General features: G+C 64.8%; 50 protein-coding genes and 2 tRNA genes (2 of these 52 cut by a window edge). 14 read left to right on the forward strand and 38 right to left on the reverse strand.

The window, feature by feature from the left end:
- Positions 1 to 352 carry the end of an ABC-F family ATP-binding cassette domain-containing protein gene (locus BMG00_RS02155; protein ID WP_078573246.1) on the forward strand. The gene continues 1,502 nt to the left of window position 1, outside the view, so the window shows 352 of its 1,854 coding nt (coding positions 1,503–1,854); its start codon lies beyond the left edge, outside the window; the stop codon is at positions 350 to 352.
- Between the two features lie 15 nt (positions 353 to 367).
- On the opposite strand, the gene cysK is transcribed toward BMG00_RS02155, so the two are convergent.
- From cysK to BMG00_RS02180, 5 genes are all read right to left on the reverse strand, one after another.
- The gene (gene cysK, locus BMG00_RS02160; protein WP_078573247.1) at positions 368 to 1,333 is read right to left on the reverse strand and encodes a cysteine synthase A; all 966 of its coding nucleotides are present in this window, start codon (positions 1,331 to 1,333) and stop codon (positions 368 to 370) included.
- 35 nt (positions 1,334 to 1,368) lie between these two features.
- Positions 1,369 to 2,835: a carboxypeptidase M32 gene (locus tag BMG00_RS02165; RefSeq protein WP_078573248.1), complete on the reverse strand. Its 1,467-nt coding sequence runs from the start codon at positions 2,833 to 2,835 to the stop codon at positions 1,369 to 1,371.
- Positions 2,832 to 3,986, reverse strand: coding sequence for a heme A synthase (gene ctaA, locus BMG00_RS02170; RefSeq protein WP_078573249.1), 1,155 nt, complete (start codon positions 3,984 to 3,986; stop codon positions 2,832 to 2,834). Before ctaA ends, BMG00_RS02165 begins: the two co-directional genes overlap by 4 nt.
- 131 nt (positions 3,987 to 4,117) lie before the next feature.
- Positions 4,118 to 4,798, reverse strand: a complete 681-nt coding sequence (locus tag BMG00_RS02175; RefSeq protein ID WP_078573250.1) for an FAD-binding oxidoreductase — start codon at positions 4,796 to 4,798, stop codon at positions 4,118 to 4,120.
- Between the two features lie 121 nt (positions 4,799 to 4,919).
- Positions 4,920 to 5,906 (reverse strand): hypothetical protein, encoded by a 987-nt coding sequence (locus BMG00_RS02180; protein ID WP_078573251.1) that lies wholly within the window; start codon positions 5,904 to 5,906, stop codon positions 4,920 to 4,922.
- Positions 5,907 to 6,183: 277 nt separating this feature from the next.
- On the opposite strand from BMG00_RS02180, the gene infC reads away from it, so the two are divergent.
- The gene (gene infC, locus BMG00_RS02185) at positions 6,184 to 6,675 is read left to right on the forward strand and encodes a translation initiation factor IF-3 (protein WP_245794934.1); all 492 of its coding nucleotides are present in this window, start codon (positions 6,184 to 6,186) and stop codon (positions 6,673 to 6,675) included.
- A gap of 596 nt (positions 6,676 to 7,271) precedes the next feature.
- Here the strand turns inward: infC and BMG00_RS02190 are convergent.
- Positions 7,272 to 9,494 carry a hypothetical protein gene (locus tag BMG00_RS02190; RefSeq protein ID WP_078573252.1) on the reverse strand — a complete coding sequence of 741 codons (2,223 nt, stop codon included), beginning with the start codon at positions 9,492 to 9,494 and terminating at the stop codon, positions 7,272 to 7,274.
- 179 nt (positions 9,495 to 9,673) lie between these two features.
- Between BMG00_RS02190 and BMG00_RS02195 the strand changes: the two genes are divergently transcribed.
- From BMG00_RS02195 to BMG00_RS02205, 3 genes are all read left to right on the forward strand, one after another.
- A complete protein-coding gene (locus BMG00_RS02195) occupies positions 9,674 to 11,992 on the forward strand; it encodes a glycosyltransferase family 2 protein (RefSeq protein ID WP_078573253.1) in 2,319 nt (772 codons plus the stop codon).
- A gap of 95 nt (positions 11,993 to 12,087) precedes the next feature.
- Positions 12,088 to 13,125: a glycosyltransferase family 2 protein gene (locus tag BMG00_RS02200; protein WP_078573254.1), complete on the forward strand. Its 1,038-nt coding sequence runs from the start codon at positions 12,088 to 12,090 to the stop codon at positions 13,123 to 13,125.
- 204 nt (positions 13,126 to 13,329) lie between these two features.
- Positions 13,330 to 14,271 (forward strand): phosphoadenosine phosphosulfate reductase, encoded by a 942-nt coding sequence (locus tag BMG00_RS02205; protein ID WP_078573255.1) that lies wholly within the window; start codon positions 13,330 to 13,332, stop codon positions 14,269 to 14,271.
- Between the two features lie 30 nt (positions 14,272 to 14,301).
- On the opposite strand, the gene BMG00_RS02210 is transcribed toward BMG00_RS02205, so the two are convergent.
- Both BMG00_RS02210 and BMG00_RS02215 read right to left on the reverse strand, forming a co-directional pair.
- The gene (locus tag BMG00_RS02210; RefSeq protein WP_078573256.1) at positions 14,302 to 14,619 is read right to left on the reverse strand and encodes an urease accessory protein UreE C-terminal domain-containing protein; all 318 of its coding nucleotides are present in this window, start codon (positions 14,617 to 14,619) and stop codon (positions 14,302 to 14,304) included.
- Positions 14,620 to 14,721: 102 nt separating this feature from the next.
- Positions 14,722 to 14,937: a hypothetical protein gene (locus BMG00_RS02215; RefSeq protein ID WP_078573257.1), complete on the reverse strand. Its 216-nt coding sequence runs from the start codon at positions 14,935 to 14,937 to the stop codon at positions 14,722 to 14,724.
- 173 nt (positions 14,938 to 15,110) lie between these two features.
- On the opposite strand from BMG00_RS02215, the gene pyrC reads away from it, so the two are divergent.
- From pyrC to BMG00_RS02230, 3 genes are all read left to right on the forward strand, one after another.
- Positions 15,111 to 16,151, forward strand: coding sequence for a dihydroorotase (pyrC, locus tag BMG00_RS02220; protein ID WP_078530680.1), 1,041 nt, complete (start codon positions 15,111 to 15,113; stop codon positions 16,149 to 16,151).
- Positions 16,152 to 16,260: 109 nt separating this feature from the next.
- Positions 16,261 to 16,938, forward strand: a complete 678-nt coding sequence (locus tag BMG00_RS02225) for an orotate phosphoribosyltransferase (protein ID WP_078573258.1) — start codon at positions 16,261 to 16,263, stop codon at positions 16,936 to 16,938.
- Between the two features lie 236 nt (positions 16,939 to 17,174).
- Positions 17,175 to 18,674 (forward strand): replicative DNA helicase, encoded by a 1,500-nt coding sequence (locus BMG00_RS02230; protein WP_078530678.1) that lies wholly within the window; start codon positions 17,175 to 17,177, stop codon positions 18,672 to 18,674.
- A 977-nt stretch (positions 18,675 to 19,651) separates the two neighbouring features.
- Here BMG00_RS02230 and BMG00_RS02235 read toward each other — a convergent pair.
- From BMG00_RS02235 to BMG00_RS02290, 12 genes are all read right to left on the reverse strand, one after another.
- Positions 19,652 to 19,855, reverse strand: a complete 204-nt coding sequence (locus BMG00_RS02235; RefSeq protein WP_078573259.1) for a formate dehydrogenase subunit delta — start codon at positions 19,853 to 19,855, stop codon at positions 19,652 to 19,654.
- Complete coding sequence (fdhD, locus tag BMG00_RS02240; protein WP_078573260.1) at positions 19,845 to 20,663, reverse strand: formate dehydrogenase accessory sulfurtransferase FdhD; 819 nt, start codon at positions 20,661 to 20,663, stop codon at positions 19,845 to 19,847. Before fdhD ends, BMG00_RS02235 begins: the two co-directional genes overlap by 11 nt.
- Positions 20,660 to 23,554: a formate dehydrogenase subunit alpha gene (gene fdhF, locus BMG00_RS02245; protein ID WP_078573261.1), complete on the reverse strand. Its 2,895-nt coding sequence runs from the start codon at positions 23,552 to 23,554 to the stop codon at positions 20,660 to 20,662. The genes fdhD and fdhF overlap by 4 nt, the downstream gene beginning before the upstream one ends.
- The gene (locus tag BMG00_RS02250; protein ID WP_078573262.1) at positions 23,551 to 25,059 is read right to left on the reverse strand and encodes a formate dehydrogenase beta subunit; all 1,509 of its coding nucleotides are present in this window, start codon (positions 25,057 to 25,059) and stop codon (positions 23,551 to 23,553) included. Before BMG00_RS02250 ends, fdhF begins: the two co-directional genes overlap by 4 nt.
- Positions 25,056 to 25,532, reverse strand: a complete 477-nt coding sequence (locus tag BMG00_RS02255) for a formate dehydrogenase subunit gamma (protein ID WP_078573263.1) — start codon at positions 25,530 to 25,532, stop codon at positions 25,056 to 25,058. The genes BMG00_RS02250 and BMG00_RS02255 overlap by 4 nt, the downstream gene beginning before the upstream one ends.
- 89 nt (positions 25,533 to 25,621) lie before the next feature.
- The gene (locus BMG00_RS02260) at positions 25,622 to 26,506 is read right to left on the reverse strand and encodes a LysR family transcriptional regulator (RefSeq protein WP_078573264.1); all 885 of its coding nucleotides are present in this window, start codon (positions 26,504 to 26,506) and stop codon (positions 25,622 to 25,624) included.
- A 65-nt stretch (positions 26,507 to 26,571) separates the two neighbouring features.
- On the reverse strand, positions 26,572 to 28,293 hold the full coding sequence (locus tag BMG00_RS02265) for an OFA family MFS transporter (RefSeq protein ID WP_078530671.1): 1,722 nt from the start codon (positions 28,291 to 28,293) through the stop codon (positions 26,572 to 26,574).
- Between the two features lie 247 nt (positions 28,294 to 28,540).
- The gene (locus tag BMG00_RS02270; RefSeq protein ID WP_078573265.1) at positions 28,541 to 30,481 is read right to left on the reverse strand and encodes a sensor histidine kinase; all 1,941 of its coding nucleotides are present in this window, start codon (positions 30,479 to 30,481) and stop codon (positions 28,541 to 28,543) included.
- A gap of 3 nt (positions 30,482 to 30,484) precedes the next feature.
- Positions 30,485 to 31,837, reverse strand: coding sequence for a sigma-54-dependent transcriptional regulator (locus tag BMG00_RS02275; protein ID WP_078530669.1), 1,353 nt, complete (start codon positions 31,835 to 31,837; stop codon positions 30,485 to 30,487).
- Positions 31,838 to 32,775: 938 nt separating this feature from the next.
- Complete coding sequence (locus BMG00_RS02280; protein WP_078530668.1) at positions 32,776 to 34,167, reverse strand: peptidoglycan -binding protein; 1,392 nt, start codon at positions 34,165 to 34,167, stop codon at positions 32,776 to 32,778.
- A gap of 3 nt (positions 34,168 to 34,170) precedes the next feature.
- Complete coding sequence (locus BMG00_RS02285; RefSeq protein WP_078573266.1) at positions 34,171 to 35,370, reverse strand: biopolymer transporter ExbB; 1,200 nt, start codon at positions 35,368 to 35,370, stop codon at positions 34,171 to 34,173.
- A 56-nt stretch (positions 35,371 to 35,426) separates the two neighbouring features.
- On the reverse strand, positions 35,427 to 35,975 hold the full coding sequence (locus BMG00_RS02290; protein WP_211274110.1) for a gamma-glutamylcyclotransferase: 549 nt from the start codon (positions 35,973 to 35,975) through the stop codon (positions 35,427 to 35,429).
- 51 nt (positions 35,976 to 36,026) lie between these two features.
- On the opposite strand from BMG00_RS02290, the gene BMG00_RS02295 reads away from it, so the two are divergent.
- On the forward strand, positions 36,027 to 37,082 hold the full coding sequence (locus BMG00_RS02295) for a DUF2125 domain-containing protein (RefSeq protein ID WP_158521668.1): 1,056 nt from the start codon (positions 36,027 to 36,029) through the stop codon (positions 37,080 to 37,082).
- Here BMG00_RS02295 and BMG00_RS02300 read toward each other — a convergent pair.
- From BMG00_RS02300 to BMG00_RS02320, 5 genes are all read right to left on the reverse strand, one after another.
- Entirely contained in the window at positions 37,070 to 37,678 is a 609-nt protein-coding gene (locus BMG00_RS02300; RefSeq protein ID WP_078573268.1) for an extensin-like domain-containing protein, read from the reverse strand. The two genes, BMG00_RS02295 and BMG00_RS02300, sit on opposite strands and share 13 nt — an antisense overlap.
- Complete coding sequence (locus BMG00_RS02305; protein ID WP_078573269.1) at positions 37,675 to 38,601, reverse strand: prephenate/arogenate dehydrogenase family protein; 927 nt, start codon at positions 38,599 to 38,601, stop codon at positions 37,675 to 37,677. The genes BMG00_RS02300 and BMG00_RS02305 overlap by 4 nt, the downstream gene beginning before the upstream one ends.
- A complete protein-coding gene (gene hisC, locus BMG00_RS02310) occupies positions 38,598 to 39,695 on the reverse strand; it encodes a histidinol-phosphate transaminase (RefSeq protein WP_078530663.1) in 1,098 nt (365 codons plus the stop codon). The genes BMG00_RS02305 and hisC overlap by 4 nt, the downstream gene beginning before the upstream one ends.
- A gap of 383 nt (positions 39,696 to 40,078) precedes the next feature.
- Complete coding sequence (rpsD, locus tag BMG00_RS02315) at positions 40,079 to 40,699, reverse strand: 30S ribosomal protein S4 (RefSeq protein WP_078530662.1); 621 nt, start codon at positions 40,697 to 40,699, stop codon at positions 40,079 to 40,081.
- 165 nt (positions 40,700 to 40,864) lie between these two features.
- Positions 40,865 to 41,452, reverse strand: coding sequence for a tetratricopeptide repeat protein (locus BMG00_RS02320; RefSeq protein ID WP_078573270.1), 588 nt, complete (start codon positions 41,450 to 41,452; stop codon positions 40,865 to 40,867).
- A gap of 101 nt (positions 41,453 to 41,553) precedes the next feature.
- Here BMG00_RS02320 and BMG00_RS02325 point away from each other — a divergent pair, with 101 nt between their 5' ends.
- The 4 genes from BMG00_RS02325 (at position 41,554) to BMG00_RS02340 (ending at position 46,257) form a co-directional block, all read left to right on the forward strand.
- Positions 41,554 to 42,480, forward strand: a complete 927-nt coding sequence (locus BMG00_RS02325) for a PHP domain-containing protein (RefSeq protein WP_093469868.1) — start codon at positions 41,554 to 41,556, stop codon at positions 42,478 to 42,480.
- A gap of 216 nt (positions 42,481 to 42,696) precedes the next feature.
- Positions 42,697 to 43,884 (forward strand): sugar ABC transporter substrate-binding protein, encoded by a 1,188-nt coding sequence (locus BMG00_RS02330; protein WP_078573271.1) that lies wholly within the window; start codon positions 42,697 to 42,699, stop codon positions 43,882 to 43,884.
- A gap of 3 nt (positions 43,885 to 43,887) precedes the next feature.
- Positions 43,888 to 45,978, forward strand: coding sequence for an ATP-binding cassette domain-containing protein (locus BMG00_RS17450; protein WP_146642542.1), 2,091 nt, complete (start codon positions 43,888 to 43,890; stop codon positions 45,976 to 45,978).
- A gap of 189 nt (positions 45,979 to 46,167) precedes the next feature.
- Positions 46,168 to 46,257: transfer RNA gene (locus BMG00_RS02340), tRNA-Ser, on the forward strand.
- Between the two features lie 210 nt (positions 46,258 to 46,467).
- Here the strand turns inward: BMG00_RS02340 and BMG00_RS02345 are convergent.
- A tRNA-Ser gene (locus tag BMG00_RS02345) sits at positions 46,468 to 46,557 on the reverse strand.
- A gap of 188 nt (positions 46,558 to 46,745) precedes the next feature.
- Between BMG00_RS02345 and BMG00_RS02350 the strand changes: the two genes are divergently transcribed.
- The gene (locus BMG00_RS02350; protein ID WP_211274111.1) at positions 46,746 to 47,846 is read left to right on the forward strand and encodes an AI-2E family transporter; all 1,101 of its coding nucleotides are present in this window, start codon (positions 46,746 to 46,748) and stop codon (positions 47,844 to 47,846) included.
- Between the two features lie 172 nt (positions 47,847 to 48,018).
- On the opposite strand, the gene BMG00_RS02355 is transcribed toward BMG00_RS02350, so the two are convergent.
- From BMG00_RS02355 to metK, 12 genes are all read right to left on the reverse strand, one after another.
- Entirely contained in the window at positions 48,019 to 48,690 is a 672-nt protein-coding gene (locus tag BMG00_RS02355) for a phosphoribosylanthranilate isomerase (protein WP_078573273.1), read from the reverse strand.
- Position 48,691: 1 nt separating this feature from the next.
- Positions 48,692 to 49,048, reverse strand: a complete 357-nt coding sequence (locus tag BMG00_RS02360) for a LapA family protein (protein WP_245794935.1) — start codon at positions 49,046 to 49,048, stop codon at positions 48,692 to 48,694.
- 6 nt (positions 49,049 to 49,054) lie between these two features.
- Entirely contained in the window at positions 49,055 to 49,342 is a 288-nt protein-coding gene (gene ihfB / locus BMG00_RS02365) for an integration host factor subunit beta (RefSeq protein ID WP_038072940.1), read from the reverse strand.
- A 277-nt stretch (positions 49,343 to 49,619) separates the two neighbouring features.
- Positions 49,620 to 51,299, reverse strand: a complete 1,680-nt coding sequence (gene rpsA, locus BMG00_RS02370) for a 30S ribosomal protein S1 (protein WP_078573274.1) — start codon at positions 51,297 to 51,299, stop codon at positions 49,620 to 49,622.
- A gap of 215 nt (positions 51,300 to 51,514) precedes the next feature.
- Positions 51,515 to 52,066, reverse strand: coding sequence for a glutathione peroxidase (locus tag BMG00_RS02375; RefSeq protein WP_078528201.1), 552 nt, complete (start codon positions 52,064 to 52,066; stop codon positions 51,515 to 51,517).
- Between the two features lie 94 nt (positions 52,067 to 52,160).
- Positions 52,161 to 52,727, reverse strand: coding sequence for a hypothetical protein (locus tag BMG00_RS02380; protein ID WP_078573275.1), 567 nt, complete (start codon positions 52,725 to 52,727; stop codon positions 52,161 to 52,163).
- A gap of 36 nt (positions 52,728 to 52,763) precedes the next feature.
- On the reverse strand, positions 52,764 to 53,360 hold the full coding sequence (locus BMG00_RS02385) for a (d)CMP kinase (protein WP_078573276.1): 597 nt from the start codon (positions 53,358 to 53,360) through the stop codon (positions 52,764 to 52,766).
- A 127-nt stretch (positions 53,361 to 53,487) separates the two neighbouring features.
- Entirely contained in the window at positions 53,488 to 54,834 is a 1,347-nt protein-coding gene (gene aroA / locus BMG00_RS02390) for a 3-phosphoshikimate 1-carboxyvinyltransferase (RefSeq protein WP_078573277.1), read from the reverse strand.
- 59 nt (positions 54,835 to 54,893) lie between these two features.
- The gene (trmB, locus tag BMG00_RS02395; RefSeq protein ID WP_078573278.1) at positions 54,894 to 55,649 is read right to left on the reverse strand and encodes a tRNA (guanine(46)-N(7))-methyltransferase TrmB; all 756 of its coding nucleotides are present in this window, start codon (positions 55,647 to 55,649) and stop codon (positions 54,894 to 54,896) included.
- A gap of 33 nt (positions 55,650 to 55,682) precedes the next feature.
- Complete coding sequence (locus tag BMG00_RS02400; RefSeq protein WP_078528218.1) at positions 55,683 to 56,129, reverse strand: DMT family transporter; 447 nt, start codon at positions 56,127 to 56,129, stop codon at positions 55,683 to 55,685.
- Between the two features lie 148 nt (positions 56,130 to 56,277).
- Complete coding sequence (gene queF, locus BMG00_RS02405; RefSeq protein WP_078528221.1) at positions 56,278 to 56,739, reverse strand: preQ(1) synthase; 462 nt, start codon at positions 56,737 to 56,739, stop codon at positions 56,278 to 56,280.
- On the reverse strand, positions 56,736 to 57,169 hold the 3' end of the coding sequence (gene metK, locus BMG00_RS02410; protein WP_078528224.1) for a methionine adenosyltransferase. 736 nt of this gene lie beyond the right edge of the window; only the last 434 of its 1,170 coding nucleotides appear in the window; its start codon lies beyond the right edge, outside the window; its stop codon occupies positions 56,736 to 56,738. The genes queF and metK overlap by 4 nt, the downstream gene beginning before the upstream one ends.

The following is a 57,169-nucleotide window of genomic DNA, read 5'->3' on the forward strand; positions in this document are numbered from 1 at the left end:
GGTTGCGCCCTATCAGGGGGATCTGGAGAGCTATCGGGCGGAACTGCTGGCCCCCGCCCCGGAGGAGCGCGCGGCAAAGGCCGCCGCGCCCAAGCCCGCCAAACCCTCACGCGATGCGATGAGCGCGCTCAAGCGCGAGGTGCGCGATTGCGAGGCGCGAGTGGAGAAGCTGACCGAAATGCTGGAAAAGCTCGACGCGAAGCTGGCGGACCCTGCGCTTTACGAAGCGGGCAAGGCGTCTGACCTCGCGGTCTGGCAGGCCAAGCATGCCGAGGCCACGCAGGCGATGGAGCGCGCGGAAGCGCTGTGGATGGCCGCTCTGGAAAAGCTGGAAGCGGCCGAACAGGGCTGAGCTCGGCCCGTTCGTTTACGCTTCGTCGAACATGCCCTCGAACAGCGGCGAAGACAGATACCGCTCCCCGGAATCGGGCAGCACGACGACAATGGTTTTCCCTGCGTTTTCAGGCTCACGCGCCAGCCGCAGCGCCGCAGCCGTGGCCGCGCCGCAGGAGATGCCCGCAAGGATGCCCTCCTCGCGCGCGAGCCGCCGCGCGGTCTCGATGGCCTCGTCATTGCTGACGGTCTCGATCCGGTCGACCAGATCCATGTCGAGCACGTCAGGCACAAAGCCCGCCCCGATGCCCTGGATCTTGTGCGGGCCGGGTTTCAGCTCCTCGCCCGCGCGGGCCTGGCTGAGAACGGGGCTCGCCTCGGGCTCGACCGCGACGGAGATCAGCGGCAGGCCCTTCTCGTGCTTAAGATAACGCGAGACGCCAGTGATCGTGCCCCCGGTGCCGACGCCCGCCACGAAGATATCGACCACCCCATCGGCATCCTCGAAAATCTCGGGGCCGGTGGTCTTTTCGTGGATAGCCGGGTTCGCGGGGTTCTTGAACTGTTGCAGCAGAACGTAGCGGTCGGGATCGGAGGCGGTGATTTCCTCGGCCTTGGCGATCGCGCCCGCCATGCCCTTCGTGCCCTCGGTCAGCACCAGCTTCGCGCCGTAAGCGAGCAGCAGTTTGCGCCGCTCGACGCTCATCGTGTCGGGCATGGTCAGCGTGATCGGAATGCCGCGCGACGCCGCGACGAAGGCCAGCGCAATGCCGGTATTGCCCGAGGTGGGCTCGACGATCTCGCGGCCGGGGCCGAGAATGCCGCGCTCTTCCGCATCCCAGATCATGTTCGCACCGACCCGGCATTTCACCGACCAGGCCGGATTGCGGCCCTCGATCTTGGCAAGGATCGTCGCCCCCGCCCCTTCCGCGATCCGGTTGAGACGCACCAACGGCGTGTTCCCGATGCTGAGCGAATTGTCGTCAAAGATACGGGCCATGGGGTGTCCTTTCCGGGGGAGCGCGGGGGGCGCGCTCAGAGGTTGTAGATGCCTTCGAACTTCTCGGTCAGATAGGCCAGAAGCGGGCCCTCGTTGGGGTCAAACCCGCAGGCATGGCGGATCGTCTCGCGCGGGGGGCGCAGGCCGCCGAAGACCCGCAGGTTCTGGTCGAGCCAGGCTTTCGCGGGGCTCGCATCGCCCTCGGCCAGACGCGCGTCGATCTCGGGCACGGCCGCGCGCATCGCCTGATTGAGGCAGCCCGCATAGACATTGCCCAGAGCATAGGTCGGGAAATAGCCGAAGAGGCCCACCGACCAGTGAACGTCCTGCAGGAACCCCTGCGAGGGCTTGGTGACAGTCACGCCGAAATCGTCCTTGAAACGGGTATTCCACGCCTCTTCGAGATCGGCCACCTCCAGCTTGCCCGCGATCAGGTCGCGCTCCAGATCGAAGCGCAGCATGATGTGGAGGTTGTAGTTCAGCTCGTCCGATTCCGTGCGGATGAAGCCCATCTCGACACGGTTGACCAGCGCATGGAACGCCTGCGCATCCATCCCGAGATCTCCGAAGGCGTCGGTCATGCGGTGGTGCAGCCAGCCGGTGAAGGGGGCCGAGCGGCCGAGCTGGTTCTCGCAGATCCGGCTCTGGCTTTCATGCACGCCCATCGAGACGCCATGACCCAGAGGCGTGAAGCGATAGGCCGGGTCGATCGCCTGTTCGTAGGTGGCGTGGCCGACCTCGTGGATGGTCGAGTAGATATTGCCGAAGGGCTCGGATTCCGAGATCCGGGTGGTGATCCGCGCATCGTCGCCGCCGCCCGAAGAGAAAGGGTGCACCGACATATCCAGCCGCCCGCGCGTCCAGTCATAGCCGAAGGCCGAGGCGCAGATCCGCGCCAGACGCAGCTGGGCATTCTCGGGGAAGACCTTGTCGATCGGTTGCGGTTTGACCTCGGAGCCGAGCACTCGGTCGCGCAGCTCGACCAGCGGGCCGCGCATCTTGTCGAAGATCGCGGCGATCTCTTTAGCGGTCGCACCCGGTTCGTAATCGTCGAGCAGCGCATCGTAGAGATCGCCCTCGGAGAGGCATTCGGCCTCCTCGCGCTTGAGCCGCACCACTTCCTCGAGCGTCGGCAGGAAGGCGGAGGCGTCCTCATTCGCGCGGGCCTCGGCCCAGATCCCCTGGCTGAGCGAGGTGATCCGCGCCAGTTCCGTGGCCAGTCGCGCGGGAATGCGGGTCGCGCGGTTATAGCTGCGCCCGATCAGGTCGAGCGTCCGGGCGCTGACCTCGTCGCTGGCTTCGGCACGCGCCAGCCAGTCCTCGATCTTCGGATCGGTGCGGCGGGCGTGCAGAACGCTCTCGATCGCGGCCATCTCCTCGGCGCGCTGATCGGCAGCCCCGCGCGGCATCATCACCTCCTGATCCCAGCTCAGAAGCCCCGCGATATTGCCCAGCGCCTCGGTTTCGCGCTGATGCGCAATCAGTTCCTGATAGGCGCTCATGCGCGGCCCTCCCGGATGGAACGAATGACAGGATAGCGCGCCATGTGACGCGCGCGGATCACGAGGACCCAGGTGATGACGGCGCCGAACTGGTGGATCAGACCAAGCCACCAGTAGTGGACCAGCTCGAGCGCGGTGGTGATGCCCAGAACCATCTGGAAGAAGATCATCGCGGCGGCCAGCGCATAGGCCTCGCGCGTGCTCTGATGCGCCGAACCGCGCGCACGCCATGCGGCATAGATTCCGGCCAGGAAGACGAGATAGCCGAGCATGCGATGATTGAACTGCACCAGCGCCGGATTTTCGAAGAAGTTGCGCCACAGCGGTGTGTAGTCGAAGCTCTCCGAGGGCAGAAACTGCCCGTTCATCGAGGGCCATGTCGGGAAGGCGAGGCCCGCATCGATCCCCGCCGTCAGCGCGCCAAGGATGATCTGCACGAAGACGAGCCCGATCAGCACCGCCCCGATCCGGCCCAGTTTCGGCTCGGCCAGACGGCGGGCCTGCAACAGTGCCGATTGCGGACGCGAAAGCTGCGCGGCGAACCAGGCGATCAACCCCAGAATGACGAAAGCGAGCCCGAGATGGGTCGCAAGACGGTAGGAAGCGACCGAGGTCATCCGCCCCACGAGACCGGAGGAGACCATCCACCAGCCGATCGCGCCTTGCAGCCCTCCAAGGATCCCGAGCGAGAACAGCCGCCCCGTCCAACCCGGCGGAATTTTCTTCGTCAGCCAGAATCCGATGAAGCCGGCAAACCAGACGATCCCCACAAAGCGGCCAAGCTGACGATGGCCCCATTCCCACCAGAAGATGCCCTTGAATTCGGACACGGTCATGTTGGGGTTCATGTATTTGAACTGGGGGCTCGCCTTGTAATTGGTGAATTCGGCCTGCCAGTCGGCATCGTTCATCGGCGGGATCGCCCCCGAGATCGGCTTCCATTCGGTGATCGAGAGACCGCTATCGGTGAGCCGCGTGGCGCCCCCCACCGCGATCATCGCCACGACCAGCGTGAAAAGCACGAAGAGCCACAGCCGGATCGCCTTGCGCGCACCGCGCGGCTTGGCGTCGATCATGCCCCCTGCGGGTTCGGCCCGCGTTGTGGCGCCTTCCGTTCCGACCTCTTCGAAGATGCTGCGTTTCTGGCTCATGCGTGCGGGCCCCCGGCTTTTTTGTCTGCGCCTGTTCTTGGCAGTTTAGCGCAAGGCAAACTAGGCCGCCCCCTCTCCGGGGGCAAGGGGGCGGCTTGGTGCGGGGGAGTGCTGCTTCGACGGGCGCAGGGTCAGCCGAAATCTTCGCGGATGATACGGTCCTTTTCGACGCCGAGATCGCTTAGCGTCGTCTCGATTTCTTCGACCATCGCATCGGGGCCGCAGATATAGAATTTGCCGCTTTCCCTCTCGACGAACGGTGCGAGGAAGGCGCGGTCGATTTTCGCGGTGCGGACCCCTTCGCCCGGATCGTCCTGATCCGTCACGGTCCAGACGGTCTCGAGCCCCTCCATCGCCTCGAATTCCTCGCGCAGGATGATGTCGGCCTCGGTCTTGTTCGAGAAGATCAGCCGGCACCCGACCAGGGTTCCCTCGCGGGCCAGACGCGCGCGCAGGATGGCGATGAAGGGCGTCACCCCTGCCCCGCCGGCGATGAAACAGCCCGGTCCCTTATCCTCGATCGCGCCCCAGGGATCGGAGATCTCGACCGCCTCGCCGGGCGAAAGCGTCGCGATCTGCGCGGTGACGCCCTCATGGTCGGGATAGGATTTGATGACGAATTCGAGCGTCCGGGTCTCGGCGGGAGCGGTAAGGGTGAAGGGGCGCGACTCGTCCGTCCAGCCCTTGCGGGTGAGGGTCAGATCGACCGCCTGCCCGGGTACGAAATCGAAACCTTCGGGGCGCGGAAAACTGAGGTGATAGATGTCACGGGTGACAGGTTCGATGGATGAAAGCGTCAGTCGAGTGCTCATGTCGGCTCCTTTCTCTTGCCGGACAAACGCGGCAAGCTAGGAACACGTTCCGGTGAGCGCAAAGAAAGAGGCCGCGCGGTCTGCACCGCGCGGCCTCGTTTGACGAAATATGCGTCGCGGATCAGAGACCGAGCGCCGAGCGCACCTGTTCGACCACGCCCTTCACCAGCTCGGGATTGGCCCGCGCGCTCTCGACCGCAGTCTTGAGCGTGGCTTTCGTGGCCTCGGGCAGTGCCGAAGTGTCGATCACCTTCTCGACCGTATCAGCATCGAAGCCCTCGACCGTCAGCGCCTTGGCCGCATCCATCAGCCCCGGCACGGCGCCCTGCCCGGTCACGTCGGCCTGGGTCTGGGCATCGACGGCGGTGGTGTCCGCGGTCTGGCTTGCGGTTTCGGCGGCATTGGTCGCGGCGGCTGCGGCGTCGGAGGCGGCTTCCGCGGCCTTGCTGGCAGCATCGGCGGCCGATTGCGCGGCCGAGGCCGCCCCTTCGGTCGTCGTGTCGGTCGCATTCACCTGCGCCTGAGCAGCCGCATCCGAGGCGGCATTGGCAGCCTCGGTCGCCGCTTCGGCTGCCTGTGTCGCTGCATCGGCGGCTTCGCTGGCGGCGTCGGTCACCGATTGCGTGGCCGAATCCATCGTGGCCTTCGCCGCATCGGTTGCAGCCTGCGCGGCGTCAGCGGCGGCCGAACCCGCCTTGGCGGCGGCTTCCTTCGCGGCCTCGACCGAGGCTTGCGCGGCATCGCCCGTGCTTTGGGCCGCTTCGTTGGCGGCGTCGACGGCCTGCGCCACGCCCTCTTGCGCCGCGTTCATGTTCTCCTGAGCGGCCTGCTTGGCGGCATCGGCGGCATCCGAGGCCGCCTTCTTGGTGCCATCGACCATTTCGGCGGCTTTTTCCTTCACCGCATCGGCCGCCTGCGAGGCGGCCTCCGTAGCCTGGTTCGCGGCATCCTTGACCGACTCACCAGCCTTTTGCAGCGCATCGCCCGCCTTTTCGGCGGCGCTTTGGGGCGCGGGCGGGGCGGGTTGAGGCTCTTGCGAGGTGGTCAGGTAAATCACACCGGCAGCGATCGCCACCACCACCACGGCCAGTCCGGCATACTTGTTCATAGCGAATACCCTCTCACGGAAACCAAAACACTGAGATTTCGATATGGACCATGCGACGCGGGATTGAAACCTCTCGCCACGGTTTCGTGCGCACCCGTCGGTGGCACAAACAAGAGTGAATATAGCCGCAAAGGCCCCGGCTTGCTGCGCTTTGAGGTTGAAAGCGCCACGGCTCGCGACTATCTTGCGCGCCTGAATTACTCATGGCTACAGAAGGATTTCCACCATAGCCCGCAGACCTCATAACGCCCCGCCGACCCGTGACACCGGACCTCGCGTGAACGGACGGATCCGCGCCCCTGAAATTCGCCTGATCGGGGCGGATGGCGAGAATGTCGGGGTTGTCTCTCCGCGCGATGCGATGGCCATGGCCGAGGAGGCCGGTCTCGATCTCGTGGAAATCTCGCCCAACGCAAATCCGCCGGTCTGCAAGATCATGGATTTCGGCAAGTTCAAATACGAACAGCAGAAGCGTGAGGCCGAGGCCCGCAAGAAGCAGAAGATCATCGAGATCAAGGAAGTGAAATTCCGTCCCGGCACGGATATTCACGACTACGAGGTCAAGATGAAGAACGTCATGAAATTCCTGACCAATGGCGACAAGGTGAAAGTCACCCTGCGCTTCCGTGGTCGCGAGATGGCGCACCAGAATCTCGGGCTCGAGCTGCTCAACCGCGTGAAGGAAGACGTGGGCGAGGCTGGCAAGGTCGAGAGCATGCCCAAACTCGAAGGTCGCCAGATGGTGATGATGATCGCCCCGACCAAGTAAGGCGATCTCCCCCAGACGGTTTCGAAACCCTCCCCTCGCGGGAGGGTTTTGTTTTTGCGCGGTGATCCCACGGATCCGCTCCCCGATTGAGTCCCGCGCTTGGGAGCCGAGCCCGGGTCACATCCACGCTTCCCCCAAAGAGAGCGTATTCGACGCGAAGGGTTGGCCGGAACGGCCGCGAACGGACCTGCGGAATAATGCGAAGAGCTCGGGCAGACGAAATGTCCACCCGAGGCCGGATTACGACCTTCACCACCAAATCCCGAACCCGGAAAATTAAAGCGCCGCGGGAGGGAGACCCGCGGCGCATTTTGGGGATAAGACGAGGGAGAACGTCTGATCCTCTGGTCGGGTTCCGGCGGCGGTGCCGCGTCAGGGAGATCAAGAACCCGATGCACATGTGATATGGGAGTATCCGCGTGCTGAACTTGACTTAGGTCAAAACGGGCACTGGTTAAACTGCGACATGTTGTACACTGGGTCACGTTTTAGCCAGAAATCGGTGATGACCCCGTGAAAACAAGGGGTTTTTCAGCAAGCCGCCCGCGGCTTTTCAGGCTATCGCCGCCCATCTGCGACAACCCGCCGCAGGGGTGTCACAGCTCGTGCAGGCCAAGCCGGATCGCCCGGTTGTCATTGCGCTTGAGAACCGACTCGCCCATGCGCCGGGCAAGCGTCTTGTGGCCCTTCGCGACCGCCCTCTGGAACAGCTCGCGCTGGTAGCGCGGGAAGTCGCGCCGGGCGCGCAGACGGCGGTGGAAATACGCTTCGGTGAGGCTGCCATCGAGGGCAGCCAGAAGGATCGGGCTCAGAAGCCCCATCTGGTGCAGCGACGACCCCAGCCGATGCCCCATCAGCGGTGTGCGCAGCTTCATCACGTTCGATCCGGTGAACCGGTCGACATGGCCCGCATCGAGCGGCTCGTAAGGATCGTAGAGAATCGTCACCTTGCGCGCCGCGTGGCTCGCCTGTGCCGCATCGCCGTATTTGCCCGAGAAATCCCGGTCCCAAGCCACCTTGTAGCGCGTCTCCCAGGGCACGATGGTCTTGTCGAGCGTCGACTGAGGCGAGATCGCCACCACATCCGCCCCCGGACAGGCCGCCGAGAAGGCGCAGGCCGCATAGCCGCCCATCGAGGCGCCGTAGAATACCACCCGCTTGAACTGTGCGAAGAAACCCTCGGCCGCGAGCCGGTCGAACTCGTCACTGACCCATGGGTCGCGATACCATGTCCAGCCGCCCGCCATCGCGCCCAGCATCGACCAGCCCTGTTTTTCTATGAACTCGAAGCCCCAGGGCCTGCGCGTATCGCGCTTGTTCATCGCGATATCGAGATTGTCGAAAGTCACGACCAGCGTGTCCTGCGCGCGCGGGATGTAGAGGAAGCTGTGCGCGCCGTTATCGGTGTAAAACCCGTCCTCGCCCGCAAGCTGCGTCGCGATCTCGGCCCAGCCGGGATCGCTCACCTGCTCGGCGGGCGGGTTCGGGGCAAAGGCGATGCGCATCTGTTTTCCGCCGCCGCCATCGCTGGATTCCTCGATGATCTCGCTCGTGCCGAGATCGCGCAGGAAGGGAAAGCTGCCCGAGCCCTTGCGCACATCCATCAGCATCTTGCTATCCGCATGAAGCGCCACCTCAAGAACGGACTTCAAATGCTTGACTTTGTTGACGTCTCCAAAGCCAGAAAGGTTCAGGAGCAGATCGACGGGGCGCAGACCGGCGGCCTTTGCGACATAACGAATGCGCCCCGGATCGACCCCGTTCTCGGCCAGATAGGCGCGATAGCCTGAAACCCAATCGCTCTCGCTCTCGGGCCATTTTCCGTTCGGTTGCAGGTCGATCAGGGTGATATCGCAATCCCAGCGATCATGGGCCGCGAGCACAAGCCCCGGCGAGGTGCCGCCCAGATCGGCAATGGAGGAGAGCTCGGAGATCCCCGCCTTCCCGACCAGCCCCAGATCCGCGCCCTTCTGTTCGAAGACCAGTTTCGCGCGCCCCTTGATCGGCGCGAACTCGGGCCGGATATCGTGCTTCTTCAAGAGCTTGTCGAAGAAACTTCCCGCACGCGGAATGCCGTTGAAACGCAGCCCGAGCTCGCGCTTGTTCGACGCCCACAGATGCAGCGCCGTTGTCGCCTCGGTCAGCTTCTCTTCGACCTTCGCCGCCTCGCGGATCATCATCGTACGCTCGCGGAAGGTGACCGGATAGAACGCCTCGAGCGGCTGCACCGTGTCATGCAGCCCGTGCTTTTCGACAAAATGCGAAATCATCATCGGCCCCCAGACGCCCCAGGGCTGCTGGGTGACATGGACCGGATCGCCCGCCCGCGCCGCGGCGGCATAGTCTTCTCGCATCGCCGGTTTCAGGAACGGCGGGATCGCATAACGATCCTCCATGAAGTCGATGATATCCTTGAGGATTTCACTGTCGGCAGGCAGCCCCAGAACGGCATTGTTCACGCGCTTGGAATTGGGCAGCTCGTAGCCCATCACATAGTCGCTGTCATACTCCATGGGCCGCCAGCAATAGACATCCGTGTCGATCCAGATCAGCCCCGGGTTCTGCGCGATCATGTGGATGCGGAAATAATCCGCAAAGAGCGCGAAACTGTCCTTCTTCTCGTATTTGATGAAATCGTCGGTATCGAGCACCTCGCGCCCGTCGCGCCGGATCACCCCCTCGGGCACGTTGGGGATGTCCTCATAGGAAAAGAGGGTGATCTTCTGGCCCGCATCGACGAAGCTTTTCAGGCAAAGCTGCTCCATCCAGCTCAGAGCACCGCCGATCCAAAGCGTGCCAACCTCGCGTTCCCGTGCCATGCCCTGCCCTTCGCCTCTCGCCGCGCGGCTTTGCCCGCGTGCGGCTTTTCCTTGGTTTTGCCGCATCCTGCCCGAGTGGATGCCCTTTTCCAATGGAAATCAGAGCCGTGAGCGCGCGCGGGCTTTCACGCGCTTGGGCCGACGTGCTACCACGGCGCGACAGGCAGGCGAGGACCGAGATGGGTGAGCAACGGGTGATCCGGCGGGAATTGCGGGCGCAGGCGGGCGAGCCTGCGCTGCTCGACGCCATCGTGATCCCCGAAGACACGCCCGAGGGTCCGCGCCAGCGCCTGCGCGCCTTCTTCGCCAACCCCTCCGAGGCACATCAGCTCTGCCCCGACCCGGTGGAGGGGGCCGCCCGGCTGATCGAGGCGCGCGACGTCGCGGGCGCCGCGATGGGGCTTTATGAGCTCGACACCTCCAACCCCACCCGCATCGCGACCTGCACCTCCGACGGCGCGCCCGCGCTACGCGAGATCACGGCCGATGCGCCCGACTGGGAACTTTTCGCAGGCCGCAACTGCCTCTTCGGTCAACGGCTCGAAGAGACGCCCGAGACCGTACTCGACTGGCTGAGCTGGCATCACGACCACCACGGCGCGACCGGCGCGGTGATCCTCAACCGCGCCCCCGAGGACAGCCCCTCGGGCAGCCGCGCGGCTTTCATCGCCGCGCTCGAGGAGGGCCTCGCGCTGCGCGAACTGGAATTGGCGGTGGTGGTGCTGGAAAGCCCGGTGCCGCTCGGCAAGCCCGGTCTCGGCCCCGAGTCACACGTCTTTCTCGCCCCCGATGCGCCCGGCAAGGACCGGATGGAGCCCCCCGCCCCCGATCCCTGGCGCGCGCCGCTGGGTGCGGGGCTTATCTTCGAGATCGTAAAATGGCGCTTCTTCGCACGCGCTGCCGCCGTGCTGTTGCTCGACGTGACCGATCTGCTGATGGAGCGCGAACCCGACGCCCCCAGCGCCTTCTCGGCCGTGCAGGAGGCAAAGAACGGGGTGATCCTGCTGGTGGGACGGCGCAGCTATCCCTGGCGGGTGCGCAACGGCCAGCCCGAGCGCTTCCCAGATCATATCTGTCGCCAGTTTGACGCAAGGCGCGGCATCGCCCGTTGGGGTTGCGCCCCGCAAAAGGCGGGGTTGGACAATACCTGGCGGATGATGCGGGTGAGCTATGCCAAGCCCGATCCCGGCCAGGTCTTCGGCTTCTGGCGCGCGATGGCGCTGCGTGTGCCGGGCTATTCGGCGGCCGAGCTTGCGCCCAAGACCTCGCTGATCGAGGACGAGCGCCTGCTGCATCTCGCCCGCGATGTCTGGGGCTTCAAACCGATCCGCCCGCCGGTCTCGAAGGTCAGACAGGCGCCCAAACAGGCGATCCAGGCGGGCCGCACCTGCATCGTCACAACGATGAAGAACGAAGGCCCCTTCATCCTCGAATGGATCGCCTATCACCGCGCGATCGGGGTCGAGGATTTCCTTGTCTACACCAATGACTGCACCGACGGAACCGACACGATGCTGGAGCTCTTGCAGCGCAAGGGGATCTTGCAGCACCGCGACAACCCGTTTCGCACCATGGTCGACATGAAACCCCAGCATGGCGCGCTGGCCGCAGCCGAGAACGAGCCGGTGATCCAGAATGCGGGCTGGTCGATCTGCATGGATGTCGACGAGTTCATCAATATCAAGATCGGCGACGGCACGCTCGGCGCGCTCTATGCGGCAATGGGGGAGGCAAACATGATCTCTCTCACCTGGCGGCTCTTCGGCAATGGAGACGTTCATCGTTACGATGACAGCTTCATCACCGGGCAATTCACCCGCTGCGCTCCCGAGATCGTGCGCAAACCGCATCAGGCCTGGGGCTTCAAGACGCTGTTTCGCAATATCGACCTCTACAAGAAACTGGGCGTGCATCGCCCCAAGGGTCTGGTGCCCGATCTCTGGGATCAGGTGCGCTGGCTCAATGGCTCGGGGCGCCCGATGCCGCGCGAGATGTTCCGCAACGGCTGGCGCTCGACGCTCGAGACCTATGGCTACGACTGGGTGCAGCTCAACCATTACGCGGTGCGCTCGGCCGAGAGTTTCCTTGTGAAACGCGATCGCGGCCGGGTGAACCATGTCGATCGCGATCAGGGGCTCAATTACTGGTTCCGGATGAACCACAATGCCGAGGAAGACCTCTCGATCCAGCGCATGCTGCCCGCCGCCCGGGCCGAGTTCGACCGGCTCATGGCCGATCCCGAGATCGCGGCGGCGCATCATCATTCCGTGGCCTGTCACCGCGCCAAGATCGAAGAGCTGATGGCGCGCCCCGACCAGCGCGCCTTCTACGAGACACTCACATCGCCGCGCTTCGAGACGCTCTCGCGGATGTTGCATCACTTCGGATCGGCGGTGTTCAACGCCGGCCCCGACGTGATCCCCGAAGATCTCCACGAACGCGATCTGCCGTCCGATTTCTTCTTCACCGTGCGCCATGTGGGCGAGGCCGAGCACTGAAATCCGCGCCCGTGAGCGGCCACAATCCCCGCGCGCGCCCGCATCGCCCCGCATTCGCGCTTGCCTGATCACACCCCCCTTGGCAAAGTCGGCCCATGCGCGCGTTGGCGATCACATCCGTGAAGAACGAAGGGGCTTTCCTGCTCGAATGGCTGGCCCATCACCGCGCCGTCGGGTTTACGGATTTTCTCGTCTTTTCAAATGACTGTTCGGATGGCACCGATGCGATGCTTGACCGGCTGGAGGCCTTGGGCTGGCTGAGCCACGTGCCCAATCCGGGCCCTTGGGAGGAAGGTCCGCAATGGGCCGCGCTCAAACAGGCGGACCGTCATCCACTGAAAACAGCGGCCGACTGGATCGCGGTGCTCGATGTCGACGAGTTCGTCACGATCAAGACGGGGGACGGCACGCTTTCGGCACTCTTCGGCGCGGCCCCCGAGGCGACGGCCTTCGCGCTGACCTGGCGGCTCTTCGGCAATTGCGGCGTGGTGGGGGTCGAGGACCGCCCCGTCACCGCGCAATTCACCCGCTGCGCCCCGCCCGGCATGCTCTGGCCCTGGCGCGCCTCGATGTTCAAGACGCTTTTCGCCAATGACGGAGCCTATGCCAAGCTCGGCGTCCACCGCCCGCGCGCCCCGCAGGACGACAAGCTCGCGGGCACGCTCTGGGTCGACGGTTCGGGACGCAAGCTGCCTGCGCTCTACCAACGCCAGAAGCTGTTCACGCCGCCGGGCAGCGCGCCCTACGATCTGGTGCAGTTGAACCATTATCCCCTCGGCTCGATGCAGAGCTATGTGGTGAAATGCGACCGCGGCCGGTCGAACCGGCAGGCCGAACCCTTCGACATGTCCTATTGGGTGGAGCGCAATTTCTGCACCGATGAGGAGGATTCGATCCGGCGCTACGACACGCCGGCGGAGGGGATCCGGGCCGAACTGATGGCGGATGCAGAGCTTGCCCGGCTGCACGCGGCGGCCGTGGCATGGCGGCGCGCGCGCTTCGATGAGCTGCTGCGCGAAGAGCCCTATCGCGCGCTCTTTGGCCGTCTGCTTTTGTGCCCGCCAAGCCGTCCTCTGCCGCGCGACGCGGCCGCGCAGATCGTCGCGATGGGGCTACGCGCGAGACAAGGCTGAAACCCGCTCATATTGTCACCCATCACGAAACAATAGCAAGCTCAACAGCTTGTCGTTTCCACGACATCGCGAGGGCGAAAGAATTCCGCACTCCTCCCTCATTTGTGCCGCTTTCATCAGTTGATACGAAGACCATATTCTTTGAGTATCATTTCAACCCCAGCGCGACGGGGAATCCGGGACGAACCGACAATCGAGACAGGAATGGCGAAGCAGGACAACAGCGAGTGGCAGGCCCGACTGGAAGTGGTCGTGGAGGAAAGCGGCTATTATGAGCCGCTCGGTCCTTCGCATGACGCGGTCTTTCATGATGACGGCCCGGTGCTTCTGGTCAGCTTCGAACGCCACGCGGTGATCACCGCCGAGGATGAGACGGCGCTGCCGCGCGGATTGCGGCTTGCCCGGGAGAACGGCTGGTCTTCACTGACGCTGATCTGCTCGGACGAGACCTGGTTTCGCGACCCCCAAGTCTTCGCCTATTTCGACCGGCTCCTGGATGAGGCCTTCTTCGAGGATTTCGACCGCGTCGTATTCTACGGCGCAGGCGCTTGCGGCTATGCGGCGGCGACCTTCTCGGTTGCCGCGCCGGGGGCCACGGTCCTCGCCCTTGCCCCGCAAGCCACGCTCGACCCGCGCCTTGCCGGCTGGGACGACCGTTTCGCCGAGATGCGTCGCACCTCCTTCACCGATCGCTACGGATTCGCACCCGAAATGCTCGACGGTGTGGGGCAGGCCTTCGTCGTCTATGACCCGCGCGAGCGGCTCGACGCGATGCATGCGGCGCTCTTTGCGCGCCCTTCAGTGACCCTCCTGCCCTGCCCGCATCTCGGCCAGACGCCCGAGGGGATGCTGCGCGACATGAACATTCTCGACGCGATTCTCACCGAGGCCTGCACCGGCCGGCTCGACGCGGCGCGCTACTGGTCACTCTACCGCGCCCGACGCAATCTGCCACGGTACATGCGTAACCTCCTTGCGAGCCTGCAAGATACGAACCGCCCCTATCTTGAGGCGCTGGTCTGCCGCAACGTGGCCGAACGGCTCAACGGGCCGCGCTTCCGCGCGCGTTACCTGAGGCTCGAGGCCGATCTGGCCGAGCGGGGCATCACACTCCCGGCCCCCCGCCGGGAGATGGGCGCCGCCTGAGCGCACCCCTCCAGCTGAATTCTCAAAGGATCAAGCGTTGGAGGACGGCCCCGAGGGCAAATCGGCCTCGCCATCCTCGTCTTCCTCAGTCGCATGCGAGCCATGGGTGACGACGCGGCGCGCGGGCGTGCAGGATGCAGGCAGATCGGACGGCACGAAGCCTTCATCGACAGGGGTCAGCGCAAGGTCGAGATCGGACAAGGCCGCGCTCAACGCCGGATCGGCCATCACGAGAAGACGGTCTGGCTCGATCTGGCAGGGCGCATGGAAGCGGCCGATGCAAAGCGCCGCGCGCACGAGATCGCCCCGCAATTCGATGAGAGTGGATTTCTGACTGGTGCTCGACATCTCGCCCCCCGTGCGACCTGAGATGGGGCGAGTATCGCAAAGCTCGCAGGGCAAGGGCAAGCCCGACCGGGCCCGCCCTCACGTCATGCGACGATAAACGTGTCAGAAATAGAAACGGTCGCGGAAGACATGCGACACGATCCGGTCGCGCGAGATGCCCATGGCAGCGAGTTCGGCATCGGATTTCGCTTCGAGCCGCTGAATCTGATCCTGACGCGACTGACGCTCCATATAGGTCACGAGACCCCCGGCGATCGCATGGAAAGCGCGGGTCAGAACGGATTGGCCGGATTGACCGACGGTGGTGGTGAAAGCCATTTTGGAAACCTCCTGAGGGTTTTGAGTTCAGGTCGTTTCCTCCCATGCCCTCAAGTTAGGTCAGCCTTGCTGTCCCTACCAGCGCCATCTGCGCATCCCCGCCATGCATTTGCCGCAGCGCGGCATGCGCGCGGCCTCTGGATTCGCGCCTTGCCTCACGCTAAGGAAATCGCATGAACACCATCACCCTGCCCCGCCCCGATGATTGGCACCTGCACCTGCGCGACGGCGCGATGCTGGAAGGTGTCGCCCCCGAAACCGCCCGCGATTTCGCCCGCGCGATCATCATGCCGAACCTCGTGCCGCCCGTCCTGCGCGGCGCGGATGCCGCCGCCTATCGCGAGCGGATCATGGCCGCGCTGCCCGAAGGGGCGGAGTTCGAACCGCTGATGACGCTCTATCTCACCGAGAAAACCGAGGCAGAGGACGTGGCCCAGGCCGCCGCTTCCGGTCTGGTGAAGGCGGTGAAGCTTTATCCCGCCGGCGCCACCACGAATTCGGATTCGGGCGTGCGCGACTTCGACAAGGTGCGCGGCGTGCTCGAAAAAATGGCCGAGATCGGATTGCCGCTTTGCGTTCATGGTGAGGTGACGAGCCCCGAGATCGACATTTTCGACCGCGAAGCGGTGTTCATCGAGACTGTGCTCGACCCGATCCGCCGCAAGACCCCGGGGCTGCGCGTGGTGATGGAGCATATCACTACCAGCGACGGCGTTGAGTACGTCTCCTCGCAGGGCGATGACATGGGCGGCACGATCACCACGCACCACCTGATCATCAACCGCAACCATATCCTCGTGGGCGGGATCAAGCCGCATTACTATTGCCTTCCGGTCGCCAAGCGCGAGATCCATCGTCAGGCGCTGGTCAAGGCCGCGACCTCGGGTGACGCGCATTTCTTCCTCGGCACCGACTCGGCCCCCCATGCCGACCCGGCCAAGGAAAGCGCCTGCGGCTGCGCGGGCTGCTTCACCGCGACCAACACGATGCCGCTCCTGGCCCATGTCTTCGAAGCCGAGGGCGCGCTCGACCAGCTCGAGGCCTTCGCCTCGCGCAACGGTCCGCGCTTCTACCGCCTGCCGGTCAACGAAACCACGCTGACGCTCGAGAAGACCGACCAACCCAACACCTGGCCCGCCAAGATCGAAACCGGCGCGGGCCCCGTCACCCTCTTCGACCCGGGCTTCCCGGTCCATTGGCATGTAAAACGCTGATCTTCCTCTTGGTTCAAATATCCCCGCCGGAGGCTCCCGGCCCAACCGATGGACGCTCCGCGGGGGATATTTGGACCAAATCGAAGCCAGACACGAAAAGGACGAACCGATGATCCCCAGTTCCTTCCCCAGCAAAGAAGAAATCGCCCGCCTGACCGCGCGGATGCTTCTGGAAATCGAGGCTGTGCATTTCAATGCGGACGAGCCCTTCACGCTCGCCTCCGGCTTGCCCTCGCCGACCTATATCGATTGCCGCAAGCTGATTTCCTACCCGCGCATCCGCTCGACGCTGATGGATTTCCTTGCGGTGACGGTGATGCGCGAGGCCGGCTTCGAGGCCTTCGACAATATCGCGGGCGGCGAGACGGCGGGCATTCCCTTTGCCGCGATGGTGGCCGAACGTCTGGCGCTGCCGATGACCTATGTGCGCAAGAAGCCCAAAGGTTACGGGCGCAACGCGCGGATCGAGGGCGCGATGAGCGAGGGTCAGCGCGTGCTGCTGGTCGAGGACCTGACCACCGATGGCGGCTCGAAACTGAGCTTCGTCGACGCGATCCGTGACACCGGCGCCACCTGCGGGCATACGGCGGTAATCTTCTATTACGGCATCTTCCCCGAGACCGTGCCAGCCTTGCGCGAACATGGCGTGGAACTGCATCACCTGTGCACCTGGTGGGACGTTCTGGCCGAGGCGCGCGAACAGGGCAGCTTCTCGAAAGAGACGCTCGACGAGGTCGAAGCCTTCCTGAGCGATCCGCGCCCTTGGCAGGAGGCCCGCAAGGGCTGAAACAGCGCGCAGATTTCTGTGGATAGTGCTGTGGATGTTCTGTGGAGCATTTCCGGCACGAATCTCGGGCATCGAGAATTTTACCGAGATGTGGTAGGCTCGACCCGGACGACACACCAGAAATGCCGTAACTTGCAGTGAAACACCGGGGTTTTCCCCGGACTTATCCAGATTCCCAATCCGCGTCCGAGGGCTTAGAAGAAGCTCGAACGGGGCGGGGACTTCGAGGCAGGGACATGAACGATCAGGCACAACGGCCCGAAGAGGGGCAGCCCGGGAATTTGCCCGCAGAAGGCACCGCGCTGCCTCACAATATCGAGGCCGAGCAACAGCTTCTTGGCGCGATCCTGACCAACAACGACATCTATGACCGGATCGCCGCCGTCATCAAACCGGAGCATTTCTACGAGCCGGTCCACCAGCGCATCTACGAGGTCGCTTCCGCGAAGATCCAGAAGAACGCACTGGCCTCGCCGGTCACGCTGAAAGCCTATCTCGAGGATGATGCGGGCCTTCAGGAACTGGGCGGGCCGGCCTATCTCGCGCGTCTGGCGGGGGCCGCAATTTCCGCTTATGCGGCGCGCGACTATGCGCTGATGATCTACGAGATGGCGGTGCGACGCGGGCTGATCGAACTGGGTCAGGACATTTCCTCGCGCGCGGGCAAGCCCCAGATCGACGACGACCCGAAAGAGCAGATCGCGGCGGCCGAACAACGCCTTTACAACCTCGCCGAAGAGGGTCAGGCGCAGAAAGGCTGGACCTCGTTCCTCTCGGCGGTGACCGAGGCCGTGCAATCGGCCAATGCCGCCTATCAGCGCGACGGGGGGCTCGCGGGGGTCTCGACGGGGCTGCGCGATCTCGACAAGAAACTCGGCGGCTTCCACCCGTCCGACTTGCTGATCCTCGCAGGCCGTCCCTCGATGGGGAAGACCTCGCTTGCGACCAACATCGCCTTCAACATCGCCAAGGCCTACAAGCGCGGCCGGCGTCATGACGGCAGCGAGGGCGCGATCGAAGGCGGCGTGGTCGGGTTCTTCTCGCTGGAAATGAGCGCCGAACAGCTGGCGGCCCGGATCCTGTCGGAAGCCTCCGAAGTGCCCTCCGAGCGCATCCGCCGCGGCGACATGACCGAAAGCGAATTCCGCCGCTTCGTCGAGGCGGCAAAGGCGTTGGAAACCTGCCCGCTCTATATCGACGACACCCCTGCTCTGCCGATCGGCCAAGTCGCGGCGCGCTGCCGCCGCCTGAAGCGGACCCATGGGCTCGACGTGGTGATCGTGGACTACCTTCAGCTGCTGCGCGGCTCCGGGCGCGGCGATAACCGCGTGCAGGAAATCGGCGAGATCTCGATGGGTCTGAAAGCCATCGCGAAGGAACTCAACATCCCCGTGGTCGCGCTGTCGCAGCTGTCGCGGACGGTGGAAAGCCGCGAGGACAAGCGCCCGCAGCTCTCCGACCTTCGCGAATCCGGCTCGATCGAACAGGATGCCGACGTCGTTATGTTCGTCTATCGCGACGAATATTATCACGAGCGTCTCAAGCCGCCGGAAGACGACCCGAAATTCGCGGAATGGATGCAGAAGGCCGAGCGCGTGCACGGCAAGGCCGAAGTAATCCTTGGCAAGCAGCGTCACGGGCCGATCGGCACGGTGGAACTGGCCTTCGAAAGCCAGTTCACCCGCTTCTCCGATCTCGCGAAGCCCTGGCAGGGCGACGGCGCCGAGGGGTTCTGAGGCAGGTCGAGGGCGCTGCCCCCCGCGAAAAGCAAAGCGCCGAGATCGGTGAAGATCTCGGCGCCGACACGCCTGTGGTAGCCGTAGGCGCTCGTGTGAAGCCGTTTCCGGGTGAGCCCCTGAACCATATCCCGGCGCGTGTGCTCGCCGATCATTTGCGCAGGGAGCTGCGCACAGCACCTGAAACCCTTCACGGCGGGTATTCTGGCCCGATTTTCGTGGTCCGTGAAACGATGGGTCACCACCCAGCTGCGCTCCTTGTCGAACCGCTCCGCCCTCGCGAACTGATCGTCGATCGACGTTTGCTTCTGGAGACCCGAGCTGTAGCGAGCCTAGATCGCGACGCGTTTCGTCATTGTGCTTTCTCCTTCTGAGGCGGGGTGGGGCAGTTGGCGGGGATCGTATTCGCGAGATCCCGGACAACTGCGCGCGCCGGCGGCCGGGCGATCGCGTTGCAGGCTGGCGGCACGATCGTCGCTTCATCGGGTCTATCATTGGCGGCGGGAATGGGGGCGGATGTCATGGCAAGCTCCCTGGAATCGAAGTTCTACCAAGGAACCTGGATTCATCGGTCAGGCCGAGGAAACGCGATCACCCAAAAACTGCCATCCGCGGTTCAAAGCGGTCGGAAAGGCGTTCACGAAAGGGCCTATCTTAGCGCTCGCCTGAGCAATGCACGCGCGTTCGGATTGGGCAGATTCCGCGCATTCGGTGCGAGCGCAAGCGGATGACTGCCTTACGGCGGAAGCTGACTTTTGACCACCGATACGGGCTGGCAATTGACGGGACCATACCAACGGCAGGTTCGGGGGCCATTCAAGCGGCTATTCAACGGTCACTGCAGCATATGTATCGAGCAAGCGAACCAGGAACGCGGCGACCTTAAAGGGAGGCTCCATCAAGGGCTCCAGACAAGCATGCCAGCATTCGCAGGCTCGACGCAGACCGGCTCTCGACAAAGATGCCGGTCGGGGCAATCAGACCAGCGGGACCGCTTTCATGACAATGTCGTCCAGCCCGGTGCCGCCTGCGGCTGCATAGTCCCGCAACTGGGCACGCATGCGCGGCTCCCAGAAATCGGAGATATGCGCGGCGACTTTGGCGGGGGCATCCTCGCCCGGCTGGGTCTTGAAGAAGGTGGCGATCTGGTTCGCCATTCGGATCATCTTGTCAGGCGACATCTGCGGCCTCGTCATGGATACGATTTGGATGGGAATAAAGCTCGAACCCCCCGCCGCGAGCGAAGGCGGCAAGGGTGATCCCTGCCTGCTCGGCCAGGCGCACGGCGGCGCCGGTGGGGGCAGAGACAGCGATCAGGATCGGAATGCCCGCGAAGGCGCATTTCTGGACCAGCTCGACAGACAGCCGGGAGGTCATCACGGCTGCGCCGCGGCCCGGATCAATGCCGGTTTGCACGAGCGTCCCGATGAGCTTGTCCAGCGCATTGTGGCGGCCGACGTCCTCACGGGTCGGCATCACCGCAGAACCGGGCAAGAGGAACCCGGCGGCGTGGGTGGCGCGCGTCAGATCGTGCAGACGCTGGTGGTCGCGCAGCGCCTCCGTGGCATGGGCCACGTCCTGCACGCACAGGCGCAGATCCGACGTGACGCGAGGCACCGACCGAAGCGCCTGATCGAGGCTGTCGATACCGCACAGGCCGCAGCCGACCGGTCCGGCCATGGTCCGACGCCGCTTTTCCAGCGCTTTGGCGCAATCGTCGTTCAGCCAAAATCTCGCCTCGATGCCATTGGCATGTTCGACGATCTCGAATTCCTCGACCTGCGCCAGATCGGTGACGATGCCCTCGGTGAGAGCAAAGCCATGCGCGAAGTCCGCGAGATCGGCGGGCGTCGCCATCATCACTGCCTGCGTCGTGCCGTTGAAAACCAGCGCGACCGGCACCTCCTCGGGCAGCGCACGGTGGATGACGTGCGACCCCTCGGAATGATGCGCCCGGCCCGGCGTGCTGACATGCGCCCGCATGGTCATTCCGCCGCGGGCAGGATGCGACGCGAGCGTTCGGCCTGAGCCGCGTAATCCTCCTGCCAGTCCGTCGGCCCGTTCGAGGGCGAGACCTGCACCGCCGTCACCTTGTATTCCGGGCAGTTGGTGGCCCAGTCGGAATAGTCGGTGGTGATGACGTTGGCCTGCGTATCGGGATGGTGGAAGGTGGTGTAGACCACGCCGGGACTGACGCGATCCGTCACCTTTGCCTTCAACGTGGTTTCGCCCGACCGCGAGGCCAGCCTAACCCAGTCGCCATCGTTCAGACCTCGGTTCTCGGCGTCGTGCGGGTGGATCTCCAGCACGTCGCCGTCATGCCACACCACGTTGTCGGTGCGCCGGGTCTGAGCGCCCACATTGTATTGCGACAGGATGCGCCCGGTGGTCAGCAACAGCGGGAAGCGCGGGCCGGTCTTCTCATCAGTCGCCACATATTCGGTGACGATGAAGCGCCCCTTGCCGCGCACGAAGCCGTCGACATGCATCAGCGGCGTGCCTTCGGGGTGGTCTTCGTTGCAGGGCCATTGGATGGAGCCCTTTTCTTCCAGAAGGGCATAGTCCACGCCCGCGAAAGACGGCGTCGTCGCAGCGATCTCGTCCATGATCTGGCTCGGATGGGTATAGGTCCACCCTGCCCCCATGGCGTTCGCCAGGAGTTGCGTCACTTCCCAGTCGGCATAGCCGTTCTTGGGGGCCATGACCCGACGCACGCGGTTGATGCGGCGTTCGGCATTGGTGAACGTCCCGTCCTTTTCGAGGAAAGTCGATCCGGGAAGGAAGACATGCGCGTAATTCGCCGTCTCGTTCAGGAAGAGATCATGCACGATGACGCATTCCATCGCAGCAAGCCCGGCCGCCACATGTTTGGTGTCAGGGTCGGATTGCAGGATGTCCTCGCCCTGGCAATAGAGCCCCTTGAAGCTGCCTTCGACGGCCGCGTCCAGCATGTTGGGGATGCGCAGGCCGGGTTCCGGGTCGATCTGAACGCCCCAGGTGGTTTCAAAGATCTCGCGCACCTCGGGCAGCTTCACATGGCGATAGCCCGGCAGCTCATGCGGGAACGACCCCATGTCGCACGATCCCTGCACGTTGTTCTGGCCGCGCAGCGGGTTCACGCCCACGCCGGGACGGCCGATATTGCCGGTCAGCATGGCGAGGTTGGCGATCCCCATGACAGTGGTCGAGCCCTGCGAATGCTCGGTCACGCCCAGCCCGTAATAGATCGCGCCGTTACCGCCGCGGGCAAAGGTGCGGGCCGCCGCGCGCAGTTCCTCGGCAGGAACGCCGGTCAGAAACTGGGTCGCCTCGGGGCTGTGCCGGGCGTCCGAGACGAACTCGGCATAGACTTGGAATGCGTCCCAGTCGCAGCGTTCGCGGATAAACGCCTCGTCCATCAAGCCTTCGGTGACGATCACATGCGCCAGCGCGGTGACGACGGCGACGTTCGTGCCCGGTGTCAGGGCCAGGTGATGCGCGGCTTCGATATGCGCGGATTTCACCAGGTCGATGCGGCGCGGGTCGATCACGATCAGCTTGGCCCCGGCGCGCAGGCGCTTTTTCAGGCGGCTGGCAAAGACCGGGTGGCCGTCGGTCGGGTTCGCACCGATGACGATGACCACGTCAGTCTGCTCAACGCTGTCGAAATCCTGTGTCCCTGCGCTGGTGCCAAAGGTCTGGCCCAGACCGTAGCCGGTGGGCGAATGGCAGACGCGCGCGCAGGTGTCGGTGTTGTTGTTGCCAAAGACCGCACGGGTCAGCTTCTGGACGAGGAAGGTTTCCTCGTTCGTGCAACGGCTGGAGGTGATGACGCCGATGGACTTCTTGCCATACTTGTCCTGAAGGCCTCGCAGGCGGTTCGCGGCAAATGTCAGCGCCTCGTCCCAACTGACTTCGCGCCACGGCTCTTCGATCGTGTCGCGGATCATCGGGTTCAGGATGCGGTCGCGGTGATTGGCATAACCATAGGCGAACCGGCCCTTGACGCAGGAATGCCCACGGTTCGCCTTGCCGTGCTTGTAGGGGACCATGCGGACCAGCTCGTCGCCCTGCAGCTCGGCCTTGAACGAACAGCCCACGCCGCAATAGGCGCAGGTGGTCACGACGGACCGATCCGGCGTGCCCATCTCGATCACGGATTTCTCCTGCAAGGTTGCGGTCGGGCAAGCTTGCACGCAAGCACCGCAGGACACACAGTCCGAAGACAGGAAGTCGTCGCCGGCCCCGCCCGCGGATACGCGGCTGTCAAATCCGCGCCCGGCGATGGTCAGCGCAAAGGTGCCCTGCACCTCTTCGCACGCACGGACGCAGCGATTGCAGACGATGCATTTCGATGGATCGTAGCTAAAATAGGGGTTCGAGTCGTCCTTGGGCAGCCATTCGGGATTGGTCTCGCCACTGGTGTTTCGTGCCTCGAAATGGTTGGCCAGCCCGCGGTTTTCCGGCGCCTTGTAGCGCACGTCGCGCAGGCCGACAGCGCCAGCCATGTCCTGCAATTCGCAATCGCCGTTGGCCGCGCAGGTCAGGCAGTCCAGTGGGTGGTCGGAGATATAAAGCTCCATCACGCCCTTGCGGATCTTGCGCACCTTAGCGGAGTTTGTGTCCACGACCATGCCCTGCGCAACCGGCGTCGTGCACGAGGCCGGCGTGCCGCGCCGCCCCTCGATTTCCACGGCGCACAGGCGGCAGGACCCGAAAGCCTCGAGATTGTCAGACGCGCACAGCTTGGGTATCTGAATGCCGATTTCGGCAGCCGCACGCAGAACGGACGTGCCCTCGGGCACGGTGACCTCGAACCCATCGATCGTCAGGGTGACCGGATTGCCTGTCCTGGCAGGTGTGCCCATGTCGCGATCGTCTGGAATGATGAAATCCTTCATTCTGCGGCCTCCTTCAGGCGAGCGAAATCATCGGGGAAATGGGTGAGCGCGGACATGACCGGGAACGGGGTAAAGCCCCCCAATGCGCAAAGCGAGCCGTCCTTCATCGTTTCGCACAGGTCGGTCAGAAGCGGCAGCGCGTCGGCGTCGCCCTGCGCGATGCGGTCGATGGTTTCGACCCCGCGCACCGCGCCGATCCGGCAGGGGGTGCATTTGCCACAGCTTTCGACCGCGCAGAATTCCATGGCGAAGCGCGCCATGCCCAGCATGTCGGTCGTGTCATCAAAAACGGTCAAGCCCGCATGGCCGATCAGCCCGCCCGCGGTGTCGAATTCCTCGTAGCCTAGCGGTGTGTCGAACTTGCTGACCGGCATATAGGCACCGAGCGGTCCGCCGACCTGCACCGCCTTGACCGGACGGCCCGAGGCGGTGCCGCCTCCAAGATCGTTGACCACCTCACCGAGACTGATGCCGAAAGCGGTCTCGAACAGGCCGCCCTGCGCCACGTTGCCCGCGATCTGTAACGTCACTGTCCCGCGAGACCGCCCCAGACCGAAATCTGCGTAAAACTGCGCGCCCTTCTCGAAGATCACCGGCACGGTCGCCAGCGAGATCACGTTGTTCACCACGGTCGGGCGGCCAAGGAAGCCCTCGAGCGCCGGCAGCGGCGGCTTGGAGCGCACGACGCCGCGCTTGCCTTCGAGGGAGTTGAGCAGCGAGGTTTCCTCGCCGCAGACGTAAGCCCCCGCGCCCTTGCGGATCTCCATGTTGAAGGCGCGGCCGGAGCCAAGCACATCACCGCCCAACAGACCCTCGGCGCGGGCGATCTCGACCGCGCGGGACAGCACCGCGATCGCGTCGGGATATTCCGAGCGCAGGTAGACATAGCCCTTCGTGGCACCGACACCGATCCCGGCAATGGCCATGCCTTCGATCAGGGTGAAGGGGTCGCCTTCCATCAGCATCCGGTCGGCGAAGGTGGCGCTGTCGCCCTCGTCGGCATTGCAGACGATGTATTTCTGCGGCGCGTCAGCGTCATGCACGGTCTGCCACTTGATGCCGGTGGGGAAGCCCGCTCCGCCGCGGCCACGCAGACCGGAAGCCTTGACCTCGTCGACGATCTCCTGCCCGGTCATGGCAAGTGCGCGGCGCAGCCCGGTCAGCCCGCCATGCGCCTGGTAATCGGACAGCGACAGCGGGTCGATCACGCCGACGCGGGCAAAGGTCAGGCGGGTCTGGCGCTTCATCCAGTCCAGATCCTCGACCGGGCCGAGCGCCTTGGCGCTGCTGCCATCGAGGATGCCCGGCACATCTGACGGCTCTGCCGGGCCGAAGCCGAGGCGGACGCCGTCCAGCTCGACCTCGACCAGCGGTTCCAGCCAGATCATCCCGCGCGAGCCGGTGCGGACGATCTCTGCCTCGGGGGCGGCGGCGCGCAGGGCGTCAACCACATCCTCGGCCCCCAGCGCCTTGGCCGCGCTGTCCATGGGAACGTAAACCTTCATGCGCCCACCTCCGCCAGCAGCTTTTCCAGCTTCGCCGCATCGACGCGGCCCACGACACGGTCATCGACCATCGCGGCGGGCCCGCAGGCACACATGCCAAGACAATAGACCGGCTCGATCGTCACGGCGCCATCAGAGGTGGTTCCGTGCCACTCCAGCCCCAGCTTGGCCAGCAGCGCGTCGGCCACCGCCGCGCCACCGACCGACTGGCAGGCTTCGGCGCGACAGATTTTCAACACATGACGCCCGGCGGGCTTTTCGCGGAAGTCATGGTAAAAGGTGATCACGCCGTGCAATTCGGCGCGGGTAATGTTCAGGGCATCGCAGATCGGCGCATGAGCCTGCGCGGGGACATGTCCGAACGCCTCCTGCAAGGCGTGCAGCATCGGCAGAAGCGGCCCTTCGAGGGCGCTGTGGGCGTCAACGATCCGAGCGATCTCTTCGCCGTCAATAACTGTGGCAGGGTGGGCCATGGCTGTCGTCCTCCAATTTGGCATACCTTGGCACACGGTGGGGGGCAGCGATCAATAACGGCGTTCCGTGAGGCGATAGAGGTTTTGGATCAACCGGCGGGCAGGCGCCGCGCCTCTTCCAGAAGCGCAGACAGGACGGGCGTGCGCGGGTCGCGTTGCGGCAGGATAAGCGCAACCTTCTGTCGCCGCGACGCGCCTTCGAGCGGCACGAGTGCCACGTCTTTGCCGCCCGCGACAAAGCTGGCCACATCCTTGGGCAGGACGGTCATGCAATGGCCCGACGCCACGCTCGCCACCAGCGCGATGATGGAATTCGACTCGATGCAGGTCGCCGGGGTCACGCCGCTTTCGGCAAAGAGCTGGTTGATGATCCGCCGGTTCTGCATGTCAGGTGTCAGCAGCGCCAGCGTCTGCCCGTCCAGGTCGGACCAGGCCATCTTGGTCTTGCTCGCAAACGGAGAATTGCGGGCACAGACGAGAATATAGCTTTCGTCATAGAGTTCGGCGGCATCGAGCCGGCCGAGAGACTCATTCTCCAGATAGGAGATCCCGGCATCTGCCTCGAAATCGTCGAGCATCTGCAGAATCTCGCGCGAGTTGCGCGACAGGATGGTGAAGCGCACGCCCGGATGACGCTTCGCAAACGCGGTGCACAGTCGCCCGGCCCAGGTCTGCGCTGTGGGGATCACCGCCAGCCGCACTTCGCCGGTCAGCCCCTGCCGCCGGATCCGCACCTCGTCGTGCAATCGGCGCGCATCATCGACGATACGCTTGGCCCAGGACAAAGCGGTCTCGCCCTCGGGCGTCAGACCGCCAAACCGCGAGCCACGATGTACCAGCTGCACGCCCAGCTGCGCCTCCAGCTGCTTGATCCCGGCCGACAGCGTCGGCTGCGCGATGTTCAACCGTTCGGCCGCACGTCCGAAATGTCCTTCCTTGGCCAGCGCGATGAACATTTCCAGCTTGTCCAGCATCGGCGGTCTTTCCTGCGGCGCTTGCTTGGAAGGCCGGGGCGCAACATACGCCCCGGCCCGATCTGTCATTCAACCGGAACGGCTTGCAGTTCGGGTTCGTCATGGTGGTGGTGTTCCTTGACCGGCTTCATCAGCAGGTTGGCAAAGAACGCCACGACCAGCAGCGCCGCCATGCAATACATGGTGGTGTTGTAGAGCGACGGGGTCGGGTCGATCGTGCCGTCAGGCGCAATTTCCATCAGCTTGGCGATGGTCACGGTCTTGGCCGCGACCAGCTGATCCAACTGCGTCAACGGGGCGCCGAATTTCTCGGCAAAGGCCGCCGGGTCGACCTTGGCGGCCAGATTCTGGATCGCGTTCGTCACCGACATCTGCCGCAGCGAGGTAATGGCCAGAGGCCCCAGCACGCCTGCGGTGGACCACGCCGTCAGCAACCGCCCGTGGATGCCGCCCACATGCATCGTTCCGAACATGTCGGCGAGGTAGGCCGGGATCGTCGCGAACCCGCCGCCGTACATCGAGAAGATGATCATCGTCGCGGCGTAGAAGCCGATCAGGTAGATCATTGCCGGGGTGGTGGCCACGGCGGAGGCGAAATAGGGGATCGACAGGTACAGGATAGTGCCCAAAACGAAGAAGCACATGTATGTCGCCTTGCGACCGATGTAGTCCGAAGTCGACGCCCAGAAGAAGCGCCCCACCATGTTGAAGACCGAGATCATCAGCACGTAGGTCGAGGCGAACGCCGCCGTGACTACCAGAGGCATCACCGAGCCGAAGATTTCCGACATCATCGTCTTGGCTACTCCGATCACGCCGATACCGGCGGTCACGTTGAAGCACAGCATCACCCACATCTGCCAGAATTGCGGCGTCTTCAGAGCCTGGTCGATATGGACGTTGTTTTGCGACACCATGCCCGAGGCGACGGGCTTGGGCTCCCATCCGGCGGGCTTCCAGCCCTCGGCCGGAACGCGATACTGGAACGAGGCCAGGATCATGACGATGAAATAGACGATGCCCAGCGTCATGAAGGTCTGTGCCGCGCCCGTATTGCCGGTGCCCACGACATAGACGCCCGCATCGCCGCCGAAGCTCGCGGCCTGCGCGGCGCTGGCCACGACGACCTCGACCTTGCCCGCGGCGGTCTCGGCGAAGACGCGGCCGTTCTCGACCACGGTCGCGACGGCGTCTTGCGCGCCGAGGAAGTCGGGGGCCTTCTGGAACACGCCCAGCAGCCAGCCCTTCACCGGGGCCGCGATCATTGCGCCGCCGCCGAAGCCCATGATCGCCATGCCCGTCGCCATGCCACGCCGGTCCGGGAACCAGCGGATCAGCGTCGAGACCGGCGAGACATAGCCCAGCCCCAGCCCGCAGCCGCCCAGCACGCCGTAGCCCAGGTAGATCAGCCACAGCTGATGCGCGGCGATGCCGAACGAGCCGATGATGAAGCCGCCGCCCCACAGGAACGCGGCCACCACGCCGACCATGCGCGGCCCGACCTCTTCCAGCCACTTGCCCGCGAAGGCCGCGGCGAGGCCCAGAAAAACGATCGCCACCGAGAAGATCCAGACGACCGAGCTCAGCGACCAGTCATCGGCGGCGGGCGCGACCACGCCAAGCGCGCGCGTCAGCGGCGGGTTGAACACCGACCAGGCGTAGACCGAGCCGATGCACAGGTGAATGGCGATGGATGCCGGCGGAACCCGCCAGCGGTTGAAACCGGGTTCGGCGACGATGCGGCTCTTGTGCAAAAAGCCCAGCGCCCCGCCAGAAGCGTTGCTCATGTAATTTCCTCCCATGGTCTTGACAGAACGCCCCGGTCTCCTCCCCGGGCCGCTCCGGCGGCATGCGATGGCATGCCCCGGCAGAAGCAGGCAATTCAGCCCTTGCGTTGTCAAGAAGATTATTTATATATATCAAGATCTTGCGAGATCATTATGTCCCGCAAGCCCGCTCCACCCCCGAATAAACTGGACATTTTGTCTCGACCCGCTCGGCGCGGGAGGACGAAATCTGGTCATTGCGTCCGGTTCAGTCGGTACGCGCGACGGGCAGGACGATTTCGAACCGGCTGCCACGCCCGGGCGTCGAGCTCGCGGAAATCCGCCCGCCGGCGCGACTCACGAGCTGCTGGCTGATCGACAGGCCCAGCCCCGTGCCCTGCGCCTGCTTGGTGGTGAAGAACGGGTCGAAGATGCGCGGCAGCACCGACGGGTCGATGCCGGTGCCGGTATCCTCGACGCTCAGGATGACCTCGCCGGACGCCTCGGTCGTGGCCACGCGAAGTGTCCCGCCGCCGGGCATGGCGTGGACTGCGTTCAGGATCAGGTTGACGACGACTTGCTGCAATTCTGTCCGCGACATGTGCACTTGCGACGTGCACTTGGTCTCAACAATGCTGGTGATGCCCGCCGCTTGAATCTGGTGCCGGGTCAAGACAAGGCAATCTCGGGCCACTTGCGACAGGTCCACCAACCTGTCGGCGCCGGAATATTCCTCTGGCCGCGCGAAATGCAGCAGCTTCGAGACGATGACGCCGATGCGATAGACCTGATCGTCGATCAGGCGGAACTCCTCTTCGGCCCGGCGCCCGTCTTCTCCAAGGTTGCTGCGCGCAAGGTCCAGATTGCCCTGGATCACCGCGACCGGGTTGTTGATTTCATGCGCGACAGAAGCGGTGATCTCGCCCACAGCGGCCAGTTTCTCGGATATGATCAGGCGTTCGGTGGTCTGTTCCAGTCGCTGGTTGGCCTCGCGCAATTCGCGGGTGCGCTCGTCCACGCGATGCTCCAGCGTCTCGCCCCATTGTCGCAGCTCGCGGTCGCGTTGTTCGAGCCGGTCGAGCAGGCTGTCGAAATGTCGCGCGACCTGTGCGATCTCGCCATCCATATCGACCGGTGCGTTGCGCGCGCCCAGATCGCCGCTTTCGACCCGGTCGATGGTGCGGGTCATCCCTTCGAGAGGGCGAAAGATATGCCCCGCCCACCGCAGGAAAACAGGAACCGACGCCAGCGCGATGAACAGGAATGCCAAGCTCAGCGTGATGACCGAATTGCGCTTGGCCGCGCTGAAGGGCGTTTCGAGAAAGCCGACATAAAGCATCCCGACCGGCGTTCCGAAACTGTCGCGAATAGGTTCGTAGGCCGAGATATACCAGTCATTGACGACAAAGGCGCGATCCAGCCAGATACGGCCTTCGCCCAGAACCTGCGCGCGGACCTCGGCAGAGACCCGGGTTCCCAGCGCGCGGACATTCTCGAACAGGCGGACATTGGTGGAAATGCGCACGTCATCCAGAAACAGCGTCGCGGTGCCCTGGCTGCCCTCGGGCAGGCTTTCGGCGCGGTAGACAAGCGCGTTGATCGTATCGATGAAGCCGAGGTTTCGGTTCAGCAGGACGCCTCCCGCCAACGCTGCCCGCGTTCCGTCCGGAAGGGTCAGCGGCGCGGCTGAATGAATGACCATGCCGCGCGCCTCGACGGTGCGCTCCGTGGGCACCGCGCCGCGGGTGGGGACCAGGGGAATTTCGGCTCGCGTAGCCAGGCCGGGGGATAGCCCTGCCAGCATGTCCGCATCGAACACGTCGATCGTGCTTTGCCACTTCCCGTCAAGCGCATCTCGGATGACAGGCCAGGTCGTGTCGCGCGTGACATGCAGGAAATCGAGCCCGAGCCGAGCGCGCTCCTGCTCCAGGAAGGCGTCGATTGTACCGCCGTCGAGCGCGGTTTGCATCGCCACAGAGCGCGCGACGGCATCGACTCGCTCACCAGAGGTTTCGATCAGCCGTCCGAGGTATTGATCCGCGATGGTCAGGTCGCCGGTGACCTTGTTGAGCAGGATTGCGTCCACCTTGCCCGACCAGCGCCAGACGGTGCCGCCCAGCAGAACCGGCAAGAGCACCAGCATCGGCAGCAGCGCGATCACCAGGAGGCGCACCCGGACGGACCGCAAGGCCTTGGGCAGGCGCGACATCACCTACAGCCCCCAAGTCGCACATTTTCGGTCAATCGTCTTGCGCGAGACACCCAATCGCCGCGCGGCCTCGGCCCGGTTGCCGCCAAGCGCCTCGAGAGCACGAAGAATTTCGCGCTTTTCCATCTCCTCCAGTGGCGCAATTTCACCTGGCGCAACGGCGTGCCCGAGCGTTTCCAGCGGGAACCGCCCAAAGATCAGCGCCCGTTCGACGAAATTGTGCAGCTCGCGAATATTTCCGGGCCAGTCATGGCGCAGCATGGCAGACCGCACGGCAGAGGTCATCTCGACCATCGGAAGGTTGAGCGCTGCCGCGATCTCGGCCTGGAACAGCTCGGCGAGGTCCAGAACATCGGTGCCGCGATCCTTGAGGGGAGGCATGGCCACGTCGATGACGTTGATGCGAAACAGCAGGTCCTCGCGGAAATGACCCGCCTGCACGGCCTTTTGCAGCGATTTGCTGGACGCGATGACAAAGCGCAGGTCCAATTGCACGTCGCGCCCGGTGCCGATGGGTCGGATCACGCCGTCTTCGAGCACGCGCAGAAGCGCTGTCTGCGCGTTTGCGCTCAACTCGCTGACATCGTCAAGGAAAACGGTCCCGCCGGAAGCCTGCGCGAGCAAACCCTCGCGCCCGCCCTGTGCGCCAGGAAAGGCCCCGGCTCCATGACCGAACAATTCGTACTCGATCATGTCGGCCGGAATCGCGCCGCACTGGATCGCGACGAACGGGGATGCGCCGCGCCCGGACTGACCATGCAGATGGCGCGCGGCGACCTCCTTGCCCGACCCGGATGGCCCCGTGATCAGCACCGGCGTGGACAGTGGTGCCACGCGCTCCAGCAGCGCACGGACCTCGGCAATGACAGGCGAGGCCCCGATCAGCTCCTTGCGGCGATTGCCGCTGGCGACGGTATCCAGCTCCCGCCGCAAAAGCGCGTTTTCGCGTTTCAACTGCGCCAGTTGCAGACATTTGCGCAACGCGTTCAGGATCTGGTTCGACCGGAAGGGTTTGACCAGGAAGTCCGAGGCTCCCGCACGCATCGCGTCGATCGCCGTCTGCAGGTCCGCGTAGGCCGTGATCAGGATCGTGTCGGTAAAGCCGCCCTTGGAGCGCTGTTCCTGAAGCCAGTCGAGGCCTTTCTGCCCTGGCATGATATTGTCGAGCACCATTACGTCGTATTGGCGCGCCGCCAGCATCGCTTCGGCGGCGCGGGTATCTTCTGCACTGTCGACATGTCTTGAGAGAGGATGCAGCGTGTTCACAAGGAAATGCCGCATCCCCGGCTCGTCATCAACGATAAGGATACGAGCCGCCCTGAGCGGATCGGTCCCGTCTCCGGGCGCTTGCAGCATGAACACCTCCCAGTTGCTGCGGTCAGAAGACTATGCAAAGTCCTGCAAACTCTCCCGCACAGTGTATCCCTTGCGCCAAGCGGCCAGAAATTCAAGGCTGGCATTACTTTTTTCAAGGGCGCCTTGAATGGAGAGCTTTACTTTCCGCAGCGAAAGTCGGCTTCGGCACACCGCGCTTCGGAAATCCAGGACAACGAGAAAGACCGCTTCGATCCGCTTGCGTCTGGTCCTCTGATCAAGGGAGCCTATCAAGCGCCAGGTGCCGCGCTCGCTGAAGTCCGTTTCGAACCGACGAAGCTTGTGAGGAAGGGGATTTGTGCGCGCCGGTTCCGGTTCAGTTTGGAGCGTTTCGCGGGAAGGTTTCTGTGGCGCGCCCAAGCGGGTTGCCCCCCTCTCTCGTCGACGCCCCTCGGCGTGGTATCTTGCTCACGCGGCTCACTGGATGTTGGTCTCGCGCTATGCGCCGATACCGGCACCGGGAGCACGACCGCGCGAATAAAGCGCTCTTCACGAGCCTCGAGACTGTCTTGGCCCAGCTGACGGGCGCTCCCAAGCCAGTCGAATTTCTCTGCCTGCTCAGCGAAACCGCCACACTCGCGAACGCCAAGCGGATCGCTAACTCTCGACTGCCCGGACGTGATGCGCGACGAGATCGCGCAGCGGATCGACGGGAGCCGCACCGACCGTGACGACGAAGGCGTTGCAAGCGCTTTGCTCAGGAAACCGGCCAACATCAACGAAGGCTGACGGCCCTAAATCACAGGAAAGACACAGAAAAAGGGCGCGGTGCATTCCGCGCCCTTTTCCGTTCTCATTGGCATGGTCGGCGAGGCCGAGAGGAGCCTGCGGGATCAAGCCATTTGCCCCCCGATTGCGGCAGCGGAGCCTTTCAGCTGAACACGATCGGTCGCGCAGCGCCCCCTGCCCCGACCTCCGCCTTAGCGCTCGGTCAGCTTCAGTTCGATCCGGCGGTTCTTGGCGCGTGCCTCGGGCGTGTCGGCGGTATCGACGGGATCGTATTGGCCGAAGCCTGCCGCCGCGAGCCGTTCGGGCGGGAAGCCCAAAGCCTCGACCATGTATTTCACCACGGAGAGCGCGCGGGCCTGGCTGAGTTCCCAGTTATCCTTGAACTCTCCCTGACCCGAGAGCGGCGTCGCGTCGGTATGACCGTCGACGCGGATGATCCAGGGGATGTCCTTCGGGATCTCGCCGCTGAGCTGATCGAGCAACCCCGTCACCTGCTTGATCTGCGCGCGGCCCGCATCCGAGAGCGTGGCGGAGGCGGGCGCGAAGAGCACCTCGGAGGAGAAGACGAAGCGGTCGCCCTCGACCTTCACGCCTTCCTTGCCGCGCAGAAGCTGCGACAGGCGGCCGAAGAACTCCGAACGGTAATTCTGCAGATCCTTCGCCTCGGCCTCGGCCTTCTTGCGCGCAGCCTCCTCGAGATCGGCGCGTTTCTTTTCCTCGGCGGCGGCCCGCGCGAGGGCGGCGTTGAGCTGCTGGCCGAGATTGTCGATCTGGACCTTGGCCTCGGAATCCTTCTGCTGCGCCTCGTCGAGCACGTTTTGCAGCTGCGCGAGCTGGCTGCGCAGCGCCGCGACCTGCTGGTTCAAAAGCGCCACCTTCTTCGCCGCATCGTCCGAGATCTGCGTCTGTTTCTCGAGCGCCTGCTGAGCGGTGAGCTTCAGCGCAGCCTGTTTTTCGGCCTCGGAGAGCTGCTGGTCGAGCTGGGCTTGCAGATCCTTCTTCGCGACCTGGGCAGCGGCCAGAAGGGTCAGCGTGTCCTCGGCCTGCTTGCGCGCCTCTTCGAGCTGAAGCGTCATCGCCGCGACCTCTTCGCCCGATTTCGTCAGCTTGTCGCGCAGATCGGCGATGGTTTCCTTGCTCAGCCGGATCTCGTCGGCCTTGGCGCTGGCATCGGCCTGCGCGGCATTGCGTTCCCCGATCAGCTGGGCGACGCGGGCCTCGAACTCGGTGATCTTCTGGTTGGCGGTATCGAGCGCTGCCTGCCGCGTCTCGAGTTGCGAGGTGAGCGTGGCAATCAGGGTCTGCTGCTGATCGGCCTTGTCCCGCGCATTCTCAAGCTGCCCCGTCAGCGTCTGGCTCCGGGTCTGTTCGAGCGACAGCGCCCGGGCGAGGTTCGCGACCTGCTCGTTGAGCGCGGTCAACTCGCCTTCCTTCGTGGTCAGCGTGTCGCGCAGCACCGATTGCACGATCATGAAGATCGACAGCACGAACATCAGCACCAGCAGGAGCGCCGTCATCGCATCGACGAAGCCGGGCCAGATATTCGTGGAAAAACGGCCGGAGTTGCGGCGGGCAAGCGCCATGGATCACTCCTCGATACGTGGCTTGTAGCCGAGAATGGCGCGGGTGAGAGCCGCGAAATCGTGGCGCAGATCGGCCATGCTTTCCTGCCGGCCCGCCGAGATTTCCTCGAGCATCCGCATCATCTGCTGATCGATCGAGCGCAACCGCATCCGCGTCTCCATCAGCGCCTCGGCCTCGGGCGCGCCTTCTTCGGTGCGCGCGGCCAGCCGGTCGAGCGAGGCGATCAGCCGCTCCTGCCCGTCGGCCATTATCTGCAACGCATTCTGCTGACGCGCGCGGGCATCCATCTCGGCGCCGAGCCGCTCGGACAGGTCGTGGATCGCGTTCGACAGATGGGCAATGCGCGCCTCGGTCTGCACGCGCCCCGCATCCGAGCGCACGAAGAGCGTCTGGATCTGCTCCATCTGCTCGGCCATGTGATCGAGCACGCCCGCGACCATCGAACCCTCGCCATCGCCCCCTTCGAGCGCGGTAAAGGACAGCCGGGTGATCGAGGAAATCCATTCCTCCAGCTCGCGGTAGAACCGGTTCTGGCCGTGGCTGACGAACAGCTCCAGCAGCCCCACCACCAGCGAGCCCGCAAGCCCCAGAAGCGAAGAGGAGAACGCCGTGCCCATGCCGCCGAGCTGCGCCTCGAGCCCGGTCATCAGATTGTCGAAGACGCCCATCGCGCTGTCGCCCTCTTTCGGGGCGAGGGCGCGGATCGTCTCGACCACCGCGGGCACCGTGGTCGCAAGCCCGTAGAAGGTGCCCAGCAGGCCGAGGAAGATCAGAAGGCCCGCGATATAGCGGGTGATGTCGCGCGCCTCGTCGATCCGGGTCGCAACGGATTCGAGGATCGAGCGGCCAGAGGAGGAGGACACCGCGCGCCGCGCTTCGCGCGAGCCAAGAAGGGCCGCGAGCGGCGCCAGCACGGAAGGTGCGCGCACCTGCGGGCGGCCGGGGCGGTCGGCGGCGAAGCTCTCGATCCAGTTCACCGCCTGCACCAGTTGCACCACCTGCCAGAAACAGGCGAGGATGCCAAAGACGAAGACGGCGGCGATCACCCCGTTGAGCCAGGGATTTGCTAGGAAAATCGGGAAGATGCGCGAATAGGCGAAATAGCCTCCGGCCCCCACGAGCCCGAGCACCAGCAACATCAGCAGCACCTGCCGTACGGGTTGCGAAAATTGCGGCTCTAGCCGGATCGGCTCTTGCATCATTGCCCCTCTTGCCTGTTTGGCCAGAGCCTAGCGGGGGCTTCGCATTTCGCCAAGGCCTATCGCGACAGTTCACGAACCCGTGCCGCCAGCGCATCAAGATGCGGATCGGGAATCCCCAATTCGTGCAGATGTGCCGCCGTATTGAACAGATAGTCGCGATTCGGCCCGCGCCCGCCATGTGCCTGCGAGATGATCGCGGCCTGCTCGTCATGGGTCAGCCCGCCGCAATACTGGTCATGGTGGCGGTCGATCACGTAGGTCACCGCCTCGACCCGCCGTCCGTCCGCCAGATCGAGCGCCACGCGGGTCTCCAGATAGGCCGAGGTTACCAGCTCGCGCTTGCGCAGATAGGCCATCACCTCGGCCTCCTGCCCCGCGCGGACCGAAAAGGCGAGCCCCGCGCAATCGCCCTGCCCCGCATCGAGCGCCAGCACCAGACCCGGCGCCTCGGGCGTTCCGCGATGCACGAGCGAACGCAGGCAGAAGCTGCGCTCCCAGCCCGGCGCGCGGGCGAGAACCCGTTCAGCCGGGTCAAACCCCGGATCCCAGATCAGCGAGCCATAGCCGAAGATCCAGATCGTTTCGTCGTGTGACTGGTCCTGCATGCGATCAGCCCTTACATGGAGGGCGAAGGATTTGCAAAGAGGCCGCGGGCAATGCGCAAACTGATCTGGCTGGTGGTGATCGCGACGCTCGCCTATGCGGGCTACTGGTTCTTTGGCGCGCGCAAGATCGAGGAAGGCGCGCAGGCGATGATCGTGCAGGCGCGTTCCGAGGGCTGGGGCGATGCGCAGTCGGTGTCCCTGGCGGGTTTTCCCTCGCGCTTCGATCTGACCTTCGACAAGCCCGAGCTGCGTGACCGGAACGGCGCGTGGAGCTGGAAAGCCCCCTTCGCGCAGCTGTTCGCGCTGGGATATGCGCCCAATGAGCTGATCGCCTATCTGCCCTCGGGCCAGACGATCACCCTCGGGGATCGGAGCTACACGCTCGACCTTGCCGATATGCGCGCCTCAACGACGGTGGGCTACTCGACCGCGCTGCCGCTCGAAGAGGCGATCGCGGTGCTGAGCAATCCGGTTCTGAAACCCGATACGGGCACCGCCCCGACGCTTGCCGCCGACCAGATCCGGCTGGCGATATCGCGTGAGGACAAGGCGCAGGGCGCGCTCAAGGGGGCCGCCGAGGCAAGCGGCCTGGTGATGCCCGCTGCCGCCTACCGGCTTGGCGCGGAGGCGGTGAACCTGACGCTGCCGCCCGATCTTGCGAAGGAACTGGCCCCCAAGGCAGGCCTGCCGGCAACCGTCGCCCGGCTGCATCTCGACGCGATCGCGGGACTGCGCGCGCCGATCACCCAGGCCGCCGCCCAGGAAGGTCTACCGGGTCTGATGACGTTCTCGGTGAGCGATCTGTCCCTGAGCTGGGGCGGCAACGATCTCTCGGCCAAGGGCGATCTGACCATCGACCCGAGCGGCTATCCCGAAGGCACGATCATGATCCGCTCGGCCTCATGGAAAAACTGGATCGACATCGCGCGCGGGCTTGGCATGATCGGCAAGGACGAGGTGAAGGTGCTGCGCACGGTCGGCACGATGATGGCGGCCAACGACCCGGGCAATGCGCTCGAAGTGCCGATGGTTTTTCATAACGGCCTGATGAGCCTCGGGCCCATCCCGCTCGGCGCGGCCCCGCAATTCCTCGCTCAGCGGCAGTAGGGGCCGGAGCGATAGCTGGCCACATCGACATGGATGTGGTCCTGATGGAAACGATCCGATTTCGGCCCGAGCACAGTTCCGAACGGCCCGCAGGCCGATTTGTGCATCCGCTTGATCACCGGCCCCTTGCGCCAGTCGTTGAGCACGCTGAGCGTCGAGCCGTCGCGCAGGATCACGCCCGAGACGTCGATCGCGTTGCCCTTCGCATGTTCCGACAGTTTCGCGCCGCGCTGCGAATTGCGGCTCCGGCAGGCATAGGAGGCTGCGATGCGGATCGACTCGATTCCGCCCCCACGCTTTCCGACCGCAGGCTTGATGCCGCGATCGACCCAGCGCTTGAAGGCCTTGGCCGTGGTGCAATTGACCCGCGCGGGGCTCGTGAGGCGAATGCCGGACACGGCGGTGATCTGAACCGGATTGGCGATCCCGCAGGCACCGGCCCCATCAATCGGCGCGATCTCCTGCCCTTCGAGTCCTGCGATTCCGCAAAGCTCGCCCGAGGAGGAATAGCGCGCTGTAAGCCGCTCTTCGCCGCCCCGCCCGCAGGAGCCGAGCGCCATCAGCGCCGCGAGGCCGATGATGGGCGCGCCCCTCATTCGTCCTTTTTCGGCACGGCGCGACCGAAATCCGGCGCGTCCGTATCCTGCCCCGCCTCGATGATGCCGCGGCGGATCGCGCGGGTGCGGGTGAAATAGTCGTGCAGCATATCGCCATCGCCCATGCGGATCGCGCGTTGCAACATGAAGAGTTCCTCGGTGAAGCGGCCCAGGATGTCGAGCGTGGCTTCCTTGTTGGTTAGGAACACATCGCGCCACATCGTCGGATCAGAGGCCGCGATCCGGGTGAAGTCTCGAAAACCCGTGGCCGAATATTTGATGACTTCCTCGTGTGTTACACGACGAAGGTGATCTGCCACGCCGACCATCGTGTAGGCGATCAGGTGGGGCGTGTGCGACACGACCGAGAGCACGAGATCATGATGATCGGGCGCCATCTCATCGACATTCGCCCCCATCGCCGTGACGAGGGATTTCACCCGATCGAGCGCCTTCCGGTCGGTGCCTTCCAGCGGCGTGAAAAGCCACCAGCGGTTCATGAAGAGCGTGGCGAAACCCGCGCGCGGACCCGATTGCTCGGTCCCGGCCAGCGGGTGACCGGGGATGAAATGTACGCCTTCGGGGATGTGCGGACCGACCGCGTCGATCACCGCGCGCTTGACCGAGCCGACATCGGTCACGGTCGCACCGGGCGCCAGATGCGGGGCGATCTCTGCGGCGATCTTGCCCATCACACCGACCGGCACGCAAAGCACCACCAGATCGGCGCCCTCCACCGCTTCGGCGGCGCTCTCGTAGACCGCATCGACAAGACCGATTTCGAGCGCGGTCTCGCGCGTCTCGGCCGAGCGCGCATGGCCCACGATCTCGCCCGCGAGGCCCTTCTCGCGCATCGCGCGCGCCATCGATGAGGCGATCAGCCCCAGCCCGATCAGCGCGACCTTCTGGTAGATCACGCTCATGCGCCCGTCGCGCCCCCGGCCTTGAACACCCCGATCAGATGCGCGACCCGACGGCACGACGGTTCGTCGCCCACGGTGACTCGCAGGCAGTTGGGCAGCTTGTAGCCGGCCACGCGCCGCACGATGATCCCTTCGGATTTCAGATATTCGTCACAGGCCGACGCTTCCTCTTCGGAGGCGAACCGCGCGAGGATGAAATTCGCCGTGGATGTATCTGACGGAACGCCTTTTTCGGCCAGCGCCTCGGCCAGCCAGGCACGCAGGCGCGTGTTGTCGTCGCGGCATTTGTTGACCCAGTCCTGATCGCGCACCGCCGCCTCGGCGGTCTCGAGTTGCGCGGTCGACAGGTTGAACGGCCCGCGAATGCGGTTGAGCACGTCGATCACCTCGCGATCGCCATAGCCCCAGCCCACGCGCAAGCCACCCAGACCGTAAATCTTCGAGAAGGTCCGCGTCATGAAGACGTTGGGCAGCCGTGTCGCAAGCTCCGCGCCCCCATCATAGCCCTCGACATATTCGGCATAGGCGCTGTCGATCACCAGAAGCGCGCCTTTCGGCAGGCCGGTCGCAAGCCGTTCCAGCTCGGCTAGCCCGATCATCGTGCCGGTCGGGTTGTTCGGGTTGGCGAGGAAGACGAGCTTGGTCTTCTTCGTGCAGGCCGCGAGGATCGCGTCGACATCGGTGGTGCGCTCACGCTCGGGCACCTCGATGGGGGTGCCGCCGGCCGCCTTGGTCGAAATGCGGTACATCAGGAAGCCGTGCTCGGTGAACACGACTTCGTCGCGCGGGCCGACATAGGCCTGGCAAAGGAAGTGGATGATCTCGTCGGAGCCCACGCCGCAGATGATGCGATCGGGATCGAGCCCGTGCACATCGCCGATCGCCTGGCGCAGTTTCGCGTGATCGGTCGAGGGATAGCGGTGCATCGAATGCGCACATTTCGCGAATGCATCCTTGGCCTTGTCGGAAGGGCCGAAGGGGTTCTCGTTCGAGCTGAGCTTCACCGCATCGGTGCGCCCCGCCACATGGGCCGCACCGCCCTGATAGAGCTCGATGTCCATAATACCGGGCTGGGGGCGAATATGCGTCGTCATGGGGCACTCCTGAATCTTGCCCGAGTTCTATCCTCACCGTCCGCTCAGGGCTAGTCAGAAGATCACCCGTTCGCGAGGCGCGGCAAGGGTGCAACGGGTGGACGAGGAAAGCGGGTCACAGAACGACCGCCCGGCCCTGCGCAGGGCTGGACCCGATCGCCGGGTGGGCGCCCGACTTTGGAGATCATCGCTTGATCCCTGACAGATCCGGACAGGCTTGATCCGCGCACTGGGAACGAAAGCGCCCGTCCGAGAGGGCGGTCGGGCACTGGCCGGGCCGCGTTGCGGCGGACCCGCGCACAGGTGATCGGCCAGTCTCGCCAAAGGAAAAAGGCCGCACCCTGCGGCGCGGCCTTTCCTGAACTTCGGCGAAGACTGAGAGATCAGTTCTTCGCGTAGAATTCGACGACGAGGTTCGGTTCCATCATCACCGCGTAGGGCACGTCCGACAGGGCCGGGGTGCGCACGAATTTCGCGGTCATCTTGTTGTGGTCGACTTCGAGGTAGTCGGGGACGTCACGCTCGGCCGACTGCACGGCTTCGAGAACGAGAGCCATCTGCTTCGACTTCTCGCGGACTTCGACCACGTCGCCTTCTTTCAGGCGGTACGAGGGGATGTTCACTTTCTTGCCGTTCACCAGCACGTGGCCGTGGTTCACGAACTGACGCGCCGCGAAGATCGTCGGCACGAATTTGGCGCGGTAGACCAGCGCGTCGAGACGGCGCTCGAGCAGACCGATCAGGTTTTCACCGGTGTCGCCTTTCACACGCTCGGCTTCGGCGTAGATGCGGCGGAACTGCTTCTCGGTGAGGTCGCCATAGTAGCCCTTGAGCTTCTGCTTGGCGCGCAGCTGGGTGCCGAAATCCGACATCTTGCCCTTGCGGCGCTGGCCGTGCTGGCCGGGGCCGTATTCGCGGCGGTTGACCGGCGACTTGGCGCGGCCCCAGATGTTTTCGCCCATGCGGCGGTCGATCTTGTACTTGGCAGAGGTGCGTTTCGTCATCTCTGATCTCCTTCTTTAAAGTTCGAAGGGCGTTGTCCTCCTCCGTCCACCCTATCCGGGCTTCGGGCGACAGGTTTCCCCTTGCGAGGTCCACCAACACCAATGAATAACCCCGGCAACTCTCGTTACCGGGATGGCGGGCTTATACAGGCTGCGATGGGGGTGTCAACCGTCCTGCGCGCCGTTTTCACCAAGGCCCGACGGGTTCGTCGGCGCATCCGTCCTGGCGACTCGCCTCAACGCCTCGAACGCCGTAGCACGATTGGCCGGATCATGCAGCAGCGCGTTGCGCAGGTGGTCGGCCTCTTCCAGATGCCCCAGCTCGCACGCCGCGCGGTAGCGGGTCGCGAGCGCCTCCGGCTCTGCGCCCAGACGATGCGCCGCATTGGACGCCTCTTCCCAATGACCCAGCCGCAACGCAAGCCGCATCAGCTGGCGCGCCGCATCCGCGTTCTGCGGATCAAGCGCGAGCGCCTTCGCAAACGCCGCCCGCGCCTCCTCGGGCTGCCGGATGGCGAGCCGCACGCGGCCCAGATCGAACCAGGCGACGGCATAACCGGGGTCGCGGGCGATCGCGCGGGTCAGCCAATCGGCCACCTCCCCGGGCTGGCCGGCCGCCTCCAGGACCTTCGCGAGATCGTAGAAGATCGGTGCGGGTGCATCCTCGCGCGCGGCTTCGTGGCGCAGGACCGCCTCGGCCCCCGCCCAATCCTGCGCGGCAATCAGATGCCCGAGTTTCGCCAATCCGCTCATGACCGAAGCTTTCCCGAGAATCGTTGCGGATGCGAGAGGATTGTCACAAGCCTGTCGTGCGGCGCTGTCACTAGACGCGCGAGTTGAGACCGGAGACCCCGATGCAGAAGATGTTCGACACCGCCCTGCCCTTCTGGCGCGGCAACCTGCACACCCATTCGACGCTTTCGGATGGCTGCCTCGAACCGGCCGAAGTCTGCCGCCGCTACAAGGCGGAAGGCTATGACTTCCTCGCGCTCACCGATCACTTCATCGGCCTCTTCAACTACCCGATCGCGGATACAGTGGATTTTCGCGATGACAGCTTCACGACGATCCTCGGGGCCGAGCTGCATTCCGGCCCGATGGAAAACGGCGAGCTGTGGCATATCCTCGCCGTGGGCCTGCCTGCCGATTTCGCCCCGGGCGACGCGCCGCATTTCCGCCCCGTCGAGGGGATGGAAAGCGGCCCCGAGATCGCCGCGCGCGCGGTCGAGGCAGGCGCTTTCGTCGCCATCGCCCATCCGCAATGGTCGGGGATGACGATGAATGACGCGCGCTCGATCGAGGCGGCGCACGCGGTCGAGACCTATAACCACGGCTGCGCGATGGGCTGCGACCGGGCGGATGGGTTCCATACGCTCGACCTGCTGCTGTCCGAGGGCAAGCGGCTCAACCTGATCGCCACGGATGACGCGCATTTCACCGAGCCGGACCATTTCGGCGGCTGGGTGATGGTAGGGGCCGAAGCGAACACCCCCGAGGCGCTGTTGGACGCGCTCAAATCGGGCCATTACTATTCGAGCCAGGGGCCGGAGTTGCGCCAGATCAGCTGGGACGGCAAGACGATCACGGTGGAAAGCTCGGCGGTGGCTTCGGTCATCGTGCAAGGTCACGGCATCGCGGCGGTCGCCAAGCACGGAACCTCGCTCACCAAAACCGAAGTGCCGCTGTCGCGCTTCAACGGCTCGCCCTGGATCCGGGTCTCGGTGATCGACGCGGCGGGCAAGCGCGCCTGGTCGAACCCGATCTGGCGCGAGACCGCCTGAGCCCTCACGCCACCTTCACCCCTTCGTCAGTCCCGCGCGATCAGAGTTGATCCCGCGCCCCCTGTTCGCCGCCGTCAACCGCTCCATGATAACGCTAACAGGACGCGTACCGGGCGGCGCATCCTGCCCCGGACTGCGCCGCGAGAGGCCGCGCCGGGAGGCGGACCGGGAGATCCCGCCGCAAATGGAGGAGACGCCCGACCCCAGGAGGAAACCATGACACAGACCAATCGTCGCGCGCGCCTCGCAAAGACCGTGGGCCTTGCGGGCAAGAGCCTTCTCGCGCTCGGGCTGATCGCGGGGGCCGCGCAGGCCGGCTCCGTGAAAGCATCCGATTTCGGCGCGGATTTCGCCGCGATGGCGCAGCTCAAGGACGTGGCGGCCAAGGGCAAAGGCAAGGTCGGCGTGCTGCTGCCCGACACCGCGAGCTCGGCGCGCTACACCTCTTTCGACGCGCCCTATCTGAAAAAAGCCTTCGCGGCAGCGGGGCTTGCGGCGGATGACCTGATCATCACCAACGCGCAAGGCTCGGAGGCCGACCAGCTCACCCAGGCCCAGACCGACATTTCGCAGGGCGCGACCGTGCTCCTGCTCGACCCGATCTCCTCGGGCGGCGGTGCTGCGGTCGAGAAATACGCCGCCGAGCATGGCGTGAAGGTCATCGACTATGACCGCCTGACCGTGGGCGGCTCGCGCGACTATTATGTCAGCTTCGACAATGTCGCGGTCGGCAAGCTGATCGGCAAGGGCATGGAAGAGTGCATCGCCGACTGGCAGATCGACAGCCCCGACATCCTGGTCATGGCGGGTTCGCCCGACGACAACAACGCCACGCTCTTCAAGCAGGGCTACATGGATGTGCTCTCGCCAATGTTCAAAGACGGCACCTACAAGAACGCGGGCGAGCCCGCAGGCACCTGGGATCCGTCGGTGGCGCGCACCACCTTCGAGCAGCAATTCACCGCGCATGAGAATATCAACGCGGTCGTGACGCCCAACGACGACAACGCAAACGCCGTCATCTCCTATCTCAAGACCCTGCATGTACCCGCCAAGGCCTTCCCGACCACCGGTCAGGACGCGACGCTGACGGGGCTGCAAAACATCCTCACCGGCTATCAATGCGGCACGGTCTACAAGCCGATCTACCTCGAGGCTCAGGCTGCGGCTGCGCTCGCGCTGTATCTGCGCGCGGGCGACACACCCCCGGACGCTCTCGTGAACGGCCAGACGATGGACAGCGCGCAGAAGGCCGAGGTGCCCTCGATCCTGATGGTGCCGATCTGGGTCACGCCGAAGAACATGGCCGCGACCGTGGTGAAGGACGGGTTCGTCGACAGCGCGAAGCTCTGCACCGGCGATGCGGCGGGCGCGTGCAAAGCCGCCGGTATCGGGCAGTCGTAAGACATGCGCGACACGGGTAACGGGACCGGGTCCCGCGATGCGATCCTGCGCATCCGGGGCCTGGAAAAGCGTTTCGGCGCAGTGCAGGCGCTGAGCGGGGTGGACTTCGAAGTCCGCCCCGGCGAGGTGACCGCACTGGTCGGTGACAATGGCGCGGGCAAATCCGTGCTGACGAAAACCATCGCCGGCATCCACGAAGCCGATGGCGGCGAGATCGAATGGGATGGCGAGGTGGTGCGCATCCGCTCGCCGCGCGACAGTGCCGAGCTGGGCATCGAGGTCGTCTATCAGGACCTGGCGCTGTGCGACAATCTCGACGTGGTGCAGAACATGTTCCTCGGGCGCGAGATCCTGACCAACGGGATGCTCGACGAGGACGCGATGGAGCGTGCCGCCGCCGAGACCCTGCAAGGGCTGCGCGTGACCACTTTGCGCTCGATCCGCGCGCCGGTCTCGGCGCTTTCGGGCGGTCAGCGCCAGTCGATCGCGGTCGCCAAGGCCGTGATGTGGAATTCCAAGCTGGTGATCCTCGACGAACCCACCGCCGCCTTGGGCGTGGCGCAGACCGGACAGGTTCTGCAACTCGTGCGACGTCTGGCCGATCAGGGCCTCGCGGTGGTGATGATCTCGCACAACCTCAACGATGTCTTCGCGGTCTCGGACCGAATTGCGGTACTGCGTCTGGGCGAGATGGTCAGCCAGGGTCCGATCGAGGAATACGACACCCAGCGCGTGGTCGAGCTGATGACCACCGGCAAATCCGATCACGTGGTCGAGCCCGGTGCGATGCGCGCCGCCGCCTCCATCGCGGCCGAGAACGCCAAGGAGGTCGCCGCCCAACGCGAGGCCTCCGGCGAGAGCGGCCCGGCGGCGGTGGTCGCGAACGGCAATGACGAGAGTTTCGCCGCCTACATGTCGCGCACATGGTCGAAGATCAAGGCGGGCGAGAGCGGCGTGCTGCCGGTCGTGCTCGGCTTCGTGCTGATCTCGCTGATCTTCCAGCTGCAGAACCCGAAATTCCTCTCGCCGGGCAATATCGTGAACCTGCTGGTGCAGGGTTCGGTCTTCATGATGATCGGGATGGGGCAGGTCTTCGTGCTGCTTCTGGGCGAGATCGACCTTTCGCTTGGCTTCGTGGCCGGGATCGGCGCGACGGTGGCGACGCTGCTGGTGGCGCCGGGCACCGACTGGCCCTGGTGGGCGGCGGTCGCGGCGGGGCTTGGCGTGACGGCGGTGCTGGGCATCTTCCAGGGCACACTGATCACCCGGCTGAAACTGCCCTCTTTCGTGGTGACGCTGGCGGGGCTTCTGGGCTTCAACGGGCTGATGATCCAGCTTCTTGGCGCAGGCGGCACGATCCCGATCGCCAATGAGACGATCAACAACTTTGCCAATGGCACGCTGAGCGTTCCGATGGGTTGGGCGATGACCGGGATCGTGGTCGCGATCTACGCAGCGCTGACCTTCCGCAAGGATGCCAAGCGCCGCGCGCATGGGCTCGTGGCCCCGCCGATGGGTCTGACGCTGATGAAGATCGGCGCAGCGGTGCTGGCGGGCGTGGTTCTGGTGGTGATCTCGAACATGAATCGCGGCGTGGCGCGTTTCCCGCTCTCGGGCATGCCCTGGGTCATCCCGATCGTCTTCGCGGTGCTGCTGGCCTGGTCCTTCCTGCTCGGCAAGCTGAAGTTCGGCCGCTACGTGCTCGCCATCGGCGGCAATGCCGAAGCCGCACGCCGCGCGGGCATCAACCTGCGCCTGATCCGGACGGCAGCCTTCACGCTGGCGGCCACGACGGCGGGGCTTGGGGGGATCCTCTACGCCTCGCGGCTGCGCTCGATCTCGACGAGCTTCGACGGCGGCACGATCGTGCTCTACGTCGTCGCCACGGCGGTGATCGGAGGCACGTCGCTCTTCGGTGGGCGCGGTCACCCGCTGCATGCGATCCTCGGCGGCGTGGTCATCGCGGCCATCGTCAACGGCATGGCGCTTCTGGGCCTGCCCGCGGCGGTGCAGCTGATGGCGACGGCGGCGGTGCTTCTGGCCTCGATCACGGTGGATGTGGTCGTGCGCCGGCGGGGCGAGACCAGCCGCTGAAGCCCTTCCTCACCGAGCAATCCCCGAACGCGCGCGAGCCCCCTCGCGCGCGTTTTTCCATGCCCGCCGCGCCCTCCCCGAACCGCCACGAACACCGCACGCCCCCGTTGTGAGCGAAATCGCAAAGCGCCGGAAAATCCCCCGAAAAACCGCTTGTCTCCCCCCTGCACCATCCCTATACGGGTCGACGGAGACGTGGCCGAGTGGTCGAAGGCGCTCCCCTGCTAAGGGAGTAGGCGGGAAACCGTCTCGAGGGTTCGAATCCCTTCGTCTCCGCCATCACCAGATTTTTGGATCGACACCGAGAAAGCGCACGGGATGGCTTGGCCGTCCGGGCGCGCCTCGGCAATGGGCCTGAGCGGCACCGCAGCCCGCCTCTCCGATCTTCATTCCGTTTTGCCAAGATCGACGTGCCGCTCACGCGCAAGCAGATCGCCCGCCAGGCAGACCGGCGCGTCAAAGCAAATGAATTCGAATTTCAGGGTATTATGGCGGAGAGGAAGGGATTCGAACCCTCGAGACGGTTCCCCGCCTACACACTTTCCAGGCGTGCGCCTTCGACCACTCGGCCACCTCTCCGCCGGCGGGTTTAGCCGTAAATCCGGGCAGGATGCAAGAGCCGATCCCGATAAATGGTCACGAAGCACATAACCCCCTGTTTCGCGCCCCGCCACCGCTTGCGCCCCCGGCAGCGCCCCCCTAGCATGGGACCTGAAAACGCCGGCACGCAAGCCCGGCGCTGGGGAATGGCTCGGGACGAGATGCAAATGAAGGACCAACCCGATGAGGGCATGCCCGCCCTGATCGACACGCGTCGCCACGCGCCGCGCCAGCTGACCAATGTGCTGCTGGGAATCATCGCCTTCGCGCTTGTGCTGTTCCTGATGGTTCAGGCGAAATTCATCCTGATTTCGCTCGCCATCGCGATCATCCTCTTCTCGCTGACCTCCGAGGCGATCAACGCGGTCGGGCGGCTGCGGATCGGCCCGCTGCGGATCCCGCCACGGGTGGCCTCGCTGGTGGCGCTGGCGCTGATCGCAGGGGGGCTGCTGACGCTGACCGCGGTGCTGATCAGCCAGGTCAACACCGTGGTCACGATGATCCTCAACTATGCCGGCCCCGCGCAGAAGGCGATCGCGCAGCTCTTCGGCTGGATGGGCCCCGAGGTCGAACAATCCGTGCTCGCCTCGATGCAGAAGATCCAGGTCGCGGGCTATCTCACGACGCTGGCGGGACAGGCATCGAACCTGCTCTCGGCGGCGATCCTGATCATCCTCTTCGTGGGCTTTCTCTTCGCCGAGCGAATCTGGTTCGACGCGAAACTGCTCAGCCTGATGGGCGATCCCGACCGCGCCGAGAAGATCTCGCGCATGGTGGGCTCGATCATGCGCCGGGTGAACCATTACCTGCTTGTGAAAGCCATCGTGAGCGCCGTGACCGCCGTCGCCGTCTACGGCGTCTTCACCTATGGCGGGTTCGACCTCGCCGTCCCCGTCGCGATCATCACCTTCGCGCTCAACTTCATCCCCTCGATCGGCTCGATCATCGCCACGATCATCGCCGCGCTCGCGGTCTATGTGCTCACCCAGAACCCCTATTCGGCGGGCTCGGTGCTGGTGGCGATCGGGTTGCTGCAATTCATCATCGGCAATGTCATCGACCCGATGCTGATGGGCCATGCGCTGCGGCTCTCGAGCTTCGGCATCATCATCTCGCTAGCCTTCTGGGGCGCGGTCTGGGGGCTGCCGGGGATGTTTCTCGCGGTGCCGATCATGGTGGCGCTGATGATCATCTGCGCCCAGAGCCCGAGACTACGTCCGCTCGCGATACTTCTGTCGCGCGAAGGCCTGCCAGACACCGAGCACTGACGCCCGATGCGAAGGGGGCGCCGCCCGCCTCGCCCGCGGCGATTACCCCGGAATATTTCAGACAGCTGGAAGGGGCGGCCCGCGCCGCCTCTTCTTTGCGATCTTCTTCTTGACAAAAATATCTCGGGGTGAGGGCCGAAGGCCCGAGGGGCAGCACCCCTGCGCCCCGCTCTCAGCCCTTCGTGGCCGCGAGGAAAGCGCGGATCCGGTCGGGATCCTTCACGCCCGGCGCGCTTTCGACGCCCGAAGAGACATCGACCTGCCGGGCCCCGGTCAGGCGGATCGCCTCGCCCACATTCGCGGGCGTGAGCCCGCCCGCGAGCATCCAGGGTTTCTCCCAGCTCCGGCCCGCGATCAGCCGCCAGTCGAAGGCAAGCCCGTTGCCGCCCGGAAGCACCGCGCCCTTGGGCGCTTTCGCATCGAGCAGGATCTGATCGGCAACGGCCTCGTACTCTGCGATCTTCGGCAGATCGGCGGCCTCGGCGACCCCCACCGCCTTCATCACCGGCAGCCCGAAGCGGCGACGGATCTCGGCCACGCGCTCGGGGCTCTCGGAGCCATGGAGCTGCAGCATGTCGAGCGGCACCGCGTCACAGATCGCGGCGAGTTCCGCATCGCTCGCATTGACCGTGAGCGCCACCTTGGCGACGCCGGGAGGAACCTCGATCGCGAGATCGCGCGCGGCGGCGATCTCGAGATGGCGCGGCGATTTCGGAAAGAAGACGAAGCCGAGATAACGCGCCCCGGCCTCGACCGCGGCGGCGACATCCGTGGCGGTGCGCAGCCCGCAGATCTTCACGCGCACCGGCCCCGGCACGCCCCTGTCGATGGCGACGGTGGTCATCTCAGCGCGCGGGGTGCTCGATCAGGGCGAGGACATCGTCCTCCGGGCCCTTGGTCTCGTGGCGCAGGGTCTTGACCTCGGCCTCGAGCATCGAGGCCTTGCGGGTCGCGCGCACCGCCGTGCGGCGCAGCTTGGCCTCGCGCAGCCATTCCCAGACGAAGCCGATCAGCAGCCCGAGGATCACGCCACCAAGGATCACGAGGAAGAGCGGCACCTGCACCGCCCAGCTCATCCCGAGAAACTGCCCCGCCTCGGCCGGCAGGACACGCAAGGTGACGATATCGCGATTGGCCAGCGCCAACCCGATCAGGATCAGGGCCAGAAGCCCAAGAAACAGCAGCCGCAGGGCGCGTATCATTTGCTCTTATTCCTCATTCCCGTTCAGCCGGTCACGCAACAGCTTGCCGGTCTTGAAGAAGGGGACGTGTTTTTCCTCAACCTCGACCGCATCGCCGGTGCGCGGGTTGCGGCCCGTGCGCGCGTCGCGCTTCTTCACCGAGAAGGCTCCGAAGCCACGCAGCTCGACGCGGTCACCGCTGGCGAGCGCCTCGGTGATCTCGTCGAAGATCGTATTCACGATCTTCTCGACGTCCCGCTGAAACAGATGCGGGTTTTCCTCGGAAATCTTGGCGATCAACTCAGAGCGGATCATCTGTCTTCCCCCCACGGGCCATTTTCCGGGTTCTTCCCGGATTTTCACGCGTATCTTTCTACGACTATAGGAGCATTCCCGCGATGGCGGAACAGGAAAGACCCGGAAATTCCATGTGAAAACGTGCCCCTAGCGCCCTCTCGGCTAAATTTTGCGCCTTCGCATTTGCAGAAAATGCGGCCCGGCACCGATCCGGGCGCGCGCGATGCGAATCGGGCAAAGCAAAAGGCCCCGCCGGTCTGGCGAGGCCTTCGCATGAGCCTTGCGGCCCGATCTCTTAGTTGTCGCCCTTGAGCGCAGCGCCCAGGATGTCGCCGAGCGAGGCACCCGAGTCGGACGAGCCGTACTGTTCCACGGCTTCCTTCTCTTCGGCGATCTCGCGCGCCTTGATCGACACGCCGAGCTTGCGGGTCTTGCTGTCGACATTGGTCACGCGGACATCGACGTGGTCACCGACCTGGAAGCGCTCGGGGCGCTGGTCGGCACGATCACGGGCCAGATCCGAGCGGCGGATGAACGACTTCATGCCGTTGTATTCCACTTCGATCCCGCCATCCTCGATCGCGGTGACGGTCACGGTGATGACCGAGCCACGCTTCACGCCGTCAACGGCATCCGAGAAGGTGTCGGCGTCGAGCGCCTTGATCGAGAGCGAGATACGCTCCTTGTCGGTATCGACCTCGGTGACGGCCGCCTTGACCATATCGCCCTTGCGGTACGACTGGATGGCATCCTCACCGCGCTGATCCCAGCTGAGATCCGACAGGTGCACCATGCCGTCGATGTCGTTGTCGAGGCCGATGAACAGACCGAATTCGGTGATGTTCTTGACTTCGCCTTCGATGACGGTGCCGACCGGGTGGGTTTCCGCGAAGACTTCCCACGGGTTGCGCATGGTCTGCTTGAGACCCAGCGACACGCGGCGCTTGGCCGGATCGATCTCGAGGACCATGACGTCCACTTCCTGCGAGGTCGAGACGATCTTGCCGGGGTGCACGTTCTTCTTGGTCCAGGACATTTCCGAGACGTGGACGAGACCTTCGACACCCGGCTCCAGCTCGACGAACGCGCCGTAGTCGGTGATGTTGGTCACGCGGCCGGTGTGGACCGAACCCAGCGGGAACTTCGATTCCACCGAATCCCACGGATCCGACTGGAGCTGCTTCATGCCCAGCGAGATGCGGTGGGTGTCCTTGTTGATCTTCACGACCTGGACCTTCACGGTCTCGCCGATCGAGAGGATCTCGGACGGGTGGTTCACGCGGCGCCACGCCATGTCGGTGACGTGCAGCAGACCGTCGACACCGCCGAGGTCAACGAACGCACCGTATTCGGTGATGTTCTTGACGACGCCCTCGACAACCTGACCTTCGGAGAGGTTGGCGATGACTTCGGCGCGCTGTTCGGCGCGGCTCTCTTCGAGGATCGCGCGGCGCGAGACAACGATGTTGCCACGACGACGGTCCATCTTGAGGATCTGGAAGGGCTGCTTGAGACCCATGAGCGGGCCAGCGTCGCGCACGGGGCGCACGTCGACCTGCGAGCCCGGAAGGAACGCGACAGCGCCGCCGAGATCGACGGTGAAGCCACCCTTGACGCGGCCGAAGATGGCGCCTTCGACGCGCTCTTCCTTGGCGTAAGCGGCTTCGAGGCGATCCCAGGCCTCTTCGCGACGAGCCTTCTCGCGCGAGATCACGGCCTCGCCACGGGCGTTTTCAACGCGGTCGAGATAGACTTCCACCTCGTCGCCCACTGCGATCGAGGGGGCCTCGCCCGGGTTGGCGAATTCTTTGAGTTCGACGCGGCCTTCCATCTTGTAGCCGACATCGATGATGGCCTGGCCCGCCTCGATGGCGATGACCTTGCCTTTGACAACCGAACCCTCATGGGGGGTGTCGATCTCGAGGCTCTCATTGAGAAGAGCTTCGAATTCTTCCATGCTTGCAGTTTGCGACATGCGTTTACAGTTTCCTTTACAGCGTTGGTTTTCTGGCCATGCGGTTGGCTCCGCCGGTCTTTCGTTGAAAAGCCCGAAATGCAAAAATGCGAGCGCCGGGCAGACCCGACCCTCTCGGACCGCGCCGATATAGGCGCGATTTTCCAATACAGCAAGCGTTTATTGCCCCGAGCGAGGGGCTTTCGCACCGGCCTTCAGGGGCCGCGCGCGCGGGCTCAGCCCTCGACCGGGCCCGCCAGCGCCTTTTCGAGATCGCCAATCATCCAGTCCGACAACGGCTTGGCGGTCGCCGGGTAGGTCGCGATCACCTTCCCGTCACGCCCGAGCAACACCTTGTTGAAGTTCCAGCTCGGCTCGAACCCCTTCGCCTCACGCAGCCAGCTGTAGAAGGGATGCGCCCCCTGCCCCTTGACCGAGGTGAGCTGCGCCATCGGCAGCTCCGCGCCGAAGGTCAGCGCGCAGTAGCGTTTCGCCTCCTCGGCGCTCGACAGTTCCTGCTTGAAATCGTTCGAGGGCACGGTGAGGACCACCAGCCCCTGCGGCCCGTAGCGTTCGGCCAGCGTCTGAAGCTCGGTGAATTGCGGGGCAAAGCCGCATTTCGACGCCGTGTTGACCACCAGCACCACCTTGCCCCGGTAATCCGCGAGGCTCACCCGCTCACCTTCGACAAGATCGAAATGCAGATCTCCCGGCGCGGGCGTCTCGGCGCGCAGCGGCAGGGCGAACATCGCGACAGTCAAAATTGTTGCGAGAATACGGAAGGTCATGGAAATCATCCTCGAATGCGTCCTGCACCTATAACGCAGAACCGGCGATTTTGTTCACTCCCTTGTGAACATATATCCAAAATACTGCAATTACTCAATCGCAGATCCGGCTCACCTTGCGATATTTCGGGACCTTTGCCTCGGGAATCTCATAGGGATCACGCGGACTTACACCGGGCATCGGCGCATCGGGCTCCACGCTCACGCTTTCGGGATCGAGCGCGAGGCGCTGACAGATTCCCAGCGAGCGCTCCGCGATCTGGTCAAGATTGCGCAGGTCCAGAAGATGTCCGCCCTTGCGCGCATAGCCCGTCACCCCGAAAGCAAGCGGCGGATCGAGCCGCAGCCGCTGCGTAGTCTCCCCGAACAGCTCGCCCGGCCCCTGCCAGTCCTTGGGCTCACCGATCGCGAATTGCAGCTCGAACTGTCCCGGCGGCACCAGCAGACGGAAGAACTCGCCCCCGCGCGCATAGGCGCCGATCACATCCGTCCCGGTCGCAACGTCGCGCAGAACAAGGTAAAAGTCGCGCCCCGGCGCGGTCTTGATCTGCAAGGGCATGGTGCGCGGCAGCTCGCTTGCCGACCAGAGCAGCCCCTGGGGCCGGGTCTCGGCGCGCAAAGGTGCAGCCAGAAGCAGAAAAATCAGGACAAGACGGATCATCGTCCGAATATAGGAAGCCGCGCGTGCCCTGACCAGTCAGCCGAGCTTTTGCGAGACCGCCTCGCAAGCGCGTGCAACCGCCTCCTCGATGCTCAGATCGGAGGTGTCGAGCACAAGCGCATCCTCGGCCGGTCTCAACGGTGCATCGGCGCGGTTCATATCGCGGTCGTCACGCTCGCGTACCTGCGCCAGAACCTGCGCCTCCTCGCCGCCAACCTCCAGCCAGCGGCGATGCGCGCGCACTTCGGGCGATGCGGTGACGAACAGCTTCACCTCCGCCCCCGGGCAGATCACCGTGCCGATATCGCGACCGTCGAGCACCGCGCCCCCCTCGCGCCGGGCAAACTCGCGCTGGAAATCGACCAGTGCGGCGCGCACGTCCGGGATCACCGCGACGATCGAGGCCGCCTGCCCTGCCTCCAACGTGCGCAGATCGTCGCGCGCCAGATCCTCCGGGCAAAGCCCTTTCGCCGCCGCGACCGGATCAAGCCCCCCGGCCTGCGCCTTCACCCCTACCGCACGATAAAGCGCGCCGGTGTCGAGATGGGCAAAGCCGAACCGTTCCGCCACAGCCCGGCTGATCGTCCCCTTGCCCGCAGCTGCGGGACCGTCGATGGCGACCGTGAAACGCATGACTGGTCCTTTCCTCTCGTGGCAGGCGCCGGACGCTCCGCGGGGGATATTTTCAGGCAGTTGGAAAGGCAGGTCTATGCCCCTACCCCAACAGTTTCAAATATCCCCGCCGAAGGCTTCCTCCCTCTCAGCTCCCCCGAACAATCTCGGCGCCGAGACCGGCCATCAGATCCTCGAAGACCGGGAAAGAGGTGGCAATGGGCGAACCGTCATCGACCGAGACGGGCTGTTGCGCGGCCATGCCGAGCACCATGAAGCTCATCGCGATGCGGTGGTCGAGATGCGTCGCCGCCGTGCCGCCGCCGGGCACGCCCTCGGGGCCGCAGCCATGCACGATCAGCGTGTCCTCGTCTTCCTCGATCTTTACGCCATTGGCCTCCAGCCCGCGCGCCATCGCGTCGATCCGGTCGCTTTCCTTGACGCGCAGCTCATGCACGCCCGGCATCCGGGTGACGCCGTCTGCGAAGGCCGCGACGACCGAGAGAACGGGATATTCGTCGATCTGGGCCGAGGCGCGCTCGGCCGGCACGTCGATCCCGTGCAGCTTCGAGTACCGCACGCGCAGATCCGCGACCGGCTCACCGCCCTCTTCGCGCTCGTTTTCGAAGGCGATGTCGGCGCCCATTTCCTTGAGCGTGATGAAGAGCCCGTTGCGGGTCGGGTTCTGGCTGACACCCGGCACCACGATTTCCGAGCCGGGCACGATCAGCGCCGCACAGACCGGGAAAGCGGCCGAGCTGGGATCGCGCGGCACGGCGACCTCTTGCGCAACCAGTTCCGGTTGGCCTTGCAGGGTGATGACATGGCCCTCATCGGTGATCTCGGTGGTGATCTCGGCCCCGAACCCGCGCAACATCCGCTCGGTATGATCGCGGGTCGCGGTTGTCTCGATCACGACCGTCTGGCCCGGCGCGTTCAGCCCCGCCAGCAGCACCGCCGATTTCACCTGCGCCGAGGCCATCGGCGTCGTATAGCGTACCGGCACGGGCGTCTTCGCCCCAACGATGGTCATCGGCAGCCGCCCACCGTGGCGCCCATAGGCCTGTGCCCCAAAAAGCGCGACGGGATCGGTCACCCGGCCCATCGGGCGTTTGCGCAAGGACCCGTCCCCGGTGAAGGTCGCGGTGATCGGCGAGGTCGCCATCGCCCCCATGATCAGCCGCACGCCGGTGCCCGAATTACCGCAATCGATGATGTTTTCCGGCTCGGCGAACCCGCCCACGCCCACGCCATGGACCGACCATTCACCCGGCCCGTGCTGCGTGACCTCGGCCCCGAAGGCACGCATGGCCTTGGCCGTATCGAGCACGTCCTCGCCCTCGAGCAGACCGGTGATCTTCGTCTCGCCCACCGAGAGCGCGCCGAGGATCAGCGCGCGGTGGCTGATCGACTTGTCGCCGGGAACCTCGGCCGTGCCCTTGAGGGGCCCGCATTTGCGCGAGGTCATCTTGATCGGGGTGCCGTGGCCGGACATGTCGCCTCCCAAATTTCGTCGCGCCCCTGTTAGCGCGATCTCGCGGGCGGCGGAAGGGCTCAGATCCGCCGATAGGTCAGGTAATGCGGCTTGCGGCCCTCGCGCAGCGCCTTTTGCTCGTAGCGGGTCGAGAGCCAGTCGGCCCAAGGGGTGTCCCAATCGCCCGAGACATTCTGCGGATCGTCGAAATCGAACGCGGCGGGCACCTCGAAGAGCGGCTCGAAGCCTGCTTTGGGCACCTCCTCGACGGTCTGGCGCACGTAATCGGGAATGTCGGTCGCCACGCGAAACTCCGCGCCGGGCTTGAGCGCGCGATGCAGCGGTTCGAGATGTTCTTGCGTGACGAAGCGCCGGCGGTGGTGCTTCGATTTCGGCCAGGGATCGGGATAAAGAAGAAACGCCTTCGAGATCGAGCCTTCGGGCAGCACGTCCATCAGGTCGCGCGCATCGCCCGGATGCACCGCGACATTCGCAATCTTCTCACGGCGCAGCTTGCCCAGCAGCATCGCGACCCCGTTGATGAAGGGCTCGCAGCCAATGATCTCGACGCCCGGATAGGTCTTGGCCATATGCGCCAGATGCTCGCCCCCGCCGAAGCCGACCTCGAGCCAGACCGGTTTGCCCTTGAACCGCGCCGCCATATCCAGCGGCACCCGGTCGGGGTTCACATCCCAGCCGACCGGCCCGGGCGACAGCCGCGGCAGATCCTCGCGCAGATAATCCTTCTGCGCCTTGTTCAGCGTCTTGCCGTGGCGACGTCCATAGAAGTTGCGCCAGGGGGAGCCGTTCGGGGCGGTATCGTCAAAATCGTCCATGGGCCGCGCCTCTAGCTGCGCACGTCGGAAAACTCAAGCCTTCTGGATGAGGAAGAGCCCGAGGCACATGCAACCGATGCCCGCCCCGCGCATCAGGGTGATCGGGCGGATCATCGCACCGAAGAGCCCGAACTGGTCGATCATGGCAGCCGAGATCATCTGCCCCAGCAACACGAAGAACACCGCATTGCCGACCCCGAATTTCGGCGCGACGAAGGTGATCGAGATGACATAGAAAGCCACCAGAAGCCCGGCGAGGAACAGATACCACGGCTGTCCCGGCAAACGTGCGATGGCAGACGGCCCGGTCGTGACCATCATCGCCGCGACTGCGCCCCCGAGCGCCACGCAAAACAGCACCACCGCCGCCACCGCGGGCGAGCCGATCCGCGCGCCGAGCTGCGCATTGAGAGCCGCCAGAAGCGGGATGCCGATCCCGGCGGCAAGCATGATCGCGGCGTAGCGCAGGGCGTCGGGCATGGGTCTCTCCTCCGGTTTGCGGCGGAGAGTGGCGCGGAAGTCCCGCCGCCTCAAGCCCTCTTGCCTCGGAACCCCTTCTTCTTGATCGAAATATCTCGGGGGGCTCGCAGCGCGAGCGGGGGCAGCGCCCCCTCGACCTTTCCGCCTCTCAGCCCCGTCCGCGATAGGGCGGCACGCCCTGATCGGGGATCCACAGATCTTCGGGCTGCGGGCCGGTCTGCCAGAACACATCGATCGGGATGCCGCCGCGCGGATACCAATAGGCGCCGATGCGCAGCCATTCCGGATCGAGCAAATCGCGCAGACGCTGCCCGATCATCACCGAGCAATCCTCGTGAAACGCCCCGTGATTGCGGAACGACCCGAGGAACAGTTTCAACGATTTGCTCTCCACCAGCCAGTCGCGCGGCACATAGTCGATCATGATATGCGCGAAATCGGGCTGGCCGGTCAGCGGGCAGAGCGAAGTGAACTCGGGCGCGGTGAAGCGCACGAGGTAGCGCTCGCCCGCGCGCGGCTGCGGCACGCGCTCCAGCACCGCCTCTTCAGGCGATTGCGGCAGATCGGTCGCCTGCCCCAGCTGGGTCAGACCGGAGGTATCGGTGCTCACGACACGGCCTTCTTCAGCGCTTCGGTCAGGTCGGTCTTCTCCCAGGAGAACCCGCCATCGGCCTCGGGCGCGCGGCCGAAATGGCCATAGGCCGCGGTGCGCGCATAGATCGGCTTGCACAGATCGAGCGTGTCGCGGATGCCCTTGGGCGTGAGGTCCATCACCTCGCCCACGGCCTTCTCGATGATCTCGTCGGGCACTTCGCCGGTGCCGAACGTGTCGGCATAGATCGAGAGCGGTTTCGCCACGCCGATCGCGTAGGACACCTGGATCACGCATTTCTTCGCCAGACCCGCGGCGACCACGTTCTTCGCCAGATAACGCGCGGCATAGGCCGCCGAGCGGTCCACCTTGGTCGGGTCCTTGCCCGAGAATGCGCCGCCACCATGCGGGGCCGCGCCGCCGTAAGTGTCCACGATGATCTTGCGCC

This window comes from Thioclava marina (genome assembly GCF_002020135.1).
GTDB lineage: Bacteria > Pseudomonadota > Alphaproteobacteria > Rhodobacterales > Rhodobacteraceae > Thioclava > Thioclava marina.

Coding starts and splice junctions, on each gene's coding strand:
- BMG00_RS02375 (WP_078528201.1), bottom strand. CDS start 52,066: ATGACCTTCCGTATTCTCGCAACAATTTTGACTGTCGCGATGTTCGCC.
- BMG00_RS02330 (WP_078573271.1), top strand. CDS start 42,697: ATGACACAGACCAATCGTCGCGCGCGCCTCGCAAAGACCGTGGGCCTT.
- BMG00_RS02300 (WP_078573268.1), bottom strand. CDS start 37,678: ATGAGGGGCGCGCCCATCATCGGCCTCGCGGCGCTGATGGCGCTCGGC.
- BMG00_RS02385 (WP_078573276.1), bottom strand. CDS start 53,360: ATGCGTTTCACGGTCGCCATCGACGGTCCCGCAGCTGCGGGCAAGGGG.
- ihfB (WP_038072940.1), bottom strand. CDS start 49,342: ATGATCCGCTCTGAGTTGATCGCCAAGATTTCCGAGGAAAACCCGCAT.
- BMG00_RS02280 (WP_078530668.1), bottom strand. CDS start 34,167: ATGGCGCTTGCCCGCCGCAACTCCGGCCGTTTTTCCACGAATATCTGG.
- BMG00_RS02195 (WP_078573253.1), top strand. CDS start 9,674: ATGGGTGAGCAACGGGTGATCCGGCGGGAATTGCGGGCGCAGGCGGGC.
- BMG00_RS02230 (WP_078530678.1), top strand. CDS start 17,175: ATGAACGATCAGGCACAACGGCCCGAAGAGGGGCAGCCCGGGAATTTG.
- rpsD (WP_078530662.1), bottom strand. CDS start 40,699: ATGACGAAACGCACCTCTGCCAAGTACAAGATCGACCGCCGCATGGGC.
- rpsA (WP_078573274.1), bottom strand. CDS start 51,299: ATGTCGCAAACTGCAAGCATGGAAGAATTCGAAGCTCTTCTCAATGAG.
- BMG00_RS02350 (WP_211274111.1), top strand. CDS start 46,746: ATGAAGGACCAACCCGATGAGGGCATGCCCGCCCTGATCGACACGCGT.
- hisC (WP_078530663.1), bottom strand. CDS start 39,695: ATGACGACGCATATTCGCCCCCAGCCCGGTATTATGGACATCGAGCTC.
- BMG00_RS02250 (WP_078573262.1), bottom strand. CDS start 25,059: ATGAAGGTTTACGTTCCCATGGACAGCGCGGCCAAGGCGCTGGGGGCC.
- BMG00_RS02165 (WP_078573248.1), bottom strand. CDS start 2,835: ATGAGCGCCTATCAGGAACTGATTGCGCATCAGCGCGAAACCGAGGCG.
- BMG00_RS02355 (WP_078573273.1), bottom strand. CDS start 48,690: ATGACCACCGTCGCCATCGACAGGGGCGTGCCGGGGCCGGTGCGCGTG.
- BMG00_RS02325 (WP_093469868.1), top strand. CDS start 41,554: ATGCAGAAGATGTTCGACACCGCCCTGCCCTTCTGGCGCGGCAACCTG.
- BMG00_RS02285 (WP_078573266.1), bottom strand. CDS start 35,370: ATGATGCAAGAGCCGATCCGGCTAGAGCCGCAATTTTCGCAACCCGTA.
- BMG00_RS02175 (WP_078573250.1), bottom strand. CDS start 4,798: ATGAGCACTCGACTGACGCTTTCATCCATCGAACCTGTCACCCGTGAC.
- BMG00_RS02205 (WP_078573255.1), top strand. CDS start 13,330: ATGGCGAAGCAGGACAACAGCGAGTGGCAGGCCCGACTGGAAGTGGTC.
- ctaA (WP_078573249.1), bottom strand. CDS start 3,986: ATGAGCCAGAAACGCAGCATCTTCGAAGAGGTCGGAACGGAAGGCGCC.
- BMG00_RS02215 (WP_078573257.1), bottom strand. CDS start 14,937: ATGGCTTTCACCACCACCGTCGGTCAATCCGGCCAATCCGTTCTGACC.
- trmB (WP_078573278.1), bottom strand. CDS start 55,649: ATGGACGATTTTGACGATACCGCCCCGAACGGCTCCCCCTGGCGCAAC.
- pyrC (WP_078530680.1), top strand. CDS start 15,111: ATGAACACCATCACCCTGCCCCGCCCCGATGATTGGCACCTGCACCTG.
- BMG00_RS02190 (WP_078573252.1), bottom strand. CDS start 9,494: ATGGCACGGGAACGCGAGGTTGGCACGCTTTGGATCGGCGGTGCTCTG.
- BMG00_RS02295 (WP_158521668.1), top strand. CDS start 36,027: ATGCGCAAACTGATCTGGCTGGTGGTGATCGCGACGCTCGCCTATGCG.
- BMG00_RS02180 (WP_078573251.1), bottom strand. CDS start 5,906: ATGAACAAGTATGCCGGACTGGCCGTGGTGGTGGTGGCGATCGCTGCC.
- cysK (WP_078573247.1), bottom strand. CDS start 1,333: ATGGCCCGTATCTTTGACGACAATTCGCTCAGCATCGGGAACACGCCG.
- BMG00_RS02265 (WP_078530671.1), bottom strand. CDS start 28,293: ATGAGCAACGCTTCTGGCGGGGCGCTGGGCTTTTTGCACAAGAGCCGC.
- BMG00_RS02260 (WP_078573264.1), bottom strand. CDS start 26,506: ATGCTGGACAAGCTGGAAATGTTCATCGCGCTGGCCAAGGAAGGACAT.
- BMG00_RS02210 (WP_078573256.1), bottom strand. CDS start 14,619: ATGTCGAGCACCAGTCAGAAATCCACTCTCATCGAATTGCGGGGCGAT.
- BMG00_RS02225 (WP_078573258.1), top strand. CDS start 16,261: ATGATCCCCAGTTCCTTCCCCAGCAAAGAAGAAATCGCCCGCCTGACC.
- BMG00_RS17450 (WP_146642542.1), top strand. CDS start 43,888: ATGCGCGACACGGGTAACGGGACCGGGTCCCGCGATGCGATCCTGCGC.
- BMG00_RS02360 (WP_245794935.1), bottom strand. CDS start 49,048: ATGATACGCGCCCTGCGGCTGCTGTTTCTTGGGCTTCTGGCCCTGATC.
- BMG00_RS02235 (WP_078573259.1), bottom strand. CDS start 19,855: ATGTCGCCTGACAAGATGATCCGAATGGCGAACCAGATCGCCACCTTC.
- BMG00_RS02275 (WP_078530669.1), bottom strand. CDS start 31,837: ATGCTGCAAGCGCCCGGAGACGGGACCGATCCGCTCAGGGCGGCTCGT.
- BMG00_RS02305 (WP_078573269.1), bottom strand. CDS start 38,601: ATGAGCGTGATCTACCAGAAGGTCGCGCTGATCGGGCTGGGGCTGATC.
- BMG00_RS02400 (WP_078528218.1), bottom strand. CDS start 56,129: ATGCCCGACGCCCTGCGCTACGCCGCGATCATGCTTGCCGCCGGGATC.
- fdhD (WP_078573260.1), bottom strand. CDS start 20,663: ATGACCATGCGGGCGCATGTCAGCACGCCGGGCCGGGCGCATCATTCC.
- BMG00_RS02290 (WP_211274110.1), bottom strand. CDS start 35,975: ATGCAGGACCAGTCACACGACGAAACGATCTGGATCTTCGGCTATGGC.
- BMG00_RS02255 (WP_078573263.1), bottom strand. CDS start 25,532: ATGGCCCACCCTGCCACAGTTATTGACGGCGAAGAGATCGCTCGGATC.
- BMG00_RS02320 (WP_078573270.1), bottom strand. CDS start 41,452: ATGAGCGGATTGGCGAAACTCGGGCATCTGATTGCCGCGCAGGATTGG.
- BMG00_RS02270 (WP_078573265.1), bottom strand. CDS start 30,481: ATGTCGCGCCTGCCCAAGGCCTTGCGGTCCGTCCGGGTGCGCCTCCTG.
- fdhF (WP_078573261.1), bottom strand. CDS start 23,554: ATGAAGGATTTCATCATTCCAGACGATCGCGACATGGGCACACCTGCC.
- BMG00_RS02380 (WP_078573275.1), bottom strand. CDS start 52,727: ATGATCCGTCTTGTCCTGATTTTTCTGCTTCTGGCTGCACCTTTGCGC.
- BMG00_RS02200 (WP_078573254.1), top strand. CDS start 12,088: ATGCGCGCGTTGGCGATCACATCCGTGAAGAACGAAGGGGCTTTCCTG.
- aroA (WP_078573277.1), bottom strand. CDS start 54,834: ATGTCCGGCCACGGCACCCCGATCAAGATGACCTCGCGCAAATGCGGG.